The 49,552-nt window shown below is 40.4% G+C and carries 31 protein-coding genes and 1 tRNA gene (1 of these 32 running past the window's edge); 14 read left to right on the top strand and 18 right to left on the bottom strand.

What is annotated here, in order from left to right; all coding sequences use genetic code 11:
* Window positions 1–1,025 carry the 5' portion of an aspartate aminotransferase family protein gene (locus tag IQ244_RS14400; RefSeq protein ID WP_193895092.1) on the bottom strand. It extends 259 nt beyond the left edge of the window, so 1,025 of the gene's 1,284 nt are visible here — the first part of the coding sequence; its start codon is at window positions 1,023–1,025; its stop codon lies beyond the left edge, outside the window.
* Window positions 1,026–1,293: 268 nt separating this feature from the next.
* On the opposite strand from IQ244_RS14400, the gene IQ244_RS14405 reads away from it, so the two are divergent.
* Window positions 1,294–2,358, top strand: a complete 1,065-nt coding sequence (locus IQ244_RS14405; RefSeq protein WP_228058927.1) for a potassium channel family protein — start codon at window positions 1,294–1,296, stop codon at window positions 2,356–2,358.
* A gap of 199 nt (window positions 2,359–2,557) precedes the next feature.
* Window positions 2,558–4,030: a glycolate oxidase subunit GlcD gene (gene glcD / locus IQ244_RS14410; protein WP_193895094.1), complete on the top strand. Its 1,473-nt coding sequence runs from the start codon at window positions 2,558–2,560 to the stop codon at window positions 4,028–4,030.
* A 245-nt stretch (window positions 4,031–4,275) separates the two neighbouring features.
* Here glcD and IQ244_RS14415 read toward each other — a convergent pair whose 3' ends face one another.
* Entirely contained in the window at window positions 4,276–4,851 is a 576-nt protein-coding gene (locus IQ244_RS14415; RefSeq protein ID WP_193895096.1) for an NUDIX hydrolase, read from the bottom strand.
* 134 nt (window positions 4,852–4,985) lie between these two features.
* On the opposite strand from IQ244_RS14415, the gene IQ244_RS14420 reads away from it, so the two are divergent.
* The 4 genes from IQ244_RS14420 to IQ244_RS14435 all read left to right on the top strand — a co-directional run bounded on the left by IQ244_RS14420 (window position 4,986) and on the right by IQ244_RS14435 (window position 10,004).
* Window positions 4,986–6,245, top strand: coding sequence for a glycoside hydrolase family 10 protein (locus IQ244_RS14420; RefSeq protein ID WP_193895098.1), 1,260 nt, complete (start codon window positions 4,986–4,988; stop codon window positions 6,243–6,245).
* A gap of 330 nt (window positions 6,246–6,575) precedes the next feature.
* On the top strand, window positions 6,576–7,145 hold the full coding sequence (locus IQ244_RS14425; RefSeq protein ID WP_193895100.1) for a hypothetical protein: 570 nt from the start codon (window positions 6,576–6,578) through the stop codon (window positions 7,143–7,145).
* A gap of 400 nt (window positions 7,146–7,545) precedes the next feature.
* Entirely contained in the window at window positions 7,546–9,795 is a 2,250-nt protein-coding gene (locus IQ244_RS14430) for a GAF domain-containing protein (protein WP_193895111.1), read from the top strand.
* Between the two features lie 137 nt (window positions 9,796–9,932).
* Window positions 9,933–10,004 (top strand) — tRNA-Lys (locus IQ244_RS14435).
* Window positions 10,005–10,174: 170 nt separating this feature from the next.
* On the opposite strand, the gene IQ244_RS14440 is transcribed toward IQ244_RS14435, so the two are convergent.
* Window positions 10,175–10,561, bottom strand: a complete 387-nt coding sequence (locus IQ244_RS14440) for a VOC family protein (protein WP_193895113.1) — start codon at window positions 10,559–10,561, stop codon at window positions 10,175–10,177.
* Window positions 10,562–10,829: 268 nt separating this feature from the next.
* Complete coding sequence (locus IQ244_RS14445) at window positions 10,830–16,727, bottom strand: ATP-binding sensor histidine kinase (protein ID WP_193895115.1); 5,898 nt, start codon at window positions 16,725–16,727, stop codon at window positions 10,830–10,832.
* A gap of 575 nt (window positions 16,728–17,302) precedes the next feature.
* On the opposite strand from IQ244_RS14445, the gene IQ244_RS14450 reads away from it, so the two are divergent.
* The gene (locus IQ244_RS14450; RefSeq protein WP_193895117.1) at window positions 17,303–17,689 is read left to right on the top strand and encodes a hypothetical protein; all 387 of its coding nucleotides are present in this window, start codon (window positions 17,303–17,305) and stop codon (window positions 17,687–17,689) included.
* Window positions 17,689–18,021 (top strand): hypothetical protein, encoded by a 333-nt coding sequence (locus tag IQ244_RS14455; RefSeq protein WP_193895119.1) that lies wholly within the window; start codon window positions 17,689–17,691, stop codon window positions 18,019–18,021. Before IQ244_RS14450 ends, IQ244_RS14455 begins: the two co-directional genes overlap by 1 nt.
* Window positions 18,022–18,279: 258 nt before the next feature.
* Here the strand turns inward: IQ244_RS14455 and IQ244_RS14460 are convergent, their stop codons facing one another.
* From IQ244_RS14460 to IQ244_RS14490, 8 genes are all read right to left on the bottom strand, one after another.
* Window positions 18,280–19,680 (bottom strand): AAA-like domain-containing protein, encoded by a 1,401-nt coding sequence (locus IQ244_RS14460; RefSeq protein ID WP_193895121.1) that lies wholly within the window; start codon window positions 19,678–19,680, stop codon window positions 18,280–18,282.
* A 164-nt stretch (window positions 19,681–19,844) separates the two neighbouring features.
* Window positions 19,845–20,249: a response regulator gene (locus IQ244_RS14465; protein ID WP_193895123.1), complete on the bottom strand. Its 405-nt coding sequence runs from the start codon at window positions 20,247–20,249 to the stop codon at window positions 19,845–19,847.
* Between the two features lie 260 nt (window positions 20,250–20,509).
* Complete coding sequence (locus IQ244_RS14470; protein WP_193895125.1) at window positions 20,510–20,887, bottom strand: response regulator; 378 nt, start codon at window positions 20,885–20,887, stop codon at window positions 20,510–20,512.
* Window positions 20,888–21,026: 139 nt separating this feature from the next.
* On the bottom strand, window positions 21,027–22,850 hold the full coding sequence (locus tag IQ244_RS14475; protein ID WP_193895127.1) for a response regulator: 1,824 nt from the start codon (window positions 22,848–22,850) through the stop codon (window positions 21,027–21,029).
* Between the two features lie 574 nt (window positions 22,851–23,424).
* A complete protein-coding gene (locus tag IQ244_RS14480; RefSeq protein ID WP_193895129.1) occupies window positions 23,425–24,516 on the bottom strand; it encodes a response regulator in 1,092 nt (363 codons plus the stop codon).
* Window positions 24,517–24,623: 107 nt separating this feature from the next.
* Window positions 24,624–25,118 carry a hypothetical protein gene (locus IQ244_RS33235; RefSeq protein WP_322746067.1) on the bottom strand — a complete coding sequence of 165 codons (495 nt, stop codon included), beginning with the start codon at window positions 25,116–25,118 and terminating at the stop codon, window positions 24,624–24,626.
* Window positions 25,112–25,357: a response regulator transcription factor gene (locus IQ244_RS32500; RefSeq protein WP_322746068.1), complete on the bottom strand. Its 246-nt coding sequence runs from the start codon at window positions 25,355–25,357 to the stop codon at window positions 25,112–25,114. The genes IQ244_RS33235 and IQ244_RS32500 overlap by 7 nt, the downstream gene beginning before the upstream one ends.
* 148 nt (window positions 25,358–25,505) lie before the next feature.
* Complete coding sequence (locus tag IQ244_RS14490) at window positions 25,506–29,972, bottom strand: PAS domain S-box protein (protein WP_193895131.1); 4,467 nt, start codon at window positions 29,970–29,972, stop codon at window positions 25,506–25,508.
* A gap of 1,827 nt (window positions 29,973–31,799) precedes the next feature.
* On the opposite strand from IQ244_RS14490, the gene IQ244_RS14495 reads away from it, so the two are divergent.
* Both IQ244_RS14495 and IQ244_RS14500 read left to right on the top strand, forming a co-directional pair.
* Window positions 31,800–37,868, top strand: coding sequence for a PAS domain S-box protein (locus IQ244_RS14495; protein ID WP_193895133.1), 6,069 nt, complete (start codon window positions 31,800–31,802; stop codon window positions 37,866–37,868).
* 12 nt (window positions 37,869–37,880) lie between these two features.
* On the top strand, window positions 37,881–38,951 hold the full coding sequence (locus tag IQ244_RS14500; protein WP_193895136.1) for a response regulator: 1,071 nt from the start codon (window positions 37,881–37,883) through the stop codon (window positions 38,949–38,951).
* A 221-nt stretch (window positions 38,952–39,172) separates the two neighbouring features.
* Here the strand turns inward: IQ244_RS14500 and IQ244_RS14505 are convergent, their stop codons facing one another.
* Both IQ244_RS14505 and IQ244_RS14510 read right to left on the bottom strand, forming a co-directional pair.
* Window positions 39,173–39,931: an ABC transporter ATP-binding protein gene (locus IQ244_RS14505; RefSeq protein WP_228058928.1), complete on the bottom strand. Its 759-nt coding sequence runs from the start codon at window positions 39,929–39,931 to the stop codon at window positions 39,173–39,175.
* A gap of 38 nt (window positions 39,932–39,969) precedes the next feature.
* Window positions 39,970–40,602, bottom strand: a complete 633-nt coding sequence (locus IQ244_RS14510; protein ID WP_193895138.1) for a Uma2 family endonuclease — start codon at window positions 40,600–40,602, stop codon at window positions 39,970–39,972.
* Window positions 40,603–40,786: 184 nt separating this feature from the next.
* On the opposite strand from IQ244_RS14510, the gene IQ244_RS14515 reads away from it, so the two are divergent.
* Entirely contained in the window at window positions 40,787–40,972 is a 186-nt protein-coding gene (locus IQ244_RS14515) for a DDE transposase family protein (protein WP_193895140.1), read from the top strand.
* 36 nt (window positions 40,973–41,008) lie between these two features.
* Here IQ244_RS14515 and ctpC read toward each other — a convergent pair whose 3' ends face one another.
* Together ctpC and ispG are read right to left on the bottom strand one after the other, a co-directional pair.
* Window positions 41,009–42,298 (bottom strand): carboxyl-terminal processing protease CtpC, encoded by a 1,290-nt coding sequence (gene ctpC / locus IQ244_RS14520; protein ID WP_193895142.1) that lies wholly within the window; start codon window positions 42,296–42,298, stop codon window positions 41,009–41,011.
* A gap of 334 nt (window positions 42,299–42,632) precedes the next feature.
* Window positions 42,633–43,859 (bottom strand): (E)-4-hydroxy-3-methylbut-2-enyl-diphosphate synthase, encoded by a 1,227-nt coding sequence (gene ispG / locus IQ244_RS14525; RefSeq protein ID WP_193895144.1) that lies wholly within the window; start codon window positions 43,857–43,859, stop codon window positions 42,633–42,635.
* Between the two features lie 346 nt (window positions 43,860–44,205).
* Here ispG and IQ244_RS14530 point away from each other — a divergent pair, with 346 nt between their 5' ends.
* Window positions 44,206–44,661 (top strand): hypothetical protein, encoded by a 456-nt coding sequence (locus tag IQ244_RS14530; RefSeq protein ID WP_193895146.1) that lies wholly within the window; start codon window positions 44,206–44,208, stop codon window positions 44,659–44,661.
* Between the two features lie 119 nt (window positions 44,662–44,780).
* Here IQ244_RS14530 and IQ244_RS14535 read toward each other — a convergent pair whose 3' ends face one another.
* A complete protein-coding gene (locus tag IQ244_RS14535) occupies window positions 44,781–46,556 on the bottom strand; it encodes a WD40 repeat domain-containing protein (RefSeq protein WP_228058929.1) in 1,776 nt (591 codons plus the stop codon).
* A 538-nt stretch (window positions 46,557–47,094) separates the two neighbouring features.
* On the bottom strand, window positions 47,095–47,433 hold the full coding sequence (locus tag IQ244_RS14540) for a hypothetical protein (protein ID WP_193895151.1): 339 nt from the start codon (window positions 47,431–47,433) through the stop codon (window positions 47,095–47,097).
* 271 nt (window positions 47,434–47,704) lie between these two features.
* Here IQ244_RS14540 and IQ244_RS14545 point away from each other — a divergent pair, with 271 nt between their 5' ends.
* Both IQ244_RS14545 and IQ244_RS14550 read left to right on the top strand, forming a co-directional pair.
* The gene (locus IQ244_RS14545) at window positions 47,705–48,382 is read left to right on the top strand and encodes an SDR family oxidoreductase (protein WP_193895153.1); all 678 of its coding nucleotides are present in this window, start codon (window positions 47,705–47,707) and stop codon (window positions 48,380–48,382) included.
* 142 nt (window positions 48,383–48,524) lie between these two features.
* Window positions 48,525–49,552: ATP-binding protein (locus tag IQ244_RS14550; protein ID WP_193895155.1), on the top strand; the 1,028-nt coding region annotated here is incomplete at its 3' end.

Consider the following 49,552-nt stretch of genomic DNA (forward strand, 5'->3'; position numbering starts at 1 on the left):
CCAGCACGTAGCTGTTCTCCTCTCTCCTGGACATTCTGCAAAATCTTTTCTTTTTCCAAGGTTTGGCAAACACTCAGCGCCACACCACAAACAAAGGGATTCCCTCCAAAAGTGCTGGCGTGTTCTCCTGGTTGAAAAACAGCACAGAATTTTTTACTCATCATTGCGCCAATGGGAATACCACCGCCCAAACCTTTGGCGCTGGTGAAGATATCCGGTTCGACACCGAGATGTTCATAACCCCACAAATAACCACTGCGTCCCATCCCGACTTGCACTTCATCAAAAATCAATAAAATGCCAGTTTCATCACAAATCCGCCGCAGTTTTTGGAAGTAAGCCACATCACCGGGACGAACGCCGCCTTCACCTTGCAGTGGTTCGATTAAAATTGCTGCAACCTGATAATCACCTTCATCTAACTCGCTAATGGCTGTTTCGATAGCGGTAATATCGTTGTAAGGTACGTAATGGAACCCAGGAACCAAGGGATCAAAGTATTTTTGATACTTAGGTTGTCCAGTAGCGGTAATCGTTGCCAAAGTCCGCCCGTGGAAGCTGGCGTTAGCCGTTAAAATAATTGGCTTATCTATTTCTAGAACTGTATGGGCATATTTACGTGCTAATTTAATCGCTGCTTCATTAGCTTCTGCACCAGAGTTGCAGAAAAATACGCGATCAGCGCAAGAATGTTGGATAATCCATTTGGCTAATTCCCCTTGTTCAGGAATGTAGTACAAATTAGAAACATGATGCAGCTTTTGAATTTGACGGGTCACAGCTTCAACCATTGCTGGATGGGCGTGTCCTAGTGTACAAGTGGCAATTCCTGCCACAAAATCTAGATATTCCTGCCCCTGTGTATCCCAAACCCGGCATCCTGCACCCTTTTCCAGGGCTAAAGGAAACCGACCATAAGTTGACATCACGGCTTCGTTAAAGCTATCCGTATCAAAAGGAATAGATGACACTGAACCTGATGCTGGGGGGATGCTGGCTTCTTCAACTAGAGTTTGAAAGCTCACTACCGCTCCTCCTGAAAATATTTCATCTTAGACTTACTTACTAGTTTCCTCGAAATTGTTAAAAATTTCTTGGGATTGATCGCAAATCATGATTTCTTTTAGACTAACGCTTTAATACCCTTAAATCAGCTATCAGTTATCAGTTATCAGTTATCAGGCGTATGGTGGCGGTATCAATCCCCCACTAAAGCTTTTCACCAATTGGTGTGCCTTTTCGCCCAGGGATATTACTGGTAACTGTTGACTGTTAACTGTTCACTGTTAAACAATGTATTCCACTCTTGAGAGAAAATATCAACGTATTCAAAAAGAGCTAATGGCAGGTGCGATCGCCCTTGGGGGTGTGTTCCTGATTGGCACTTTATGGTACAGATTAGTTGAGGGATGGGCATGGGAAGATGCAGCTTACATGACCGTAATTACCTTGGCGACTGTGGGATACGGAGAAACACACCCACTCGGTAGCCGAGGGCGTTTGTTTACCATTGCCCTAATTTTATTGGGCGTAGTCAATATTGGTTATATTGTCAATCGATTTACAGAAGCCATCATTGAAGGCTACTTTCAAGAAGGAATTCGGCTACGACAACAGAGGCGCGTAATGGAATCCTTGACAGGACATTATATTATTTGTGGATTTAGTCGCACTGGTCGGCAAATTGCCAGAGAATTTCAGGCAGAAGGTGTACCTTTTGTAGTTATAGATTCGGAGATGGAGTCTGTCCAAAAGGCGCAAATGGAAGGTTATGTAGTATACCAGGGTGATGCCACTCTAGATGATACATTGCTCCATGTGGGTATTGAAAGAGCCATTTGTATAGTTGCGGCACTACCTTCAGATGCGGAAAATTTATACACCGTATTATCAGCAAAAACATTAAATCCTGAAATTCGGGCGATCGCTCGCGCTAGTACAGAAGAGGCGTTGCAAAAATTACAGCGTGGTGGTGCAGATGCCGTAATATCACCATATATAACTGGAGGCAAGCGGATGGCCGCAGCCGCCCTCAGACCGCAAGTATTAGATTTCGTCGATGGAATTTTATCTGGTGCAGACCGTCAGTTGTATATGGAAGAATTTTTACTTGATCCCGCCTTTTCTCCCTTCGTGGGACAAACATTGCAGAAAGCCAAACTACGATCGCAAACTGGTGCATTAGTCCTAGCAATTCGCCGTGCTGATGGTAATCTCATCGGCGGCCCCACTGGTGACACAATCTTAATGTCAGGAGATACCCTAATTTGTATGGGTACAGCCGAACAGTTGCGGAGTTTGAATCAAGTTCTCGTTCCCATTGGTTCGCAAAAATTACGCAAGCCGAAAAATCAGTGATAGGGGATAGGTGATAGGTTAAAGGGGACAGGTTACAGGTTACAGGGGACAGGGGATGTATGGCTCATCTTGAAAAGAGCGATCGCAATTTTTCCCTCTAAACTGCTATCTTTGCAACAATAATAATAGTTATATAAATTTACTCCTGCCTTCTACCTTCTGCCTTCTGCCTCCTACCGAGTCATCTACCCGAAACCTTATGCTTACCCAAGATAAACAACAACGCAATTGGCAACCTATTATCAAAGCATTTGAGGCTATCCTTGGTAAAAATGGAGTAATTAAACGCCGCGAAGAATTGATTACCTATGAATGTGATGGTTTGACTAGCTATCGTCAACGTCCGACTGTGGCTGTGTTACCAAGAACTACAGAACAAGTCGCGGCAGCGGTGAAAATATGTAATCAGTATTCTGTCCCCTTTATTGCCCGCGGTTCCGGTACGGGATTATCTGGAGGTGCTTTACCATTAGAAGACTCTGTATTGATTGTCACCTCATTAATGCGACAAATCCTCAGCGTTGATTTAGAAAATCAGCGCATTGTTGTACAACCAGGTGTAATTAATAGTTGGGTAACGCAAACTGTTAGCGGCGCAGGCTTTTACTATGCGCCAGATCCTTCCAGTCAAATTATCTGTTCAATTGGCGGCAATGTTGCCGAGAACTCTGGTGGAGTGCATTGCTTAAAATATGGTGTCACAACTAACCACGTTTTTGGGTTAAAAATCGTCACCCCAGAAGGCGAAATTGTCGATTTAGGTGGGCAGATTCCCGAAACCCCTGGTTATGATTTAACAGGTATATTTGTCGGTTCCGAAGGGACTTTAGGAATCGCCACAGAAATTACTCTCAGAATTCTCAAAACTGCCGAATCAATTTGTGTATTATTAGCCGACTTTACAAGTGTAGAAGCTGCGGGGGCTAGTGTTTCTGATATTATTAGTGCCGGGATAATTCCTGGTGGTATGGAAATGATGGATAACCTCAGCATTAATGCAGTAGAAGATGTTGTGGCAACTAATTGTTATCCGCGAGATGCTACGGCAATTTTGTTAGTTGAAATTGACGGTTTAGAAGTAGAAGTGGCAGTTTTAAAACAAAGAATTACAGAAATTTGTCAACAAAATGGGGCGCGGAATGTAACTGCGGCAAGTGACCCAGAAACCCGCTTAAAATTGTGGAAAGGACGCAAAGCGGCTTTTGCCGCAGCGGGACATTTAAGCCCCGATTATTATGTCCAAGATGGCGTAATTCCGCGTACTCAATTGCCCTATGTTTTGCAAGAGATTGAAAACTTAAGCCAACAGTATGGGTATAAAATCGCTAACGTCTTTCACGCTGGCGATGGCAATCTTCACCCTCTCGTTCTTTATGATAATTCTGTGCCTGGGGCGTTAGAAAAGGTTGAAGAATTAGGTGGAGAAATTCTCAAACTTTGTGTGAAAGTGGGTGGAAGTCTTTCTGGTGAACATGGCATTGGCTCAGATAAAAAGTGTTATATGTCAGAAATGTTTAACAGCGTCGATTTAGAATCAATGCAATGGGTACGACAAGTATTTAATCCCCAAGGTTTAGCCAACCCTGAGAAAATATTCCCCACACCCCGCACCTGTGGCGAAGCTGCAAATGCAATGAATCACAAGCAGTTTGAAGGCGTGGAAAGATATTAACCAATGTATTTGTATCTGTAGATTTAAACCTAACAGCTTGTCAAACAGACTTGTCAAATTTGTTTTACGTGAGTTCGATGACCTCTCCCCAACCCCTCTGTCTTGAAAAGTTTTGCGCCGGGAAACCCGGACGCGCAACGCCAGTTGCTTTATGCCGGGGAACCCGTCCAACGCACTGGCTCAACTTTTCGCTCCGAGGCGGAGAGGGGCTTAAATATCTTGAAATATCGACGAAAAATTAAGGTTTAGAAGCCTCTCTCCTTGCAGGGGAGAGGTTTGGAGAGGGGTTTTTTTAATTCGTCGAACTCACGTTGTTTTGCATAAAATATTTGCATAAGTTTGAGCAAATCACTTTTGGCAGGTTCACCATTATGCAACCATTTTATTAAATCATGAGGATATAACCAAACGCTCTCAACAAAATCATTTTTATTGTAGTCAGGTTCATAATCTAATTCAATTTCATAAACTTTCATAAAAGCAGATACTTTATGTTGATGTGGCGTTAAATATCCTAATAAACGAAATTTAACCTTGTTTAACTCTAAGTTCAATTCTTCATTAAGTTCACGTCGCAAAGCATCTTCATAATTTTCTCCACTTTCAACATGACCTCCCATACTCACATCAAGGCAAAGAGGAAAAATCCGTTTTTCTGCTGAACGTCGAGGTATCCATAGCTGACCTAATAAGTTAGTAACAAAAGCATTAACAACTCTAAAATTGCATAGTCCTTGACAATATATTTCTGAACGTTTTTTCTTTCCAATAATGCAATCTCTCTCATCTACAATATCTAGTAACTCATCATCTTGGAGCATAATAAAATTCCTCTATTAAATTTTGCGTGCAACAAACTTCAAATTAAATTTCTAAATAGAAGTATGAGCATCCGGAAAATGCTAAATTATCTTGTATTTATAAGTGTTCTTTTAAAACGCAGTCAAACCTACTAATGAATCGGTTGACTAAACATTGGATTATTTACTTAATAGCTTTAGAATTTATACTTTGTATCACAGTATTTTCTCTCCCTTCTTTTTCATTTTATTCTCAACTAAAGAACCAGCAAATCGTTACAGAAATTCGTGGGGTTTGGTTAACTAATGTCGCCAGTGGTGTTTTATTTGTACCTTGGGGAATTGACCGCGCTATTAATCAACTATCTGCATTGCACTTTAATACTATTTATCCTGTGGTATGGAATCGAGGCAATACTTTTTACAAAAGTAATGTTGCCAAAAATATTATCGGTGAAGAAGCTGAACCTGTATTAAATTTTATGCACGGTGGACAGGATGTTTTAACGAAGATAATTAAACTTGCTAAACCAAAAGGTATAACTGTTATTCCGTGGTTTGAATATGGTTTTATGACACCGCCAAATTCTCAGTTAGCCAAACTTTATCCTAGTTGGTTGACTATTGGGCAAGAAGGTTTAAAGTCTGTGAAAGAAGTTTTGCCAGAAGAAGTTAATAATGGTGCTGTAAGTAAGCAGGCTTGGTTAAATCCTCTACATCCAGAAGTTCAAGAATTTATTTTAGGGTTAATTCTGGAAGTTGTGAGTAATTACAATGTAGATGGCATTCAACTTGATGACCATTTTGGAATGCCTGTACAGTTTGGTTACGATCGCTTCACTGTCCAACTCTACAAGCAAGAACATCAGGGTAAAAGTCCGCCCAGCAACCCTTTTAACCAAGAATGGATGCGTTGGCGGGCTGACAAAATTACTGCTTTTATGTCCAGAATCTATCGCAGCATCAAAGAAATTGAACCGAATGCAAAGTTATCTCTGTCTCCCAATGCACAAGCTTTTGCTTATAAATACTATCTGCAAGACTGGGAAACTTGGGTAAAAAATGGCTGGGTGGATGAGTTGGTGTTGCAAGTATACCGCCATAACAATAATAGTTTTAGGACAGAACTACAACAATCAGCTGTGAAATTAGCCCAAACTAAAATTCCGGTAGTGATTGGTATCTCTACGGGAACGTTGCGAAATCCGGTGAGAATTTCTCAAATTAAAGAACAAATTGATATGGTGCGCGATCGCTCTTTTTCTGGCATCTCTTTTTTTTATTGGGAAAGTTTATGGGGTTACATCGCACCCGAAACACCGCATAAACGGCGCAAGGTTTTCCAAGAACTGTTTAACACCAAGGCGATTAGACCTTTACCAGTTGACGAATCGGGTAGCAGACTTAGGCTATAAGGGCTACGGTGTACACACAAATTTTCGTTGAGTGCATCTGTCCCGCCTCGGAATGAATTCCGAGTCTCATAGCGCAAGTCATCTGAAGATGACTGAACTAAAAATGTCTTCCAGTCCACGCTTTGTGGACTTTGGCTATGAGCCTAGAACTTTAGTTCTAGGCGGGATGTGGTTGAACATGAAAATTTTTGACTTGTGTGTACACCGTAGGGCTATAAAGGAGAAAAAGCTAAAGAACTAATGACTAATAACCATTGACCGCATTTGAACTTTTTTGATTTTTCTCGCGCTGTATAGTAATCTCTACCATGCTTTACTGGCGAGAATTTCATGTTCTTCATATCTACTAAAACTCAAGTTAGTTTTACATTACAGTGGGCGATCGCTACTGTAGGTGGTTTTCTGCTGAGTTTGTGTTGGATTGAAGTTGGAGAAAAGCCAGATGTGGGGGTGGCGCAAGCTTCTTTGGGTGGTTTGGTGATCGCCTTTCCCCAAAGTTTGATCATTCGCGATCATATTTTGTCTCGGCGCTGGGTGTTAGTTACTTTGTTGGCTTGGGCGACAATCACGGCTATTGGTGTGGGTGCTGTCGGTTGGATTGTTCCTAATACACAAACTTTTCCCCTAAGAATATTTTGGGGGACAACTTTAGGTACAGTTGGCGGTTTTGTGATTGGCTTGGCGCAGTGGACAGCCATCCGCAAGTCTGTAGCTTTTTCATGGCGCTGGATATTCATCAGTGCGATCAGTTGGGCGATCGCCGTACCCATCGGTTCAATTGTGGGAATCGTGTTATTCCGGTTTACAAGGTTATTTCTAGGTGAAGTTGCCGGATTAGCGATTACTTGGATTGTGGTGGCAATCTTAACTGGGATCAACGCTTACCGACTATTGCGATAATTTACGTTACCGCGGAAGTTAAAATAGTTAAATAAATATTTTGCTAATATACTGTTAACTGCTTGACAAATTAGAAAAGTATTAAAAAATGTAACTTTTGCTAAATATTACTTTTGAGTATACTGAGATATATGCAACAATCTTAAATCATTCTTTATGAAAAATGTTCAATAAGTTTGCATTCAATTGCAAATGTACTCTTACCTTCAAGGAGCTATATTTGTTGAGTTTACTGCTATTAAATTTCCGATATTTCTGATAAAGAAATAAAAGAAGATCCAAATATCAGTCAAGCAAAGACTGACAATGCTTTGCTGTAGCGCTAAAAAGCATTTTTCATGACTTATCATCATCAGGGGTAGCGCTTAGGGAGTCATTAATAGCAGACAGGGACGCTCCGATGAATATAAATCCGGGTGAATCAACCATTGAGTTGAAACAACAATTGCATTCTCAGATTTTTTTTGACCCAGAATTAGACAAACACAGTGGTAGTAGTGAACAGTTTTTACTGAGTATCTATAATTCTGTGCAGACATCTATATTTATTGTGGATGTTCTCGAAGATGGAGATTTTCGCTACGTAGCCCTGAATCCCACCCATGAGCGATGGCTAGGAATTAGTTCCGAAAATCTGAAGGGAAAGAAACCCGAAGATATTCTTTCACCAGTTGATGCGGCAAAAGTGCGTCAGCATTATGCTGACTGTGTGCGGTTTGGTAAAACCATTTCCTACGAACAATGCTTGCAATTTCAAGGAGTGGGGACTTGGTGGAGTACCACACTCACACCATTGCGGGATGCGAATTCCAGAATTTATCGATTGATTGGTACAAGTAGTAATATCACGCCCGTGAAGCAGGTAGCCCAAGCCAAAGAAATACAGACAGCCCAAGAGCAACTTTTAGAAGCGATCGCCAAATGGATTCGAGAATCCTTAGATTTAGATACACTGCTGCATCAACTTGTAAAAGAAGTGCGGCATTGTCTAAATTGCGATCGCATTTTGGTTTACTCTATTCAACCTGACGAAACTGGCGTAGTCATTGCTGAATCGACAGTCACAGCCAATTCATGTTTAGGACAGAAGTTTCCTGACTCTAGCCTGATTGGCAAATATCAAGAACGCCGTGGACGTGGATGTATTCAAATTATCGAAGACATCTATACAGCCGGGTTACATCCTAGCCAAGTCAGTTTGTTAGAATCTTGGCCAGTCAGGGCTAATTTAGTTGTACCGATTTGGTCACAGCAGCAGCTTTGGGGGCTGATCACTGCCCAGCATTGTCATCAACCCCATCAATGGCAAGAAATAGAAATTGACTTACTCAAACAACTAGCAACCCAAATTGGGATAGCAGTTCACCAAGCCCAACTCCACGAACAAGTACAGCATCTTAAAACCCAGCTAGAATCGCAAAAACAGCAACATCAAGTTCAGCTACAGCAAGCCCAGCACTTTCAAAAACTAGTACGTCGCATTACCGAACAAATCCGCGATCATCAACCCGCCACCCAGGTAGTGCAGACAGCCACTCAAGAACTGACTCAGCTATTACAACTCCAGTCTTGTTACATAGAGACTTATAACACTAGCGGGACTCAGACAATTGTTACCTATGAATACACAACCTCTGCGCCACAACATCAAGGATTGACAAGACAAGTGGCAGATCTCCCACAAATTTATCAGCCACTATTAGGGAAAAAACATTGGCAATCTTTAGAAATCGTTCCGGGATGGCATCCGCAATTGCTTGTTCTTGTTCAGTTAGCTTGTCCCATCTTTGATAACCAAGGCAATTTGGGTAACTTGTGGCTAAATCGACCAACCCAAGAAATGTTTAATGAATGGGAAATTAGTTTAGTTCAGCAGATAGCCAACGAATGTGCGATCGCCCTTCGCCAAGCCAAAAATGACTTTGCCAATCAGTCACAAATGCAAGCATTCGCACACAAAGAACGCCTGCAAAACGAATTCTTAAGAACCCTCTCCCACGAACTACGCACACCCATAACTAGCATTAGCCTCGCCGCCCAAACCCTCGAAAGTGTGCTTACCCCAGAAGGCATCTTAGATATCGAAATCGTACCTCAACTATTGCAAATTTTGCAGAACGAATGTGGGCGGGAAAGCAAGTTAATCAACGACTTGATGACACTCTCATATCTCGAAGCCGAACCTGATACACCAACATTGATTGCCATTGATTTACAAACATGGCTAACTCCCATTGTGGAATCTTTTCGAGAGCTTTCCCATTGCCAAAGACAAAAATTGTACCTCAATATTGATCAGCAACTCCCGCCCCTAGAAACAGACATCACCGATTTAGAACGAATAATTACCGAACTTTTAAGTTATGCGTGCAAATATACACCGTCAGGCGAAGCAATTACCGTGTCGGCCGATCTGACAATAGATGCAGTGCAACTGAAGATTAGCAACTCCGGCTTAGAAATTCCCCCAAGTGAAATGCCACGAGTTTTTGAGCCATTCCATCGCCTGATGAAAAATGATCCTTGGACATATAGTGGTACAGGCTTGGAAATGGCTGTAGTTCAGAAAATGGTCAGACATTTAGGTGGCTCAATCAATGTAGAAAGTGCTAATGGTCAAACTACCTTCATAATTAAATTTCCGCAATAAAGCAGAATTCAGAAGTCAGAATGAATCCTCAGCGCTGACTTCTGAATTCTGTTTGATCAACTACACTGTAACCCGCTGCCAGATTAACTTGGAGTTGGCAAAACCCTTAAAAATCTGCTATAATAGTTTAGCAATGCGGGTGACTAGCTCAACGGTAGAGCAGTAGACTCTTAATCTATTGGTTGCGGGTTCAAATCCCTCGTCACCCACTGCTTTCAGCCTCCTCGTTAACTACCGTTGACTAAATCTTGACTAAATTCAGCAAATATCCCACCTCAAAAGCCTAGACTTTAGAACAAGTTAATAATTAATAGAACTTAATTTCTCGGTAATTTATCAACTTTAATTTTAGGATTATCTGTAGCGCCAAATCATCTTGTTAAACCTGATAAATTTCTAAAGGTAAGTTATCAGGGTCTGGGAAAAAAGTAAATTTTTTGCCTGTAATCTCATCAACTCTAATATTTTCTATTTCTAGATTATGTAATTTTAAGTAAGCAACGGTCTCTTCGATATCCTCAACACCAAAAGCTAAATGTCTTAAACCACAAGCTTCTGGATTACTTAATCGTTGGGGAGGATGGGGAAAAGAAAATAACTCAATTTGAGTATGATCATTAATTCGCAAATCCAATTTATAAGAATTTCTTTCGGCTCTAAATATTTCTTTAATAATTGCCAAACCTAGAACATCTACATAAAATCTTTTCGAGCGTTCGTAGTCGGAACAAATAATCGCTACATGATGAATGCCACTAGTTTTCATGAAAATGCCTCAATATAGGAATCATATTTGATTTGGAGAAAAAAACGTAAGTATTCAGGAGTCAGAAAGTTTAAAGAATCAGGAGAAATATTTGATAAATTAATTTGCTCATCCTATAGATACTTCTAAATTCTGACTCCTGGGTGCTGAATTCGGACAAAAAAACTCAGTACACCTTTGTTACTTCTTTTCCTATTCCCTGTTAAGAGTTCCCTACCTACACAAGTAATTTCAATCATCAAGTCGGATTCCTATATAACCTTTTAATTTAAACGGTATGAGCCAGAATTGGTAAAGTAATGATAAATTCACTGCCTTCACCAAGTGTAGAATTTACAAATAACGAACCATTGTGTTTTTCGACAATGATTTGATGAGCGATCGCTAATCCTAATCCTGTACCTTTACCAACAGCTTTCGTTGTAAATAAGTGGTCAAATACTTGTGCTTTGATTTGTGCATTCATCCCTTTACCATTATCTGCAATAGCAATTTGCACTTGGTTATCTCGGATTGAAGTAGTAATATGAACTTGGTTAGGATTGCCTTTAATCTCCTCAAAATTGCGACCATGATTTGACTCTTCTAATGCGTCAATGGCATTAGCGAGAATATTCATAAATACCTGATTCAACTGTCCAGGGAAGCATTCAATCAGGGGTAAATTATCATACTTGGTGATCACCTGAATGGCTGGGCGTATTTCATTGGCTTTGAGGCGATGTTTCAGAATAAGAATTGTACTGTCAATGCCTTCGTGGATGTTAAATAGCACTTTATAATCTTTATCAGCACGGGAGAAAGTGCGGAGACTAGTGCTGATATTTTTCAGGCGATCGCACGCCATATTCATCGAATCAATCATCTTGGGCAAGTCTTCTAAGCTATAATCCAAGTCGATTTCCACTGCATGATCGGAGATTTCGTCACTCGCATTAGGCAGACTTGATTGATAGAGTTTTAAGTGTTCAACAATATCATTCACAGTGAGTTTAGCTTGTTTGAGACTGGCAGCAATAAAACCCAGAGGATTATTCATTTCGTGCGCCACACCAGCCACTAAGTTACCCAGTGCCGACATTTTTTCACTTTGGACAATTTTTAATTGAGCGTGTTGCAAATCGTTTAAAGCTTGTTGTAAATCCAGTGATTTTTGTTGCAAGGCCAGTTCAGCAAGTTTGCGATCGCTAATATCTCGCATCACAATTACTGCACCAGCTTTATTACCCGCGGAATCGAAGATTGCTTGTCCGCTGGCTAACAAAATTCTCCTAGAACCATGCTTTGGGGCAATTACCAGTTCGGCATTTTCAACTATTTCTCCTTGTAAGGCACGATACAGAGGAATTTCTGTTTTTAATAGAGGTGTTTGACCATCAGGTTGATAAAGTGAGAAATGTTCTGCCCATTCTTCTGGTGGTAACGATTCTACTGGTAAACCATGAAACTCACGAGTTGCGTTATTAAATAAAGTCAATTTGCCAGTCTGGTCACAAACAACAATCCCATCTGTAATATTGTGAATAATCGCATTTAAGAACTCTCTTTCTTTGGCGAGAGAAGCTTCCGCAGCCTGCAATTTTGCTAGAGATTGTGCCAACTCTTGGGCAGAATTCTGAGCATTGCGATAAAGCTGGGCATTTTCCAGAGAAATTGCCGCTTGAGCGCAAATTAAGTTGAATAGTTCGACGCGATCGCTCGTAAACGCTCCAGTTGCTAAATTGTTTTCTAAGTACAATATCCCCAGCAACTTACTTTGATGCAAAACTGGGCAGCACAAGATACTCTTGGGTTGTTGTTGTTGAATATAAGAATCATTGATTAATTGGGGATGCACTGTGGCATTAACAATCACCGCTGGTTGTAAAGTGCGTTTAACGCTATGAATTAAGCCAACTGGCACATCAGCAGATTCTTCCACAGGCTCTGGGTTGAGCAACATTGAGTAAAAATTAATATTATTCTGAGACAGCTGGGCAACGGCCTGAATTAGCAACCGATCTGACTCCAAAAGCATGAACACACATTTATCGGCTCCGGCATTTTCAATGACGGTATGCAGCAGTACCGAAAGCAGCTTTTCCAGTTCGATTTCACTGGAGATAGTTTGAGAGGTTTTGATAATAGTGGCTAAATCTAAAGCTACTGAGATACTGCTATTACTGGAAGTCGGCATACTAGTTGAAGTAACACTCCCCAAAGTGAAGATAGTCTCGTTAGTGGAAAGGGGAGAAGAAGTTTGCTCTAAAATGGGGGTGAGGAGTTGGGGATAGCGTCGTTCTAAGTCGGCAACTTTGGCTTTTGCTCCCCAACGAGCATAGCTGTAGTAGGCTTGGGTCATGTATTCCTGCGCTATTCGCTCTTTGCCCCAGTTAAGATAAAATTTAGCGGCTAGTTCGTTGGCCAGTGCTTCTTCCTGGACATAGCCGTTTTCTTTAGCGCCAATAATAGCTAGATCGTACAAATCTATGGCTGAAGCTTTATTGCCTTGCACTCGCTCCCGTTCTGCCTCGACGAGATGAAACTTGTGTAAGAAATTCATCGGGGCATAAGTTGCCCAATACTTTAGTTTTTCTTGGTTGGTAGCGATATATTTTGGGATTGGCTGCTGTTCTGGGCTGGAAAATTGCCCAAACCAGGCTAATTGCGCCAAAGATTCATAAAAATGAAAAATAGGTATATATACGAAAGCCAGAACCGCATCTAAATATTTTCTTGCCTGTTCCGCTTGTTCTACAGCTTGTTCAAACTCGGAAAACAGATAGGAAACAACCAGTTTATTAATCCACAGTAATGCTAATCCGGTGCGATCGCCGTCTGTTTCATGTAATGGCAAATGATGTTGTTCATTGTAGGCTACACCGCTTAGTACCACTGCGTTATCGTTATGCCCCATCAAATTCAGCAGAACTTGGCGATTCATCTGGGTATAAGTCAGTGTGAGATTTTGCTTGAGATACTGGAGTGCTTCACAATAACTGCCAACTTCCGGCTCTAGTTGTGTTAAGTTTTTTCCGGCAAAATAAGAGTAAAAACTGTAGTTATACGCAGAATAGCCCGCAAAAGCCAAATCACCCACCTCTAAACAACGACAATAAGCCATCTGTAAGGGTTTTAATGTCTCACGCAAGTGGATTTTCCAGTGTCTGGTGTACAGATAAACTAGTAATAAAGTTTTTCCTTTTAATTCCGAATTCTGATAAGTAGAAAGTAAGTCAAGGGCTAACTGACCGAATTCATAGCCTAATTCAACGTTGCCAAACACACCACACATCAATATTCCATAAGAGGCATAGCTAAAGGCCGAAGTTGACTCATTACCATACACCACAGATAGATAAACCTTTTTTAAAATCACCAATAAATACAGCAGTGGTAAAAATAGATAAGCACAGGGTGCTACCGATGTCAAAATTCGCGCTGCTGCTAGGATGTTTGCATCCCTTGTTTCGCTCAGGTGAAGTAATTCGGCCGGTAGGCGCTCTCCAATGGCCTCTTTGACGACACTAAAGGCAGTTGCCAGATCATCCTGAGTTGGTTTTGCCGGCAGTTCCACGCCTAATTGCTGTAAGATTGTCAGGGCTGCGGCGATCGCTTGGGTAAATTGACTTTGGGCTGTAAATGCCTCAATCTTCACCTCATAAACACTGACTTGATCTAATGGGGTTTTGGCGTGGTTGAGAACAAGATGGGCATTGGCTGCCATCTGCTCTAAATTACCACTTAAATAGGCGGCTTCTGTGGCGACTTGATAAAGTGCTAAGGTCAACTCATACTGATCTTGCCAACTATTTTGGGGTAGTAACTCAATACCCACCTGAGCATATTTGCCAGCAGCAGTATAGGCTGTTGCCACTTTTGCCTTGCGACTGGCCATCAGGTTATATTCTGCCAGTGTTTGACGTTCTGCTGACTCAGTAATTGATGCTGCGGCCATATTGAGTTGACTGACGATTTCAAAAATGCGTTCTTCGCGGTTGCTTTCGGGAGTATTCAGCAAGAGTAACTGGCCAATTTTTCGGTGAACGGCTTGTTTTTCATCGGTGGGAATTAAGGAATATGCTGCTTGTTGCACCCGATCATGTAAAAATCTATATGCAACAATCTCCGAATTTTCTTGCTCAAATAGTTGATATTCTTCCCCAACATAAAACTTATAAACTTCACTTTGGGGTAAAATCAATCCTTCCTGCAAGGCTTGCCATAAACTTGCCGCGGCTTCAATTTGCGATTGTTCAGAAACCATTGCCAACGTCGCCAAGTCAAACTGATTGCCAATACAGGCTGCCAGTTGCAAAACATTTTGAGTGTAGGGGGGCAATTTCTGAAGCTGTTGTGCCATAAATTCCACCACATCATCGGTGAGGGCTTTGGCTCTAACTTGCACCACATCACACTGCCAAAAACCTAGCTCCCCATCCAAGGTAATTAGCCCATCTTCATGTAGTGCTTTTAAAAATTGAGTTGTGAAAAAGGGATTGCCTTGGGCTTTTTGATACACTAACTCCGTCAAAGGCAATGCCTGTTTTGTTGTACAACTAAGGGATTCGGCGATTAAATGGTTGACATCTACTTGGCTCAAAGGAGTCAGAGTCAGAGTATTAATACAGGCAGATGTTTTGTCAATTTCATCTAGTGTCAACATCAGTGGATGGGCTGCTAACACCTCGTTATCGCGGTATGCGCCAATAATAAATAGATAGCGGTAATCATTCTGAGTCAACAACCACTTCAGCAAATTGAGTGATGCCGCATCTGCCCACTGCAAATCATCCAGAAATATGACTAATGGATGTTCTGGTGTTGTAAAAACTTGAATAAAATTTTGGCAGAGCGAATTAAACCGATGCTGTGACGCACTACCCGATAGTTCAGCGATCGCTGGCTGTTTGCCGATAATCTGCTCTAGTTCAGGAATCACTTCAATCAACAGTTGCCCATTTTCGCCAACTGCCGCTAAAATCTTGCTTTGCCATTGCTGTAGTTGGCTATCGGTTTCACTGAGCAACTGCCCCATTAAATCACGAAAGGCTTGCACAAAAGCAGACAGCGGAATGTTGCGGTTGAACTGGTCGTATTTACCTTTGATGAAATAGCCGTTCCACCGCACAATTGGCTTATGCACTTCATTGACGACTGCGGTTTTGCCAATGCCAGAGAAACCTGCTACCAGCATGAGTTCGGAGCCACCGTTGGCAACATGACCAAATGCCTCTAGTAATTTTTGTACTTCCGATTCCCGTCCATAGAGTTTTTCGGGGATGAGAAAGCGATCGCTAATATCTCGCTGTCCTAACTCAAACCAGATATGCTTACCTGTTTGTCGCCACTGTTCTAAGCAAGTCACTAAGTCATGTTTTAGTCCCATCGCACTCTGATAGCGGTCTTCAGCATTCTTCGCCATCAGTTTGCGGACAATCTCACCCAACATCAAAGGCAAATCAGGGTGGAAATCGCAGACTAAGGGTGCTTGCTTGGCAATATGGCAATATACCAACTCCATTGGATCATGAGACTCAAAGGGTAGTTTTCCACTCAGTAGTTCAAAGAAAGTTACACCTAATGAATAAAAGTCGCTGCGGTAGTCAATACCTCTGTTCATCCGTCCAGTTTGTTCTGGCGACAGATAAGCTAGTGTTCCCTCCAGCCCATTAGGACTTTGAATTTCCTGCGTTTCTCGCGGTAAGAGCGAAGCAATACTAAAGTCAATCAACTTGATTTGTTTTGTTTCAGGATGAATCAAGATGTTGGCTGGTTTAATGTCTTTGTGAATGACCCGCTTTTGATGTAACTGGTGTAGTGTGTCTATTAGTTGCAGGGCAATTCCGAGGAACTGATCTAATGTCAGTATTTTTCCTTGAGTAAATTGCCGCAAGGAAATGCCGCCAAAATCCTCCATCACTAGGGCATAGCCGTTATGATAAGCTTCCAGGCTGTAGGGTTTGATAATACTGGGAATATCTAGGTTTTTGGCCAGCGTATATTGGTTACGAAACTGTACTAGTTCGCTGAAGGTAGGGTATTCTCGTTTTAAAAGCTTGATGGCAACTGGTTGGCAAAGAGATTCTTTCACTGCCCGATACACTTGAGTACGCGAACCTGAATATACTTGTTCTAAAATTTTGTACCCAGTGAGCTTTATAGTTCCATCAACTTTTGCACTCATAACTTTCTATGAAAACTACTAAAGTTTAGAATTCCCAACACATCATCTTGTCTAACAAATAGCTGAGTTTTCATAAATAAAGTCAGAAATTATCCAGTTTTGCCACATCATAATTTATCGCCATATTTGGGATGAATCAAGCTGTAATCACGCATAAAATCGCAAAAACAATCACAAGATTGCTTTTGCTAAGAATTACGCTATTATTCAAATTAATACCTATTATTGTTCTAAATATATATCAAAATAACTTAGTAGCATTTTTAACTATTTTCTTGATACAGCTTTTCTCAAACAAATGAAGTCTACAGGTAGGGCGATCACTCTTAGCTTATCCCCCCTTATAATAAACTGTCCCTTACAAGATTGAGAAACACTATAACTCTGTGTGTATAGAGTTTTAGTAAAGTTATATTACGCCAAGAAACTTTAGCTCGCAACGCACTTCATATTCCCCAAACTTCAGGAACTAGACTACGCCCCTACTGCAAGTTTTTCAAAAATCAAATCAGATTGCTAGAGATTTCTCAGCTATATTAAATTTAGTTGCGTATTCTGATTCAAGAATTGCTTAAATGGAAATACTTATTGAATCAACTCAAGAATTTGAACAAGATTTAGAAAAATTTAACAACAGGGAAAAATTTAAAATCATTAAGAAATTGAATCGATATGTAGAGTTAATTTCAAAAAACAGAAATTTACTAGAAAATCAGGCATTTAAATTAAAAAATATTAAATTTAATACTGAGTATGATTCTTCTCTTTATGCTTTGATCATTGATAAAAATTTCAGAATAATCCTGACTATTGATGATGATCCAATTTTTGATGCAACAGTGATCACTTTATTTAGAGTTGTTAGTACTGAAGATGCAACACAAGCCTATAGTTCAGTCGCTGAGCATCTCTACCAAGATTTTAGTGTGAAAAGTCAAGAAATTGAGGTTCACTCTAGCTGATGCCACAGATTAAACCACTTCTTGATGAGCATGGTGTGATTTATGAGGCTATGAAAATTCTACCTGATAACCTGAAAATTGATTTTTTAGAAGCTTTGGCAGAATTAGAAGATAATGAATGCCATAGAACCAGAACTTTTCCCAAAACTAGGTTACGGAAAGTCAAAGGTATTAAACAAGCAATATATCGTGCAGATATTGACAAGTTATCAGGATGGCGGATTCATCTGCAATATATAGACGGTAAAATTCATTTAAATGATATTATCGAAGGTCAACGCCATAATGATGTGATTGAAGTGATTAAATCAAAAAAGCATAGATATGAGTAGAGAAAACTGAATCTAATACATAAAAAAATGAGTTTTTTATATATTTTTGATACTAATTTAATATGAAACTGCATAGAACAGAGCGTCTAGAGAAAAGGGGGTAGATCAACTCCCTTCTTTGCGTCGGAGAGGGTTTGGGGGAGAGGTTCTTCTAGATTACTGGATTGGTGTTCTAGGATAAAGTTATGATATGCAGCTTCATATTAAATTGGTATGATTCACTTCTGCGTTAACAAACGACCCTGATTCATCGCTAGGTTAAACCATTGTTGTATGTAGTTGCTTTTTAAAATAAGTGCGGTAGAGTTCGCAACGAGGGAGAATGCGATCGCCCTCAAAACAAATCAATCCTAAACTTTCGAGTTTATAAGCATCCAGAGGGTCAAGGGCTATGCTTTGCGGTGTCGTGACAATATCAGCATATTTTTTGACTAAATGAGGATTGCTTTGCAGTTTAATCCAGTGTCGCCATAGGTGATGACGATATATTCCACCGTTAGCGATCGCCTCTTTGATTAATTCTTGTAGAGTAATCGTCCGAGACACCAAATGATACAAAGCTAGTTGAATCAAAGCCGGATGACCGCCAACCAGAGACATCAATTGAGCAGATTCTTGACCAGGACTCCAGTCTAACTCGTATCTTCTGGCTAAATCTTCTACCTGTGTTTGAGTAAATTCTTGTAACCGGACGGGTAAGCCGATATTAAATGGTGAACGATTAATATCTAGAGAGATATATTGTTCTGTAGAGTAAACTACAACTAATCTCAGCTTTTGCCAATTTTGATTTTGTCGTGCTTCCTCACACCAAGAACGCAACAAAGCAAAAAATTCTTGGGTAATCTGAGGATATTCAAAAAAGCGATCAACATCACTCAACACTAACACTACAGGACTATCACTCTGTTTGAGAATATACTTTTGCAAATAGAAGCTACAGCTTAACTTATAACCAACTTCTTCATCCCATTCTTTATCAAGGTTAGGATTAATATCTAATTGTTGGGCAATTTTCCAACAAAGACAACGCAAAAGCTTATTTAAATCAGTCAAACAATTGTCATCAATTTGGTGACAATTGACATTAACAGTGCGATATCCTTTGATGTCTGCAAAAGCTAAAAGACGTAGAACCAAAGAACTTTTGCCCATCTGTCTGGGAGCGCGAATCCGAATTACACAGCCTGGGCGAGTAATTTCTCGATAAACTAGTTCTTCTATTGGTGGACGCTCGATGTATACAGGAGAATCCAAAGCTACCGGCCCATCTGGATATGACCAATAGTTTTCGACTTGGTAAGTCGAAAATTGCGAAAAATTATCTTTCTGTGTAGATGAATTATTTGATAGCAAACCTAATATGTCTGTTTCACTTTCTGCATTTAAAACTGTGTAATCTTCTTCCTGTAATCTTAATTTAAAAGCACTAAAGCACAACTTGAGCGTTTTTTGATCTACACCTTTACTCAAAGACCACAATCGACTCAAAGTTTTAGTAGAAATATTAATCTGTCTGCTAAGTTCCTCTAGCGTTAAACGATATCCTTTATTTTTGATAATTTCCCAAGATATAATCGCTTCTTGTAAACGTTGTATTCCTGTGGAAGTTAGTACAACGCCTCTTCTTCTCTTAGTTTTATGTTGCTGTAAATTCATAGGTTTTGGCGCAAGATTTTTGGCGTACATAAAATCTATTGGGTAAATTTTGATGATTTATTTCTGCCGAGAATTCGAGGGAAACAATTTATTCTATTGGGTTATGATTGCGAATAACCTAGGATTTATTTTGCTGGCAATTTGCTAAATGGTATAGCTCTGCGTTAGACAACAGATTCACATTCCGGCTGCACACTCCACCCTAAAGCGCGAGTGATTTGATCCGGTAAGGTTAAGGGATTAAATGGTTTAGCAATTGCCTCAACCACACCAAGTTGCTGAAGTTGTTGTGATGTAAACCAATCAGCCAGTACACTCAAAAGAATGACTGGAATTAATTTGGCTGAATGTCTTTCATGAAATCTGTACAGGAATGTGGTGTAGTCCATACCTGGCATAACAACATCAAGTAGGATAGCATCTGGACATTCTATCTCTAGCTGGTGAAGGGCTGCTTGTGCTGAAACAGCAGTTATCACTTTCCATCCGACTAAATCGTTTAAACAGATTTGTACCAGTTCTCGAATAGTCGGTTCATCGTCAATTAACAATATTGTCTTGATTGCCATACTCAAAAGCTTGAAGGAATTGATTGATTCAGCTTAAATCAAGAAAATAAGAAACTGATAAGAGGGTCAATAGTAATAGCAGGACTTACGCACAAAAATTGTCTGTGGGAATTTGGTGTAGGGGTTGTAAGGGTTTTGAAACTTACACCCTCATACTCACTACACCCTGCTCTAAAACCTTAATTTTCCGTTTTTATGCGTAAGTCCTAATTAGTTCTTCTCCCTTCCCTTATGCCCCTTCTCCCCGCTACACCCCCTAACTACTCGCTCCAGCCAAGCATTTGAGCTATTTGTTCGCAAATTAGTAATGGATTAAATGGTTTATTGATGATGCCTACTATCTCCAATTGAGCAAAGCGCTTGTAATCATCTGGTAAGACTTTGGCTGTGAGCAAAATGATGGGAATTTGATGAGTCTTGGGGTTGGCCTTGATTTGTTCGTAAAATTGAAAGCCATCCATGTCAGGCATTGATACATCAAGGAGAATGACATCTAAAACATCATCTTGGGCTTGTAAAAGTCCTTCATAGCCTGATTGAGCGGATATCGTTTCCCAGCCACCCAAATCTTCTAAGCATGTGCAGGCTAGGTCTCGAAGTGATTCTTCATCATCGATGACAAGGATGCGTTTGCTCATAGTTCTTGTACTGATATTGGCAAAGTGAATTAACACTCCTCTGCCTCAAGAGACGAGGATTCTAGATTCATAAACTCGCCTTTAGACAGCAAGTTTACACCCTTCTGGGTTCGGTAGTTGACCTTTGCATCCTCCGCTTCTAGGTTTTTAGTTTTTGCTGTACACGAGAACGATCAATGCGGTTGATGACGCGATTGATTAAGTCTGTCCCCACTACAGGCTTACTAATGACATCATCGGCTCCTGCTGCCAACACCTGTTGAATTGATTTTATGTCTGTATGGGCAGTTACTACTAAAATAGGTAAATTTCCCCAATGCAGATCTTGTCTGACTACCCGACACAAGTCAATACCACTATATGTAGGCATTTCTAAATCAATCAGCAATAGATCAGGAGTTGTCGAAATGAGTTCTTCCCAAAATTCTTGAGGATTTTGTAAGGTTGTGACTTTCATTCCCCAAGATTGCAAAAGATTACTCAATATATCCAGCATTATTGGATCATCATCGAGAATCATTACCTTGGCTGCACTAGCTGGAGATTGGGGTAAAACTTGGGTGATTACCTGAAACACTTCCTTCGTAGTAGGTTTGATGAGAAATCCCTGTACTCCCAAACGAGCTACAGCGACTCGCTGTGTCAGGTTGTCTTGCTCGGCTATGACGAAAATTGGTGTAGTGGGAAACTGTTGCTTGAGTTTATTCAGCAATTTTAAACTCTTTGGCATTGATGCTTGCTCATTTAAATAAAGTAAAATCACCTTGGGCCGTTGAGAAACGGGTTGCTGAAAAATCTCCCAATTCACAGCTACTTCTATCTGCATTCCCCAATTTGCAGCTTCGGTTTTAAGTTGTTGAGTAAAAGATTCATCATTAATAGCCAGCACTAGGGGAAGTTTATTTGGTGCAAATTGTTCAATAGTGATAGGTTTTGGCGGTTGACTCAGCGTTTCTTTGAGTTGACCAATCAGTTGTGATAGTTGTACAGCATCTTTTGATGTTAAATTTTTATCCCTAATTAACAAATGTTCAATAGCTTGGGCGAACTTTGAGCCTGTTGTGTAGCCAAAGGAACCTAGTGTCCCTGCTAGTTTGTGTGCTTCATTACTAGTTTGCTGTCGTAGTTCAGGTGACAATTGTCCTTGATGTAATGCTTGGTCAGCTTGCTCTAGCAAACTCACTCGTTGGCTAAATGTATCTTTGTGGCGTTCGATGGCTTTGTTAATAGAAGCGATCGCTGCTAGTTTATCTTTTTTTTGACTGTGTGCGCTTTGGGGAATTTGCGGAGGTGTCTTGAGCCGATAACCCAAACCATAAACTGTTTCCAGCAATTCGGTAGACATTCCCACAGTTTTCAACTTTTGCCGCAAGTCTTTAATCAAATTAGTCACAGCGCCTTCACTGGGTGTAGCATCTATAGACCAAAGACGGTCAATAATTTCACTGCGGCTAAATACCCGCTGTGGATGACGCAAAAATAGCCCTAGTAAGCTATATTCCTTGGGGCTTAAAGATATAAGTTGCCCTTGATAGGTAACTTCTGCTGAGACTGTATTGATGCAGAGATTTTCCCAATGCAGCAAGCTTGGTGTCAGTTCCGTTTGTCCACGGCGCAGCAATGCACGTATCCGTGCTAATAACTCGGAAATATCGTAGGGTTTAGTGACATAATCATCTGCACCTGCATCTAACCCTTTGACGATATCAGCACTATGATCTTTGGCGGTTAGCAACAAAATGGGTTTTTGCATCCCCTGTGCGCGAAGTTTTCGGCAAAGGTTAATTCCATCAAGTTTGGGAATCAGCAGATCTAACAATATCAAGTCAAAATTTGACAAGGTTGCTAAGGCTAATCCATTTTGACCATCTCTCGCCAGTTCAACTGTATAGTACTCTGCCTTTAGAACTTCACTCAGTATGGTCGCAGTTGGTAAATCATCCTCTACCAGTAGAATTTTCACAGCTTCTACTATTTAATAACCAATCATCTACATAATTCAGCACAACTAAAAAGCTTAATTCTCAAATAATTAAGCTCACACTGGAAAAGTGTTCCATAATTTTTGGGCTATGACTTTATTTAGCAGATATTTTTAAGATACATTTATTTGCTTGATCAAGCAAGCCTAAATTGTCAAGAGTGGGGATATTGTATCTGCTTGGTTACAGGGAGTCTTTAGTGGTGCGATCGCTGTTAATTTTTTGTTGCAGTGTTGCAATTACGGTCACTGTTAGAAGTATACAGCGAAATTTCCGCAAGTTTGCCACAAGGAATATAGGTAAAAGGATGTAGGGGTGTCAGGGAAGAAAAAGATCTTGCACTAGGCGACTGGAGTCGCGGCTATATAGACAAAACCCGCTTAGGCTGGTTATAAAACTAAGCACTATGCTCAATAACCTAGGGTGGGTAATGTACACAACGTAAGTAGTAGAAGTATGGATTCTGACTTCTAACTTCTAACTTTTAGATTTTTTTCCATTTAAGCGAACTTTAAAAGTAGCAATATACAGATGTATGCCTCTACTTATAATTCATCAACAAGGTAAACAAACACTCACAATAGTTCCTTGACCAGGAGTGCTATTAACTGTAAATTCACCTTTATATATTTTCACTATATGCTGCACAATTGCTAATCCTAGGCCAGAACCTTGTTGTTCATATAACTTCCGGTTAAATTGCACAAATGCGCCAATTTTCTCAATTTCTTCACCTGTCATTCCTTTCCCATGATCAATGACATCTAATCTATATTGATAGCTATTAAATTGACTCAAGACTTGAATTTCACTACTTTGTAAAGAAAATTTTAAGGCATTATCTATCAATTCTTCAATGATAATACTCAATTTTTCTTTTGGCATTTGTACAAGAGACTCAGTTAATTGCAAATTTAAATCTTTATCTCTATTTACTGCCCTAGCTTGATGAATACAAACATCACTAATAACTGTCTTGCTCAGGCAGTTATCTATTTCTGCTTGAATTTGAACAATCTTTTCGGGGTTTCTGGCAATTAGTTCTAGATTACTATAAAGTAAAAATCTTTGGGCTAATCGATGCAAGCGGTTGGCAGAGGTATAAATAGATTCGACAATCTCAATTTCTTCCGACTCATTAATCAGATCTGAACTCTCAATTAATAATTGAGACATCCCAATAATGCCATTTAAAGGCGTATTGATTTCGTGTGGTAATGAGTGAATAATGTTCATGCGTAATTCATCTAGCTTTGCTTGAGATTGACGCTCAATCATAGCTTTTTTATTGAGCCGAACAGAAATTGCATTGAGTAGTTCTTCTGGGGTAAATGGTTTAGTTAAATAATCATCAGCACCAAAGTCCATTCCTTGACGGAAATCTGAACGCTCGGCTTTTGCCGTCACAAAAATTAAGGGAATATTGATGGTTGTTTCATTTTGACGCAGAGCAGACAGCACACTATAGCCATCTAATTCAGGCATCATAATGTCGCAGATAATTAAATCTGGTAATTGTGCTTGAGCAATTTCTAATCCTATCTTACCGTTTGGCGCTGCCAGGGTTTCAAAATTAGACAGTTGTAAAATTTCCAGAATATTTTCTCGAACTTGAGGTTCGTCTTCTATAATCAAAATTGTGTTCATCTAGGAGTTAAAAAGATAAATTATGGCTTTTAGAAATAGAATGACAACCCTGATAACATTTAAAATATATACTATGGAAATAGATAAACTAGGTAATATTCCACTATTTATTTACTATGATGTAGTAAATTAAACTTTTGCAAAATTTTGGCATTTTCTGGAGTTAATAATGCTTGTAAATTTTTCATTTCATTCAAAAGTATAATTTCCCGATCGTATTCTTCTTGTAAAATTTTCAAGTAGCGATCGCGTTCATTATCTGATTGGACTTGCCTCAGCATATACACTGCCATATTAATATTAGAAAGAGGATTACCTAAATCTTGCAAGAGTTTTTCTAAAGCCTCATTACGCATATCTGCTAATTGTTGGCTTTCTTCGAGCTTTTGCTGATTTACTTGAATTTCTTGTTTCAGCTTTATATTTTGTTGACGTTCTTTTTCATACTTTTGTTTCATCAAAATTGGCTTTGCTACTCGTGCTAATCTCATCTCAATTGCCTTCAATAGTTCTTCTGGAGAAAAAGGTTTCGTGATGTAATCATCGGCTCCTAATTCCATACCTTGACGTAAGTCACCACGCTCGACTTTCGCAGTCAACAAATTACGGGTATGGCATCAGTTTCTGGGTCTTGTCTTAAGGCTTTTAGTACACCATAACCGTCTAAATCAGGCATCATGATATCACAACATATCAAGTCTGGCTTTTCTAATTTAGCTAGTCGTAATCCATCTAAGCCATTATTGGCAGTAATGGTTTGAAAATCAGAAAAACTTAAAATCTGCTGAATGTTTGAGCAGATTTGAATTTCATCTTCAATTACTAGTATTTTCGGATTCATTAATTTGGTGAGAAAATAAATTCTATCTACACAGTTTCTTCATACTCATAAACATAGAAGAATCGCTATGAGAACATTTCCTAAGTTAAGTATTGACCAAACTGGGCTTAGTTACACATAGATTGTCCTTATTTATATTTCCCAAAAATTATTTATGAGTAACACCGAAAATATTTTCATTCACCGATGAGACAATCAGTGGTATTTCTATCCTAAATGTTGTACCAACTCCAACCTGACTAGCGATGCTAATTCTGCCTCTATGCAGATCTACACACTTGTGAACTATTGCCAAGCCTAATCCTGTACCGGGGATATTACCAACATTACTAGCGCGGTAAAATAGCTCAAACAAATTTTGCTGTTCTTCTGGCAAAATTCCAATACCTTCATCTTGAATCAGAAAAACAGCGCTTTTGTTTTGGATACATAAATCAATTTGAATATGACTGTTGTCTGGTGAGTATTTGACAGCATTGGAAAGCAAGTTGCTTAAAATTTGCCGCAGCAATTTTTTATCCATCCGAGCCACGAAGTTATCGCTGGCTAAAAAACTATCTTGGGATTGGAAGCAAAAAACCAAATTATGCCGAGGAGAACTGAGTTGGATTTCTTCTACTAAGGTATGGCAGAAATTGACTAAATCTAGAGAATTTGGCTCAAAGGCTAGTTTTCCGGCTTCAGCTTTGTTAATGAGCAAAATATCATCTAAAAGTTGCGTCGTGTGCTGCACATAAGTTTGAATACACTGGAGATGTTTTTGCTTTTGTTGCTCATCGAGTTTATGGCTAAAACTTTTTAATATCCCAGCGGAGGAAGCAATCACAGCTAAAGGAGTGCGGAACTCGTGGGAAGTCATAGAAATAAACCGAGATTTTAACTCATTGAGTTCTTTTTCTTTTGCTAAAGCTTTGCAGATATCTGCTTCGGCTTTTTTTCGATCGCTAATATCACGACAGACACAAATTAAATCACCTTGCTCGGAAATCGTTAAAGAAACTTCTTCTTCAAAGTGGCTACCATCTTTTCTTGTAGCAATTGTTTCTCCTCGCCAATGTTTTTGCTGCATTAACGTTGGAAAAATCTCTGTTTGGAAACGATAAACTTCTTCAAGATTGTAGATTTCTGACCAACTCTTACCTATGAGTTCTTCCGGCTCAGTATAACCAAACATCTCCACATGAGCTTGATTGACATAAGTGTAGATATTGCCACTTAAAATAGAAATCCCATCTATGGCAGCTTCTACGGCTGCAAATTGCCGTTTTAAGTCTTCTTCTGCTTGTTTTTGATTGCGGATATCTTTAACTATCCCAACTGAATAAATTGGTTTACCAATTACATCTCGAATTAAAGAAACCGTCAGGTTAATCCAAATAGGATCACCATTTTTATGTAAACACCGCTTTTCTATTGAGAATGTTTCTATTTCTCCTGAGATTAATTTTTGCAAGTTCTTTTGATGATAGGAAATATCATTTACATAAGTAACATCCTTAAAGGTTTTATTCATGAGTTCTGCTTGGCTGTAACCCAAAAATTCACACAATTGTTGATTGACCTTGAGTAACTTCCCATCTAAAGTTTCTAGTTTAATTCCTACAGCTGCTTGGTTAAAAATTGCTCTGAGTTCAGCTTCGCTTTCTTGCAATTCTAAAGTGCGTAGCTCAACCCTAGCTTCTAAGTCTCGATTGAGTTGTTGTAGAGCTTCTTGAGTTCGCTTTCTTTGGAGTTCAGCAGATGCTCTAGCTGCAAATACTCGGAGAATTCCTTCAAATTTATGGGTATCAGGTATATGCTTTTCATCTATTATGCAAAGTGAGCCAATTGGGTTGCCAAAATCATCACTTAAAATAACTCCCATCCAACTTTCAGCTTGCATTTTCACCAATCTGGCTGCTGTTGGGAATTGTTGCTGAATTCCCGAAGCACAGTAATAATATCCCCGCTTAAGTAAAATTTCACAAGGGGTCGATATAGGGTCATAAAAAATATTTGGCTGTAATTGCCCATCAGACCAAAATCCTAAAGTGTGGAATTGCCCATCAATTAACTCACTGACTAAAGTGTGACGGACATCCAAAGTAGAAGAAATATGCTCAACTAACGCCGGGAAAAAGTCCTGTCCCGTCGTTGAAGCTGTACTTTCAATCAAACTTTGTAAAGCGATTTCTGTTTGTTTTCGTTCTGTAATATCTTCAGAGATACCAGTAATTCGGTATACTTCTCCCTGCTCGTTTTTAATGGGAAAAGCACGGCTGCGAATCCAACGTATTGCCCCATCAGGACGGATAATCCGATACTCTTCATCATATCCACCCTGCATTTGTTCATATTTATTGGCAATAAACTTTGGGCGATCAATAGGATGTATTGAATTTACAAATATCTCATATGATGTATAAACTTCTTCCGCAGACCTGCCCCAGATTTCTTCAAAGGCAGGACTGATATAGATAATTTGGGAAAAATCATTTTGGATTTCTGTGATCCAAAATGTACTTTTAATATTTTCGGTTAATAAGCGGAATTTCTGCTCACTCTCCCGCAATGCAGCTTCAGCTTGTTTCCGTTCTCGCAATGCAGCTTGCTGTTCGCTAATATCATTTGTGATGATGACCGCAGATGTCACTTGCTGATCGTGCCAAATTGGGCCAATCTGAGAATGATAATATTTCAAATTTGTCTGATTCTCTAAAGCACGAGTTTCATAACTTACTACTTCTCCGTGAGTAAAAACCCGTTTTAAAGCAGAACGTTGAATTTCGCAATCTTCAGGTAATACATATTCATCAATACTTGTACCGACAACTTCCTCAAGGGGTAGATGAGGTGTTGTTTGGTTGATAAAAGAGATTTTGCCCTCAGCATTCACCACCCTCACCATGCTGGGTGTACTTTTCAAAACAGAACGCAACATAGCTTCCGATTCGGCTAAAGCCATTTCTGCTTGCTTGCGTTCTGTAATATCGATGCCGACAGCAACAGCCGCCGTATTTTGTTGATATTTTTGGGCTATGATTAGGTGTTTGCGTGTGATGCCGTTAATTTGGGTATCAACAACACCAGAATCAGCAGCATCTTGCCCATCAAGAAATGTACGCATAAACTCGGTAAATTGTGGGTTGTTTTCTAGAAAGCCCAGTTCTTGACCAACAAAGTCATCGGTAGTTAAGTTAAAACTTTCTGCTAAATGCTGATTCACCCCTAAATAAGATCCATCAGCGCTGACCCAAGAAACAAACCCAGGTACCGCATCCAAAACTGTTTGTAATTGCTCTTTGGCTTGTTGGAGATTTTTTTCTGCCTGTTTGTATTCTGTGATGTCCTCGGAAATACACAACAAATATTCTGGTTGTTTGTCTTTGTCATATAGCGGAATTTTCGTGGTGTGTAAAATTCTGCGTCCTAGTTTAGGCGTTTCTATAGGTTCTTCAGCGATGTCTTGGGGTATACCACTGGCTAAAGCTACTGCGTCGGTTTTGTGAGCAAGGTCTGCTTGTTCTTTGGGTAAGAATTCGTCATCTGTTTTGCCAATAGCCTGTTCGGCTGTGATGCCAAATAAACGTTCGCAGGTATGATTCCAGAGTTTGAATTTCCCCAAATTTTCGGGTTTGGCATCTTTGACAAAAACCGCAACTGGCAGATTATTAATCATCGACTGGAGAAAATTACGCGTCTGCTGGAGTTCTTCTTGAGCTTGGCGGCTTTCAGTGATGTCTATACCTGTACACACGATATAGTGAATTTGGTCATCGTGATTCAGTAAGACCTTGTTTGACCAAGAAATTAAGCGGCGATCGCTATCCTTATTAATTAAAATAGTTTCGTAACGTTGGGGGAATTCTCTGGCTACTAAATTTTGAAAAATATTTTTCAGACATTCTGTAATGTCTGGTAACATCAGCACATCCCAAACAGATTTTCCTTTAGCTGCTTCAAATGCGTAACCGGTAGCTTGTTCGCAAGTATGATTGAAGCGAACAATTCTTCCTTGGCTATCTAATACAACAACTAAAGCGTCTGTGAGATTAAAAATTGTAGAAATAAAATTACGCTCCAAGCGCAATTCTGCCTCGATGCGTTGTCGTTCTGCAAGTTTAACTCGCGCATAATTATAGAGTCCCGCTTGCTGAATAGTAACTGCCAAAAGACTTCCAGGTGTCACTAATCCAATCAATTCCCCTTGCTCCCCAATAATAGGCAGATGACAAATTCGATATTGCCTCAATAAATTTAATGCAGTAAAAACATCTTTAAAATCTTCTATCTTCAGTGTTACTAATTCTCTCGTCATCACTTCAGCAACACTGATACCTTCCAGATTCTTTCTTTCGGCTGCCATTTTAATTAAATCTCGCTGGGTGAGAATTCCCACCAACTGCGCGTTATCTATAACTAGAACACAACTGGCAACTTGAGATGTAATATTATCTATATCTTTACAGACATTGGGCGATGAATTAGTATTTTTATTTGGCAAACTCTTAAAAATACTTTGCGCTTCATTAATTAGTGCAATCACATCTGGAAGCAGCATCTCAGAGTTCACAGTGAGAGGCTGGCGGACGATAGTTTGGTGTACATTATCAGGGTTGTGATAGTTGAGAAGCATTATGTAGATGTCTAGAACAAGATAGATAATTTGAGACTAGATATAAATTATATTTTTGCTTATATTTTTTTAATACACCTCAGTGTTTTCTATGATAAAAACTAATCTCAAGTCTGCTGGTTAAAAGTTGCCAGAGTTTAATCTTTTTGGCATGATCAAATGTGGTTTAATTGCTGATACTATTTCCCCCTGATGAAGTGTCACCATTAAAGATGTAATGACGCGTAAAGTAGACTTATTTACTATCACTTTATTGTGCTTATTTTTTTACGAACCGCCAATAATGCCTTCGCGTAGCGTCTCGTAGAGAAGAGCGCCAAGTAAGACAAAAATAATTATTTAGTGCAAGCTTACAGAGATTTAGTATAAGCATTGATAGTTCGGACATAGCAATACATATCACTATCGGAATCATATTTGATTTGGAGAAAAAACCCAGTACACCTCTGTTACTTCTTTTTCTATTCCTTACCTACACAAGTAATTTTAATAATCAAGTCGGATTCCTATATGACTATGCGATTCAGTATTAAAACATCAAACTGTGTTCCTCATCCCAGCACTTATCTTCATGCCAACTTCGTCCACTATGTTTACAGTCAAACGCATTGTTAATCCAGGGAATAGATGTAGGATGAGTAGTCGAAGATGAGGTAGAGATATCAGAAATAAGTGAAGAGATGATGATGAAGCTAGATGTTGAGAGAATAATGAAAGATCCTATCAGAAATACACAATTGATAGGAGTCAATAAAGTTTTTGTAGCTTGTTTAGTGTGGAGGTTTTGTTGATGGTGACTGTTAATACCTGCTAAAGACATAAATCTACACTCCTTTGGTTATTGTAGCTAAAGCTGACATTTCTCAAAGACACTAACGAAAATTACAAAAAAATCTATTCTTATGTCTAGCTAGTCATTGCTAGGAGGAGAAAGAGTGTTTGAATTTTGGCTCAGTGTCAATCAAGAATTGAAGAACCTAAAGGTAGATGCAGGATTGATATCAGTTTGAGATTTAGATAACAATAAATCCCAAATTATCTGGTAATCACATCAGGAATTAAGAATGTCTTGGTGTTTACCATAACTTTATTATTCAGGTTTTGCAGAAAAAAAGAATCGAGGAAAAACAGGAAATTGGTTACTGATTAGTTTGAGGAAATTTACTTATCTAGCAACTTTGAATTACGGCAGTAGTACTGAGGTGCTGTGCTGGAATTATCCGCAAGGTTGAGGAGATTTATTGCAGGATGATGCAGAAAACCCAATTAGAAAAATCTTGCTAACCATCTGATTGGTGAGATATAGCAGGTGACAGGGTTAAAAGCTTTGTGGTGTCTAAGTTTTATTATTTATCGATGTCCTAACCAACTTGGCTACTGCTATAAATTATTGCAGTCACTCTCAATCAGAAGTTAAATATTAGTTTTGTTGTTCTAAGTAGACAGATTTTGCTAATTGCAAATGTACTGAAAGCTGTAAATAGTTTCTTAGGTATGTTTGCATAACACGTATAACAAAGTGCTGAGTCTAAAACGAGTAACTAACCTACGGTAAACCGCATTGAGTCTACAAAGCTTTGAGTTACCAACACTGTCCTCCGCTAAGGGATTTCAGCCATCACACTAAAGTATAGTGAATCAAACTGGAAATTCTGTATTAATTTAGACTTAGTGAATGAAAATTACACAGCATAACCTTTTTTGGGGAAGTATAAACATAGGTGAGGTGTTGCAGCTGTTATGCTTCCTTATCTAAATTTTCCTTGATTTACAGGATGCTCTGCACATCAAGACTAGAGAATTTTATTATGTTGGTATTTTTGACTTATGAGCGATCGCTCTCCCCTGACTATCTGCCTGATTGATGATTGCGCTGTAGATCGTTACATTTATCGCCAGTATTTACAGCATGATAGATTCCATACCTATGAAATTTTAGAATTTGAGACAGCAAAACAAGCGATGACATGGTGTGAGCAAAAAACACCAGATGTGATTTTGTTGGATTATTTATTGCCTGATCAGGATTGGCTAGAGTTTCTGCGACAGCTGAGGGGAGACCTGAATAATCAGCAATCTGCCGTCATCATGTTGACAGGAGCCGGGGATGAAATGATCGCCATGAATGCTATGAAAAATGGCGCTCAGGATTATTTAGTTAAAAATAATTTCAACCCCAAAGCCTTACACAATACCATTAGTCATGCAGTAGAACGAATACATCTGACCCGACAGTTAGAACAAATTCAAGAACAACAACAACTAATTGCCACGATCGCTTTACGCATTCGTCATTCTCTCAAATTAGAAGAAATTCTTAGTACTACAGCCACAGAAGTACGGCAGTTTTTGCAAACTGACCGAGTACTTGTCTATCAATTTCAGCCAGATATGAGCGGTACTATTGTGGCAGAGTCAGTCCTTCCGGCTTGGACGATGGCTTTAGGTAAGCAAATCGAGGATACCTGCTTTCAACAGGGAGCCGGTAGTGATTATCGTCAAGGCAAAAAAAGAGCCGTCAACAATATTTATCAGGGGGGTTTAAGCAATTGTCATCTACATCTTTTAGAACAATTTGAAGTCAAAGCCTATCTCGTAGTACCCATTTTGGTAAAAGAGGAATTATGGGGATTATTAATTGCTCAACAATGTAATGCTGCTCGCCACTGGGAATCTGTAGAATTAGACTTGCTAGATCAATTAGGGGTGCAAATTGCGATCGCTATTCAACAAGCGAGTGCCTATCAGCAAGTACAAACAGAACTGGCAGAACGTCAACGGGCAGAAGCAGCCCTGAAAGCCAGCGAAGAGAAGCTCAAACTGACCTTAAATTTTACTGGTATTGGCTATTGGGAGTGGAATCCCACTACGAATCAAATATTTTCCAGCCAGAATGCTATTCATGGTTTTTGCTCTGAGTCGAGTGATGTGCAATTAACCCTAGAACAGTGGTTGAGTCAGGTGCATCCCGAAGATCGGCAATGGGTTGAGCAAGAATTAAAACAGGCGATCGCTACCCAAACCGATTATGCGGTGGAATACCGAGTTGTTTGGGAAGATCACAGCATTCACTGGGTGTCAGCCAAGGGAAGGGGAATTTACAACACAACCGGACAACTGCTGCGAATGCTGGGCGTGTTGATGGACATTACCGAACGCAAACTATCAGAACAAGAACGGCAGCAGTCAGAAATGCTGCGAATGGAATTAAATCTGCTGGAGCAAGTTTTAGAAGTCAGCCTAGCAGGTTATTGGGACTGGGATATTCCCAGCAATTATGAGTATTTAAGCCCAACCTTTAAGCAAATGTTGGGCTATGCAGATCATGAATTGCCCAACACACCAGAAACATGGCAACGTCTGATTTTTCCTGAAGATTTAGCAAATATCCTGGAAATGTTCGAGCAACATATCCAAAGTCGTGGGCAAATTCCCTGTTCCAGCGAGGTGCGATATCAACATAAAGATGGGTCTACAGTTTGGGTGATTTGTTCCGGTCGCGTCATTGCTTGGGATGAAGATGGTCATCCGCTACGGATGATTGGTTGCCACATTGATATTACACAACGCAAACAGATAGAAGCAGAGTTAATTGCTGTCAATCATTTGCAACAAGCCATTTTAGATGGCAGTGACTATGCAATTATCCACAATAACTCTAATGGCATCCAAATTTTCAACGCCGCTGCTCAGAAAATGTTGGGCTACACAGCAGATGAAGTTGTCAATCAAATCAAGCCGATTATTTTTCATGACTCAGGAGAACTCCAACAAAGGGCAGTTGAACTTTCTTTGCAACTGGGTAAGGAAATTGCACCTGGGAAAGAATTTTTTACTGCCCTGACTCAAGATGGTAGCACCTATGAAAATGAATGGACTTACATTCGCAAAGATGGCTCACGCTTTCCTGTATTTCTCTCAGTGAAAACCTTACGAGATATAGAAGGAAACAACATCGGATTTTTAGGTATTGCCAAAGATATTACCCAGCAAAAACAAATAGAAACCGCCCTGAGAGACAGCCAACGCCGTTATGCAACTTTAACAGAAGCAGCGCCAGTGGCAATTTTCCGGCTGGATACAACAGGTCAATGTATTTACGTTAATGATTACTGGAGCAAGCTCACAGATAGACCAACACAGGCCGCATTGGGTATGGGTTGGTTAGAGAATTTACATCCAGAAGACCGTCATTACCTGTGGATGCAATGGTCACAAGGTTTTGAGCAACTACGCCAAGAAGGTAGGTATTTGCATTCAGATGGTATTATTACTTGGTTTTACCTGCAAATACTACCCGAAACCAACCCTTTCGGTAGCATTATTAGCTACATTGGCACATTCACAGACATTACTGAACGCAAACAAGCAGAAGAAGCGCTCCGCGAGAGTGAACGCCGCTATGCACATTTGACAGAAGCAGCCCCTGTAGGTATTTTCCGGCTTGATGCTTTTGGTCGATGTATTTACGTGAATGATCGCTGGAGCGAGATGACAGGTAGACCAACACAGGCTGCATTGGGGATGGGTTGGGCAGCAGCTGTACATCCAGATGATCGCGATCGCCTCAAGCAGGAATGGGAACTCAAATTTGGGCAAGGAATTGTTGATCCCAGAGAATTCTATGAGAATGAGGGCAGACATTTGCGTCCCGATGGCAGCATTAACTGGTTTTATGTCCAGGTAATACCTGAAATCGATGCTAACGGCAACATCGGTGGCTACATCGGTACATTAACAGATATCAGCGATCGCCAACAGGCAGAAGAAGCCCTGCGGGATAGTGAACACCGTTATGCCACCTTGGCGAAAGCGGCTCCTGTCGCTATTTTCCGCTTAGATGCTGTGGGCAACTGTGTCTACATTAATGATCGTTGGAGTGAGATGACTGGTAGACCAACATCCACTGGGTTGGGGATGGGTTGGATAGAAGCCATACACCCAGATGAAAGTGAGCGGATTCTTATGGAATTGTTTGAAACAGAATTAGCGCCAAACGAACTTTTTTACAACGAGGGTAGACATCTACTCCCTGATGGCAGTATTAAATGGTTTCACTGCTACGTGTTACCCGAAACTAACGCTAGTGGCAAAGTTATCGGGTATATCGGCACACTCACAGATATTACCAGTCGCAAGCAGACTGAAGAACAACTGCAACACCTTTCCGAAAGACTCACCTTAGCACTGCAATCAGGCAGATTTGGGATTTGGGAATATGATTTTGCCCAAGCCAAACAAATTTGGGATGACCAAATGCATCAACTGTATGGGTTTAACCAAGGCGATTTTCCGGGTACTTATGATGCTTGGTTAAACTGCATACACCAAGAAGATCGGGATTATATGTTGGCGAGTATTCAGCAAGTTCTCGAAGGCAAGCAAGAATATAATGTTGAGTTTCGCATTATCCAGCCGAGTGGTAAAGTTCGTTTCCTAAAAGGCTACGGTATTCTTAAGTGTGACCAGCAGGGTGAACCTGTACGAGTCATTGGCGTGAACTTTGACATTACTGCTCACAAACAAGCTGAACAAGAACTGATCCGCAACCGGGATTTGCGCGAAGCAATTTTTAACGAATCAGCCGATGCCATGTTCTTAGTTGATCCGCAAACACTGCTCACCTTGGATTGCAATGATCGGGCAGTGGAATTATTTGAGGCAAGGCACAAAATTGAATTAATCAATATTAGTGGGCAAGCACTCCAGCGTCATTCATTCACTACCAAGGAAACAGAGGAAATTGTTGAAGAAATGGAGTCTCAAGGTGTCTGGAGCCGAGAAATTGAATATGTGACCTTGCAAGGGAAAATTTTTTGGGGAAACATTGCTGCCAAGCCAATTACTGTCGCTGGACGTACCATGAATATAGTCCGGATAACTGATATTAGCGATCGCAAACAGGCACAAGAAGCCCTGGCAAAATATGCCCATGCTGTTGAAGATCTATATAATAATGCTCCTTGTGGCTACCATTCTCTGGATAATGAAGGTCGATTAATTAAAGTCAATGAGACAGAATTGCAATGGTTAGGCTATGAGCGTGAAGAAATGATTGGTCAACCCTTGGTGAATTTTTTCACCCAAGCCAGTCGCTTGGCCTTCCTGCAAAACTATCCTTGTTTCAAACAGCAAGGGTGGGTCAAAGATTTAGAGTATGAAATGATTTGTAAAGATGGCAAAGTCTTACCAGTATTGATTAATGCTACTGCCGTCAAAGATGCCAGTGGCAAATATTTATATAATCGTGCCACCTTATTTGATATTCGCGATCGCAAACAAGCTGAAGAAGAACTACAGCAAACAAATAAGCAGCTGGTGAATACGAATATTGAACTAGCCCGCGCCACTCGCCTCAAAGACGAATTCCTGGCCAATATGAGTCATGAATTGCGAACGCCGCTGAATGCCATTTTGGGTATGTCAGAGGGCTTACAAGAAAGTGTATTTGGCTCCCTCAATGAACGACAAGTCAAAGCGATCGCCACCATTGAGCGTAGTGGGAGACATTTACTAGAACTGATTAATGACATCCTCGACTTATCAAAAATCGAGTCTGGCAAACTGGAACTGCAATTAAGTGATGTTTCCGTCAGAAGTCTTTGTGATGCCAGTCTCTCCTTTGTCAAACAAATGGCGTTAAAAAAGAATATCCACCTCAACACTTATGTTGAGAGTAATATCAACAGCATTCAAGTAGACGATCGCCGTCTACGTCAGGTACTGATTAACCTACTGAGCAACGCTGTCAAATTCACACCAGAAGGAGGTTCAGTCACGATAGAAGTTCGGCGGGAAGAAATAGGGGATGCGGCTCCCTCATCTACTGTCACAATTTGCTTTCATGTAACTGACACCGGTATCGGTATCGCCCCTGAAGAAATTGGTAAGTTGTTTCAGCCCTTTGTCCAGCTTGACAGTAGCCTGAACAGGCATTATAGTGGCACGGGTTTAGGTTTGGCACTAGTGCAGCGAATTGTGCAGTTGCATGGCGGAACAATCTCAATCAGCAGTGAAGTTGGGGGGGGAAGTTGTTTTAGTGTCCGCATTCCCTGTCTGACCAGCGATTATCTACTCACACCGCAAATCACTGCTGTATTACCTTGCCATTGCTTACCTGCGGAAAATGCTCCAGTTTTGATTATCGAAGATTCTGTGGCAGCAGCTGATCAAATTACTCGCTACTTCCACGAAATGGGAATGCAACCCATGATCTATACTCAAGGTGAAGGAGCCTTAGAAGAAGTACTGCGTACTCAGCCTGCTTTGGTGATTCTAGATCTGCAACTGCCCAATCTGTCGGGTTGGGAAGTGCTGGCTCAAATCAAAACTAATCCCCAAAGTCAAAATATTCCAGTAATTATTCTTTCTGTGGTAGATGAGCGTACCAAAGGATTGGCTCAGGGAGCATTTGAATATTTAGTTAAACCAATTACCCGCGCGCAACTTCAAGAAACTATCGGCAAACTGCAAAATTCTACCTATTGCCAAGTGCAAAATCAAAATTTAATCCCAGAAACTACTCTGGCTAATCCTGTGATTTTGCTAGTAGAAGATAATCAAGCAAATATTGATACGATGTCTGGTTATTTGGCAAGTCGAGGTTATCATCTTATTTTCGCAAACAATGGACAACAAGCTATTGACCTTGTGAAAGTTCAACACCCCGACTTAATTGTTATGGATATTCAAATGCCGGGAATGGATGGCTTGGAAGCAATGCGCCGTATCCGTGAGGGACAGCAATTTGTGGATATTCCCATGATTGCACTAACGGCTTTAGCCATGCCGGGCGATCGCGAAACTTGTTTAGCTGCTGGAGCTAACGAATATTTAACCAAACCTGTAAAACTTAAACAGCTGGTAGCCACAATTCAAAAACTTTTAAGAAGATAGCACAACTTCTCGATGGATACTCAACCCACTATTTTAGTAATTGATGATGAACCGGATAACTTTGATGTTATTGAAACTTTGCTGGATGGGGAGAACTACCAGCTACATTATGCTCCTAGTGGTCAACAAGCTCTCAGTCGTCTCGATAATTTTCAGCCTGACTTGATTTTGCTGGATGTGATGATGCCCAATCTAGATGGGATGGAAGTCTGTCAGCAAATCAAAGCTAATCCCCAATGGCAAGCTGTGCCAATTATCATGGTGACAGCCTTAACGGCAAAAGAAGATTTAGCGCGTTGTCTAGGGACTGGTGCAGATGACTTTATTAGTAAACCCGTCAACGGAGTGGAATTACGCGCTAGAGTTCATTCGATGTTGCGGATTAAGCAGCAGTATGACAGCCTGCAATTATTGCTCAAACTGCGAGAAGACATGGTAAATATGATTGTCCATGATCTGCGAAATCCGCTGGCTAGTATTATCTTGGGGACTGAGATTCTCCGATTTCCTGGCTTAACATCCGAACAGCAGCAAGGAAAGATTGAGCAAATTTTACTAGCTGGACAACAACTACAATCATTGATTGATAGCTTGTTGCTTATGGCCAAGCTGGAATCGGGAAAAATGGTTCTCAATTACAGCCCAGTAGATCTTTGTGCGCTGTGTATGTCAGCATTAATAGATGTGGAAGCGATCGCTGCCCAAAAGAAAATTACTCTAATTAGTGAATTACCCGAACCTGGCGGCATGATTGAAATAGATGCTTTAATATTCCGTCGAGTTTTAGATAATTTGTTTACTAATGCTATTAAGTTTTCACCCTCAAACTCTCAAGTTACCTTGCGTGCTGAGTATTTATCTACAGGTGGTGCGAAATTACAAGTCGCTGATTCAGGTAGAGGAGTTTCTGAAGACTTACGCAAAATTATTTTTGAGAAATATGAGGTGGGAACTCGGATGCCTGATGTTTCCCAAATTGGTTTAGGATTAGCTTTTTGTAAAATGGCAGTTGAGGCACACTGCGGCACTATTACCATCGAAAATAATCTTTCTAGGGGTAGCATCTTTACAGTTAACATCTAAACTTTGCCTACCAACATTTCCGCATCACCACTAACCTATCTCAGAATTACGAGTTATGGCAGTTGCCTATGATACTCAAGGATAGTCTAACTCGTCCTCTAACCTTAACTATAGCAGAAGGAAAAGTCTTACTATTCCTGGCATTCAAGCTTTCAAATTGTCCGAACATATCCAACTACCGCTATAAATCTACCTCAGCGGATGAGGAAACACTGTCTTAATTATCCCAAATAAGCTTTTTTCACGCGCTCATCACTAATTAATGCTGATGCGGCACCTGTTAAAGTCATAGAACCTGCTTCTAGTACATATCCCCGATCAGCAATTTGAAGAGCAAGGTTCGCGTTCTGTTCAACTAACAAAATAGTAACGCCAGTAGCCCGTAAATTTTCGATAATTGAGAAGATTTCTTTAACAATAGTCGGTGCTAAACCCAAACTTGGCTCATCTAACAATAACAGTTTTGGTCTACTCATTAAAGCACGGGCGATCGCTAACATTTGTTGTTCACCACCACTGAGAGTTCCGGCCAATTGATTGCGGCGTTGTAACAACCGAGGAAATAATTCAAATTGATGTTGAATATCTGCTTTTATCTCTGCATGATGAGACCGAATATAAGCACCCAATAATAAGTTATCAAAAACTGTTTGCTTGGCTAACACTCTCCGCCCTTCTGGACAATGAGCAATCCCCATTTTCACAACTTCGTGAGGCTGACGGCGGGTAATATTGCGTCCACTATAAATAATTTCTCCACGCTGAGGATTAACTATTTTTGATATGGCTCTCAGTGTGGTAGTTTTACCAGCACCATTCGCACCAATTAAAGTAACAACCTCACCTTGGTTAATAGTTAAATTAATTTTTTTCAGAGCTTGAATACCGCCATAATTCACATCCAGATTTTGAATCTCTAAAATTTTAAAATCTTGTGTAGTTTCATATTGGTGTTTATCGGCGTTCATCGGCGGTGTCATATCAAATTAATCTATAAAAAATTATCCATCTTAGTGAATCATTTTTGCGTAGAACCCAGAAATTTTCTCAGCCATCTAATTGCCTCGCTTGTCGTTTCTTCACTTGCAATTGTGCAACACTGCTGCACAATTTCTGAGATGTTAGGAAAATACTTACTTTCTCCTAACAGATAAGTTTCTCCCTGCAACCTGTAAATTAACAAATTTTTATTCCTTAGCAGCCAAACTTCTGGAACTTTATATATAAGATAGTCATGAATATCGGTATAACTAGTAACATCTATTTCAATTGCCAAGTCGGGAGGAGGGTCGTTTTGCCAATCAATCCGACTTTTACCTACCGCCGCTCGCCAATTTTCAATATAAAAGCAAAAGTCAGGCTCAATACCGCTAATTTCCGGTAAAGTCATGGTGATGGGTATAAACGAGTCATATCTAAGGTTCAAATGATCAAGCAAAACCTTAGCAATATCAGCTAACAAACTTACATCTCTGCCATGTTCTGGTAGCGGTGCCATTAACAAAATTTCTCCTGATCTATACTTAATGCGGGGTATAGTGCGATCGCCTAACACTGATACCATTCTTTGGTAGTCTTGCCAGTTTCCCAAAAGTTTGACAACAGCGCCAGGCGGGAGATCAATTTTCTCTGATGTGATGACAGTATTCATACCCAAAATCAACAGAATCTGCGGTTAAGGTACACTTGCTAAGATAACATCAGGAATCAGATGGGAGGAATCAATCGTCATGAGTGTGATTGTGGCGAAATGGACGATTGACGAGTATCACCGCATGATTGAGGCTGGGATTTTAAGCGGATGTTGCAGTGGAAAAAATTATGAATAGCTAAAAATGGAAAATACACAACTTTGGTATATTATTAAGCGCAGTACTGGAAACTGCGAAATCGCCCCCAGTCACTTAGTGAGGGACGATGATCCAGAGATTATCGAAAAGTGGGGGGCGTTTGCTTCACCAGAAGAAGCGATCGCTCGGAGAATTGGTTTAATCAGGGCTGGTAAATGCCAACCCCAATAAATAGTACTGAGTTCAAATAAAATTAGTTTTGCCTAATTATTTTTTGTCTGCGCTAGTAGTCATACCTTTGGCAGCAATTTGTTTACCCAGAACTTCTACTCCTTTAGCAAATTGTGGGTCTGCCATAGTGGCTAGTTTGTCACGTTCATGTAGCCATAAATCTTGCCGTTGAGCATCAGTCAAATCCACCTTCACATCTGGCGCAATTCCTTCATGATTAATATCTCTACCACTAGGGGTGTGGTATTTAGCAATTGTGACGGCCAATCCAGAGCCATCTTCTAAGGGGCGCACTGATTGTACTAAACCTTTACCAAAGGTTTGTGTACCTACTAGAACAGCCCGCTTATTATCTTGTAAAGCCCCAGATAAGATTTCACTAGCACTAGCGGAACCTTTATCTACCAATATTACTAATGGTTTGGTTGTCAGCGCCCGGCCGTTGGCAATTTCTCGCTCTTGCTCACCTTGGCGGTCAATAGTGGAAACAATAGTGCCTTTATCCAGCCACATCCGAGCAATTTCTACACTAGAGAATAACAAGCCACCAGGGTTCCCACGCAGATCTAGAACATATCCAGCGACTTGCTTAGACTCTAAATCTTTAATGGCATTTTGCATTTCCTTACCAGCATTAGCACTGAATTGGTTCAGGCGAATGTAGCCAACATTACCTGCTGGTGTTTGTTTTTGTGAATAACGTACTGGGTGAATTTCAATTCTGGCGCGTTTGATGTCAAATTGCTTGATAGCACCGTTCCGCTGAATTGTTAGCGTAACCTTGGTGTTGGCTTCACCTCGGATTAAGGATACAGCTTGGTTGGTATCCATCCCTTTAGTGCTTTTATCGTTAATTTTGAGAATGACATCTTTAGCTAAGATCCCAGCTTTAAATGCTGGTGTATCTTCAATCGGCGCAATGACAACTAATTGCTTAGTTTTCTCATCCTGACTGATTGTGATACCAATACCAATGAGTTCCCCAGAGGTATCCACCTGCATATTTTTGAATTCTTCAGGATCCATAAACCGGGTGTAAGGATCACCAAGCTTCTTCAGCATTTCCCGGATGGATTTATACGCTTCTTGCTGATTACTGTAGGACTTGTTCAGGTATTCCTTACGAACAGCCTGCCAATCTACCTGATTAAAAGTACCATCTACGTATTGGCGGTTAACAATTTGCCAAACTTCGTCTAATGTTTCTTTGGGACTTGCTTTAAATAAAGCCTGACCACGCGAGTGAATGCCCAGGCTAGTAACAGCAATTGTGGAGAGTGTTACTGCCGTAGCACCCAGAACAAGCCTACTTTTTGTAATCACCATAATGACAGCTGTGTCAGAGGGAAAAATAATAGTCAGTATGCCCAATCTAACACAGGTATTCTGCAAAGACTGGACGTGTATTCCTAACTTCATTAAAATACTTGACAATCCGGCGAAATGGGGAAGTCTGAAGGATGAAGTATGAAATAGTTATTGGTTTAGATTGGGTGTGCGGGTGTAAGGGTGTAGGGTGAAAATTTTCCCTTATACCCCTATACCCAACACACGCCAGTTGCTTCTCCTAATCGGAGACGCTACGCGTAGCTTGCTTCCCCGTAGGGGTACAAGTCGGCAGAGCCGGCCAACGCACTGGCTACCCTACACCCCTTACTCATTAAGGATCTATCCAACGTCCGTCTGTTTTAATGAGGTTGATTAACTCCTCTACACCTTCTGTTTCGGGTACTTTTTTAATTTCTTCTCGTCCACGATATAAAGAAATGTAACCAGGAGTTTTGCCCACATACCCATAGTCAGCATCTGCCATTTCGCCAGGGCCGTTAACAATACAACCCATCACAGCTATGTCCAGCCCAGTTAAGTGCTTGGTAGCTTCTCTGACTTTATGCAGCACTTCTTCTAGGTTAAATAAAGTACGTCCGCAGGAAGGACAAGCTACGTATTCCACCATTGTTTTCCGCAATCCCAAAGCTTGCAAGATGCTGTAGCAGACAGGGATTTCTTTTTCTGGTGCTTCTGTGAGGGAGACACGGATGGTATCACCGATGCCATCTGCTAGTAAGGTGGCAATACCAGCTGTGGATTTGATTCTGCCATATTCGCCATCACCGGCTTCCGTTACACCCAAATGTAAAGGATAATCCATACATAATTCATCCATGCGCTTCGCTAACAGACGATAGGCGGCTACCATCACGGGAACTCGTGAGGCTTTCATGGAAATAACTAAGTTGCGGAAGTCTAGAGATTCACAAATACGGATGAATTCTAAAGCCGATTCCACCATTCCTTCTGGGGTGTCACCGTAGGTAAACAGCATTCTTTCTGCTAGAGAACCATGATTTACCCCAATCCGCATAGCTTTACCTTGGTCTCGCAAAGAAACTACCAGCGGTTCTAGTGTTTCGCGGATTTTTTCGCCAATTTCCTCAAATTCCGTTTGTGTATATTCAGTGCGATTGGTGTTTGGTTTTTCAAACACATACAATCCTGGATTAATGCGTACTTTTTCGATGTGCTTGGCAACTTCTAGGGCAATTTTCATGCCATTGTGATGCACATCAGCCACAATTGGCACATCTTGGTAACTTTTAATGATTTTTTGCTTAATTTCTGCCAATGCTACAGCGTGAGCTAGGCTAGGCACTGTAACACGCACGATTTCACAGCCAACTTCGTGTAACCGACGAATAGCAGCTACAGAACCATCAATATCAAGAGTATCTTCATTAATCATTGACTGCACCACCACTGGGTAGCCACCGCCGATGGTGACATTGCCCACTTTTACAGGGCGGGTTTTACGCCGCTTGATTGTAGTATCAAAGGTGGGTTGACTAGATGTGGTGTTTGAACTGGTAGGTGTAGGCAGAGTTTGCATAACTCATTCAGTAACTTTTTGTAGCTAAAATATTTAGATTAAACAATCCTGTTTCTCAGAGTGCCACAATAGGGGCTTTTTTGGGCAATAACATTGGAAAAAATCAGATGTGCGATCGCACTCTGTATACTAATACCAATTCTCTGTGAAGCTGTACTCGATAAATACTGTAGAGATATTGTATACAAAGAATTAGATCTTCATCAAGAAACGGTATAACTCTCAAAGTAAAATATTTTGTGTTTTGAATATTATTTGTTGGGTTCCACTGAGTTCTACCCAACCTACATTTATTTTAATATAGAATTTTTAGCTAGATATTTAATCTGAGTAGTAAATCAAGTCAATGATTCCTACAACATATAAAAAGAAACTTTCTCGCTTAATGTCATACCCTATTAGTGCTGGAATATTATCAGAAGCACTATCAGATACACCTCAATTCGACCACCTTAGCGTTGCTTTTTATGATTCCTACCAAGAACCACGTAAGATTAAAAATCCTGCGTTAATTTTGAGTATTGACTATGTATATTTCTTGGTTAGCTTGAGTACCTCTAATAAATCAATAGATTACGGTAGGAATAAACCAGACTGGTCAATTACTGTTTTTCCAGTACCGCGAACTTGCGTGAGTTTGGTAAAAAGCCAGTTGATAGAAACAGGATTGGAAAAAATGAAGCAATGGTTACATCAGTATCAGGATTCTACTGGCAAAGTCGGTAGATGTAGATTACAGTTTTTCTATGATTTAGAAACAGATTCGCTCAGTTTTAGTGAAGATGAAAGTCTCCTTGGGTAAAGCAATATTGTATTGTCTTAGAAAAAATCTCAGTAAGGGCGTAGGCTTCGCCCTTACCTGTAGGGAACAGGATGCTAATAGGTTGGGTGGAGTGATAGCGATAGAATCCATTGTAATTATTAACTACGCTGCCAGATTTTAATGGTTTTATCTAAGCTGGCGCTGACTAACATCTCACCGGAAGTAGTGAAGGCTAAGGCTGTAACTATGTTGCTATGGCCTGTAAATGTGCCTAATAATTCTCCTGTATTGAAATGCCATAGTTTAATAGTTTTATCTGCACTACCGCTGGCGATGATTTGTTCGTCTGGACTGAGGGCGATCGCATATACTCGATCAGTATGTCCTTTAAGGGTACGAATTAATCTCCCTGTCTCTAAATGCCAGATTTTAATTGTCTGATCCCAACTCCCACTAATTAGCCACTGGCCATCCGCACTGATGGTTAAGGAACGCACAATGTGAGAATGTCCGGTTAAGCTGTGCAGTGGTTCAATTTCTTGGAGGGCTTTACACTCCGAAAGTTGGGCTGTTTTCCAGACTTTTATTTTGCGGTAACTACCTGTCACCAGGGTTTTGCCGTCTGGACTTAAAGCTAGAGAGTGAGCAGCTGTATCATCTAAGGATAGAGCGATCGCTACCTGACGATACATTAAATCCCAAAACAGAACTTTTCGATCATCTCCACCAGTAGCTACCATCCGGCCATCGGGGGTAAACGCAGTACAGCGCACTGCGCCATTGTGCTTGTGCAGAATGTCGATTAATTCTGGTGCGCCGACGTGCCAAATTTTCACTGTCGAGTCTGCGCCAACACTGACTAATGTATGACCATCGGGACTAAAAGATATAGAATTCACATCATCGACTAATCCTGATGTTATCCAAGGATATTCAGATAATGTATCAATTAATTCGCCCTTGCTTAAATCCCATAATCTTGTTTCGCCACGACTCCCACTAGCTAAAATTGGCATCACATTGCCATTGTGACCGCGAGAAGTAAAATCAAGGCAATGAATGCCTTTTGTATGACCTTTTAATGTTTGCCAAAATTCCCAATCACCAATAATTTCCTTTTGGGGATGATCTGATGGGACAATTTGAATAACTTCAGCGATCGCTTGTTCTTCAACTGTTGGCAATAAATCTTTTTTAGTAGTCTTTTTCGCTGTTAATGACTCTAAATACCAACTTAATCCCCCTGCATATAACAAGTTACTGGGAGTAACATAGGATTTAGTTTCTGTAAATTCCAGTTGATGACTCGGCAAAAAGCCAGCAACTACAGCGTGCTTTTCATAGCCTAATTTCCCATTCGATGGATAAAACAGACACAGAAAAATTAATACTTGGTGGTTGCGTAAATCATCTTGTGTAACTGACCACCTTATTTTATCTTTCTTGATACCGTTAAAACTTTCTCCATCGGCAGCATAAACTAGTACACTCCGTTTAGGATCATCGGCAAGAAAGTATGTAAACTTACTTTCACCACGTAAATGGCCTTCATCATCTAACACCATATTTTGAATAGTGTCTTGGGGCAACTTTTTCACTAACTTTCCTAACCGCTCCGCCATTACTTGCTCAACAATTTGCTCTCGCAAAAGATAATCTTCTGCTTGTTGTTGGAAGTGTTTTGGGTAGGGAATTACCCAATCAGGCGGTTCGGGATATTCTGGCGGCATAGGCGGTGGATTCTTGGCGAGAATTTCAGCTTGGTGACGCGAAAATTCTTGGATTTTTGCCAATGAATCACCCCAAAATGCCATAATTTCGCTGTGACAACCTTTAACTTGACTGTCTAATAAAGATAAGTCGTAAGTTTTAGGTTTTTTAACACGTTGAAGGAAATCAGCTTGCTGGGCTTTGAGTAAGCTAATCCAATCCATTTGCATTCCAACAGCACAATGTTGCATACCTACGGTAAGCTATACCAACGTAATTACTCAAGTTTATAACTTCTAGTAAAATAAAAATTCGGTAATCTTCGCAGTCTAACAGAACACATTTATGGATATGTATCTGTAAAATTCAGTGTCAAAACATCACTCACATCTCGGCACAATGATCTAATTGATACCAATCTGGGATCAGCAAGCTGCTTTGAGATTTTTCAGAGAGACTTTTAGGAAAGACTTTTATTTGAGAATCTCAAATTGGCATTTGGTATGAGTTAGACAGAACTAAATGATGTCAAATAATTCTATCGAATCTAGAGAAGAAGATACTGTTTCCTAGAAACAGTAATATTAGTCAAAACAAGTATTATTTAAGCAGAATTTGCAAGTTATTGGCATATTTACTTCAATTCAGGCTGATGATAACTGTTTTAGCTAAATTATAGAGATTATGCTCACAAAATAGCAGAACTATTTCCCACAATTGTATATACTAGAAAGCTGCAAAAATTAGTAATGTAATTAGAGTTTATGAGACAGAATGATGACTGCGATCGCTTACTTCTAGCTGTTTAATTTTATTCTGTAAATCAAATTCTTCGTGACTCACTATTGTTTCTAAATTGGCTATTCTTTGCTCTAATAGTTCTAATTGTTGTGGTTGTAAATCAGCAGCTTTTGATTTTTTCTCATCAGAACGCCATATAGCGATTGTCCCTGCTGTAGCACCGCCAATAGCCGCTAAAGGTAGCAATGCACCACTTCTAGTCACAGCAGAAAGCGGGATACAAACTGCTAAAATACCCACTGTAATTCCCCAAATTCTTGTGGTAGAGATTACTCTCACATCTTCAGATTTTTTAGTCATCAGTCTTGTTCTATTAAGAGTTACTCGTTAGATTCGCATGATCACTAGCAAAAATACCTCCTACAATTGGATTAAGTAAAAATACTCAACTGGAGTGTAAGTATTAAAAACAACAAAAATATCAAAGGTGGTCGGGTGAAGCACTAGCGCAACCCAACAAAATAAAGTATTTAGGATAGATGCTGGAGTTCGTTTTCATCTCAGCCTCAAGAATGTTCATATTTTGATACAATCCCTGGAGCCAAAGTAATTAGTAGTTCAGCAATTAATTATGACAAGTGAATCATATATTTTTGTGGCTGGGGCAAGTCGTGGTGTTGGTAGAGAAATTGCCAACTGTCTAACAGCACAACAATTCAAAGTCAAAGCACTTCTGCGAAATGAATCGGCTGCGGCTGAACTCAAAGCAACTGGCGTTGAGGTAGTTATTGGTGATGCTATGAATGTGGGTGATGTGGAAGCAGCTATAATCGCCAATGAACCCATCCATACTGTCATTAGTACTATCGGTGGTTTACCTACAGATACAGAAAAACCAGATTACCTGGCTAATAAAAATCTGATTGATGCGGCAATCAAAGCCAGAGTCCAAAAATTTATTTTAGTGACTTCTATTGGTACTGGAAATAGTGTTGGTGCATTACCCCCCCAAGCGTTAGCCGTACTGCAACCAGTTTTAGTCGAAAAAGACAAAGCCGAACAATATTTAATTGCCAGTGGACTCACATATACTATTATCCGTCCCGGTGGACTTAAGACAGAACCCGCAACAGGCAATGGCATTTTAACCGAAGACACACGCATTATTGGTAGTATTCATCGTGCAGATGTGGCGCAATTGGTATGCCTTTGTTTAAATACTGATCGCTCCAATCATAAAATTTTGTCAGCAGTAGACAAAAATATGCTATTCGGACAAATAGAATTCGCCCCATTTAGTTTAGATTAGCGAATCGGCAAGATAGCGCCAGAAATTGATATGCTAAAAACCGAGACCAGTGAAGCATGACAGAAATAATTCAGAAGTCTAATCTTCCTGTCTTACTTCGGCTACGCTCAGTAACCTCCTGCCTTCATCATTTTTGTAAACAATGCCTGCGCCTACTATCACTCCAAGCGTCGCCTCCTTTCCCTTGACGGCCGTAGTCGGTCAAGAAGCGATAAAATTAGCCTTGCTGTTAGCAGCGGTCGATCCTGCTTTGGGAGGAGTGGCGATCGCAGGTCGTCGCGGTACGGCAAAATCTGTGATGGCGCGTGCTATCCACGCCTTAATACCGCCAATTGAAGTTGTTCCTGGTTCCATTAGCAACTGCGATCCCACTCGCCCCGATGAATGGGATAACCTGTTATTGGCAGAGTACGCCGAAAAAGAGATTCAGGATGTCCCCACGCAAATCATTCCTGCGCCTTTTGTGCAGATTCCTCTCGGTGTGACGGAAGACCGACTTTTAGGTTCTGTGGATGTGGAACAGTCGGTTAAGCAAGGAGATACAATTTTTCAGCCGGGGTTACTCGCCTCTGCTCACCGGGGTGTACTGTACGTAGATGAAATCAATTTATTAGATGAGCAAATTTCCAATCAACTTTTAACAGTATTATCCGAAGGTCGCAACCAAATTGAGCGCGAAGGGATTAGTTTTCAGCACCCTTGCAGAGCATTATTTATTGCTACGTACAACCCCGAAGAAGGCGCACTCAGAGAACATTTATTGGATAGAATTGCGATCGCTCTCTCCGCTGACGGTGTACTCGGACTAGATCAACGAGTAGAAGCAGTTGAACAAGCGATCGCTTTTTCCAAATCTCCCCAAGAATTTCTTCAGCAGTACAACGAAGACCTCGACGGACTCAAAACTCAAATTCTCTTGGCGCGGGAATGGTTAAAAGAAGTCGTCATCACCCACGACCAAATTGCTTACTTGGTAAATGAAGCAATTCGCGCTGTTGTCCAAGGTCATCGCGCGGAGTTATTTGCTGTGCGCGTCGCCAAAGCCGCCGCCGCCTTAGAAGGGCGCACCACCGTCAACGCCGAAGATTTACGCCGGGCTGTCGAGTTGGTAATTGTCCCACGGGCAACTGTAGTTCAAACACCACCCCCCGACCAACCACCACCTCCTCC

It is taken from the genome of Nostoc sp. LEGE 06077 (assembly GCF_015207705.1).
Taxonomy (GTDB): Bacteria; Cyanobacteriota; Cyanobacteriia; order Cyanobacteriales; family Nostocaceae; genus Nostoc_B.

Bases quoted from the DNA above. Each gene is read 5' to 3' on its own strand.
- IQ244_RS14405 (WP_228058927.1), top strand. From the start codon at position 1,294: ATGTATTCCACTCTTGAGAGAAAATATCAACGTATTCAAAAAGAGCTA.
- glcD (WP_193895094.1), top strand. From the start codon at position 2,558: ATGCTTACCCAAGATAAACAACAACGCAATTGGCAACCTATTATCAAA.
- IQ244_RS14415 (WP_193895096.1), bottom strand. From the start codon at position 4,851: ATGCTCCAAGATGATGAGTTACTAGATATTGTAGATGAGAGAGATTGC.
- IQ244_RS14420 (WP_193895098.1), top strand. From the start codon at position 4,986: ATGAATCGGTTGACTAAACATTGGATTATTTACTTAATAGCTTTAGAA.
- IQ244_RS14425 (WP_193895100.1), top strand. From the start codon at position 6,576: ATGTTCTTCATATCTACTAAAACTCAAGTTAGTTTTACATTACAGTGG.
- IQ244_RS14430 (WP_193895111.1), top strand. From the start codon at position 7,546: ATGAATATAAATCCGGGTGAATCAACCATTGAGTTGAAACAACAATTG.
- IQ244_RS14440 (WP_193895113.1), bottom strand. From the start codon at position 10,561: ATGAAAACTAGTGGCATTCATCATGTAGCGATTATTTGTTCCGACTAC.
- IQ244_RS14445 (WP_193895115.1), bottom strand. From the start codon at position 16,727: ATGAGTGCAAAAGTTGATGGAACTATAAAGCTCACTGGGTACAAAATT.
- IQ244_RS14450 (WP_193895117.1), top strand. From the start codon at position 17,303: ATGGAAATACTTATTGAATCAACTCAAGAATTTGAACAAGATTTAGAA.
- IQ244_RS14455 (WP_193895119.1), top strand. From the start codon at position 17,689: ATGCCACAGATTAAACCACTTCTTGATGAGCATGGTGTGATTTATGAG.
- IQ244_RS14460 (WP_193895121.1), bottom strand. From the start codon at position 19,680: ATGAATTTACAGCAACATAAAACTAAGAGAAGAAGAGGCGTTGTACTA.
- IQ244_RS14465 (WP_193895123.1), bottom strand. From the start codon at position 20,249: ATGGCAATCAAGACAATATTGTTAATTGACGATGAACCGACTATTCGA.
- IQ244_RS14470 (WP_193895125.1), bottom strand. From the start codon at position 20,887: ATGAGCAAACGCATCCTTGTCATCGATGATGAAGAATCACTTCGAGAC.
- IQ244_RS14480 (WP_193895129.1), bottom strand. From the start codon at position 24,516: ATGAACACAATTTTGATTATAGAAGACGAACCTCAAGTTCGAGAAAAT.
- IQ244_RS32500 (WP_322746068.1), bottom strand. From the start codon at position 25,357: ATGAATCCGAAAATACTAGTAATTGAAGATGAAATTCAAATCTGCTCA.
- IQ244_RS14490 (WP_193895131.1), bottom strand. From the start codon at position 29,972: ATGCTTCTCAACTATCACAACCCTGATAATGTACACCAAACTATCGTC.
- IQ244_RS14495 (WP_193895133.1), top strand. From the start codon at position 31,800: ATGAGCGATCGCTCTCCCCTGACTATCTGCCTGATTGATGATTGCGCT.
- IQ244_RS14500 (WP_193895136.1), top strand. From the start codon at position 37,881: ATGGATACTCAACCCACTATTTTAGTAATTGATGATGAACCGGATAAC.
- IQ244_RS14505 (WP_228058928.1), bottom strand. From the start codon at position 39,931: ATGACACCGCCGATGAACGCCGATAAACACCAATATGAAACTACACAA.
- IQ244_RS14510 (WP_193895138.1), bottom strand. From the start codon at position 40,602: ATGAATACTGTCATCACATCAGAGAAAATTGATCTCCCGCCTGGCGCT.
- IQ244_RS14515 (WP_193895140.1), top strand. From the start codon at position 40,787: ATGGAAAATACACAACTTTGGTATATTATTAAGCGCAGTACTGGAAAC.
- ctpC (WP_193895142.1), bottom strand. From the start codon at position 42,298: ATGGTGATTACAAAAAGTAGGCTTGTTCTGGGTGCTACGGCAGTAACA.
- ispG (WP_193895144.1), bottom strand. From the start codon at position 43,859: ATGCAAACTCTGCCTACACCTACCAGTTCAAACACCACATCTAGTCAA.
- IQ244_RS14530 (WP_193895146.1), top strand. From the start codon at position 44,206: ATGATTCCTACAACATATAAAAAGAAACTTTCTCGCTTAATGTCATAC.
- IQ244_RS14535 (WP_228058929.1), bottom strand. From the start codon at position 46,556: ATGGATTGGATTAGCTTACTCAAAGCCCAGCAAGCTGATTTCCTTCAA.
- IQ244_RS14540 (WP_193895151.1), bottom strand. From the start codon at position 47,433: ATGACTAAAAAATCTGAAGATGTGAGAGTAATCTCTACCACAAGAATT.
- IQ244_RS14545 (WP_193895153.1), top strand. From the start codon at position 47,705: ATGACAAGTGAATCATATATTTTTGTGGCTGGGGCAAGTCGTGGTGTT.